The 57,671-nt window shown below is 74.1% G+C and carries 51 protein-coding genes and 1 pseudogene (1 of these 52 running past the window's edge); 28 read left to right on the top strand and 24 right to left on the bottom strand.

Going from position 1 to position 57,671, the window contains the following annotated elements; all coding sequences use genetic code 11:
• Positions 1 to 30: 30 nt before the first annotated feature.
• A complete protein-coding gene (locus tag ACI79B_RS11870; protein ID WP_456928261.1) occupies positions 31 to 1,443 on the bottom strand; it encodes a hypothetical protein in 1,413 nt (470 codons plus the stop codon).
• Between the two features lie 143 nt (positions 1,444 to 1,586).
• On the opposite strand from ACI79B_RS11870, the gene ACI79B_RS11865 reads away from it, so the two are divergent.
• The 5 genes and pseudogenes from ACI79B_RS11865 to nrfD all read left to right on the top strand — a co-directional run bounded on the left by ACI79B_RS11865 (position 1,587) and on the right by nrfD (position 8,055).
• Positions 1,587 to 1,973, top strand: coding sequence for an MmcQ/YjbR family DNA-binding protein (locus ACI79B_RS11865; RefSeq protein ID WP_456928262.1), 387 nt, complete (start codon positions 1,587 to 1,589; stop codon positions 1,971 to 1,973).
• A gap of 108 nt (positions 1,974 to 2,081) precedes the next feature.
• Complete coding sequence (locus tag ACI79B_RS11860) at positions 2,082 to 2,567, top strand: hypothetical protein (RefSeq protein WP_456928263.1); 486 nt, start codon at positions 2,082 to 2,084, stop codon at positions 2,565 to 2,567.
• An 85-nt stretch (positions 2,568 to 2,652) separates the two neighbouring features.
• A pseudogene (gene fdh, locus ACI79B_RS11855) lies at positions 2,653 to 5,943 on the top strand (formate dehydrogenase).
• Positions 5,944 to 5,953: 10 nt separating this feature from the next.
• Positions 5,954 to 7,018, top strand: a complete 1,065-nt coding sequence (locus tag ACI79B_RS11850; protein ID WP_456928264.1) for a 4Fe-4S dicluster domain-containing protein — start codon at positions 5,954 to 5,956, stop codon at positions 7,016 to 7,018.
• Positions 7,015 to 8,055: an NrfD/PsrC family molybdoenzyme membrane anchor subunit gene (gene nrfD / locus ACI79B_RS11845; protein ID WP_456928265.1), complete on the top strand. Its 1,041-nt coding sequence runs from the start codon at positions 7,015 to 7,017 to the stop codon at positions 8,053 to 8,055. The genes ACI79B_RS11850 and nrfD overlap by 4 nt, the downstream gene beginning before the upstream one ends.
• Here the strand turns inward: nrfD and ACI79B_RS11840 are convergent.
• The 4 genes from ACI79B_RS11840 to ACI79B_RS11825 all read right to left on the bottom strand — a co-directional run bounded on the left by ACI79B_RS11840 (position 8,045) and on the right by ACI79B_RS11825 (position 13,642).
• Positions 8,045 to 8,893, bottom strand: coding sequence for an SDR family oxidoreductase (locus tag ACI79B_RS11840; protein WP_456928266.1), 849 nt, complete (start codon positions 8,891 to 8,893; stop codon positions 8,045 to 8,047). The two genes, nrfD and ACI79B_RS11840, sit on opposite strands and share 11 nt — an antisense overlap.
• Positions 8,890 to 11,034, bottom strand: a complete 2,145-nt coding sequence (locus ACI79B_RS11835) for a SpoIIE family protein phosphatase (protein ID WP_456928267.1) — start codon at positions 11,032 to 11,034, stop codon at positions 8,890 to 8,892. The genes ACI79B_RS11840 and ACI79B_RS11835 overlap by 4 nt, the downstream gene beginning before the upstream one ends.
• A gap of 405 nt (positions 11,035 to 11,439) precedes the next feature.
• Positions 11,440 to 12,345: a hypothetical protein gene (locus tag ACI79B_RS11830; protein ID WP_456928268.1), complete on the bottom strand. Its 906-nt coding sequence runs from the start codon at positions 12,343 to 12,345 to the stop codon at positions 11,440 to 11,442.
• Between the two features lie 94 nt (positions 12,346 to 12,439).
• Positions 12,440 to 13,642: a glycoside hydrolase family 3 N-terminal domain-containing protein gene (locus ACI79B_RS11825; RefSeq protein ID WP_456928269.1), complete on the bottom strand. Its 1,203-nt coding sequence runs from the start codon at positions 13,640 to 13,642 to the stop codon at positions 12,440 to 12,442.
• An 81-nt stretch (positions 13,643 to 13,723) separates the two neighbouring features.
• Between ACI79B_RS11825 and ACI79B_RS11820 the strand changes: the two genes are divergently transcribed.
• The 4 genes from ACI79B_RS11820 to ACI79B_RS11805 all read left to right on the top strand — a co-directional run bounded on the left by ACI79B_RS11820 (position 13,724) and on the right by ACI79B_RS11805 (position 17,885).
• The gene (locus ACI79B_RS11820) at positions 13,724 to 14,398 is read left to right on the top strand and encodes a TVP38/TMEM64 family protein (RefSeq protein ID WP_456928270.1); all 675 of its coding nucleotides are present in this window, start codon (positions 13,724 to 13,726) and stop codon (positions 14,396 to 14,398) included.
• A gap of 287 nt (positions 14,399 to 14,685) precedes the next feature.
• Positions 14,686 to 15,522, top strand: a complete 837-nt coding sequence (locus ACI79B_RS11815) for an ABC transporter permease (RefSeq protein WP_456928271.1) — start codon at positions 14,686 to 14,688, stop codon at positions 15,520 to 15,522.
• Between the two features lies 1 nt (position 15,523).
• On the top strand, positions 15,524 to 16,723 hold the full coding sequence (locus ACI79B_RS11810) for an ABC transporter ATP-binding protein (protein WP_456928272.1): 1,200 nt from the start codon (positions 15,524 to 15,526) through the stop codon (positions 16,721 to 16,723).
• Positions 16,704 to 17,885 carry a glycosyl hydrolase family 28-related protein gene (locus tag ACI79B_RS11805; protein WP_456928273.1) on the top strand — a complete coding sequence of 394 codons (1,182 nt, stop codon included), beginning with the start codon at positions 16,704 to 16,706 and terminating at the stop codon, positions 17,883 to 17,885. Before ACI79B_RS11810 ends, ACI79B_RS11805 begins: the two co-directional genes overlap by 20 nt.
• A gap of 96 nt (positions 17,886 to 17,981) precedes the next feature.
• Here ACI79B_RS11805 and ACI79B_RS11800 read toward each other — a convergent pair whose 3' ends face one another.
• Entirely contained in the window at positions 17,982 to 19,106 is a 1,125-nt protein-coding gene (locus tag ACI79B_RS11800; protein WP_456928274.1) for a glycosyltransferase, read from the bottom strand.
• 22 nt (positions 19,107 to 19,128) lie between these two features.
• On the opposite strand from ACI79B_RS11800, the gene ACI79B_RS11795 reads away from it, so the two are divergent.
• The gene (locus ACI79B_RS11795) at positions 19,129 to 19,884 is read left to right on the top strand and encodes a class I SAM-dependent methyltransferase (RefSeq protein ID WP_456928275.1); all 756 of its coding nucleotides are present in this window, start codon (positions 19,129 to 19,131) and stop codon (positions 19,882 to 19,884) included.
• Here the strand turns inward: ACI79B_RS11795 and ACI79B_RS11790 are convergent.
• The 3 genes from ACI79B_RS11790 to ACI79B_RS11780 are packed head-to-tail and all read right to left on the bottom strand — an operon-like array spanning position 19,832 to position 22,376.
• Positions 19,832 to 20,713 (bottom strand): glycosyltransferase family 2 protein, encoded by an 882-nt coding sequence (locus ACI79B_RS11790; RefSeq protein ID WP_456928276.1) that lies wholly within the window; start codon positions 20,711 to 20,713, stop codon positions 19,832 to 19,834. The genes ACI79B_RS11795 and ACI79B_RS11790 overlap by 53 nt on opposite strands.
• On the bottom strand, positions 20,710 to 21,912 hold the full coding sequence (locus ACI79B_RS11785; RefSeq protein ID WP_456928277.1) for a hypothetical protein: 1,203 nt from the start codon (positions 21,910 to 21,912) through the stop codon (positions 20,710 to 20,712). Before ACI79B_RS11785 ends, ACI79B_RS11790 begins: the two co-directional genes overlap by 4 nt.
• Positions 21,897 to 22,376, bottom strand: coding sequence for a hypothetical protein (locus ACI79B_RS11780; protein ID WP_456928278.1), 480 nt, complete (start codon positions 22,374 to 22,376; stop codon positions 21,897 to 21,899). The genes ACI79B_RS11785 and ACI79B_RS11780 overlap by 16 nt, the downstream gene beginning before the upstream one ends.
• Before the next feature lie 136 nt (positions 22,377 to 22,512).
• On the opposite strand from ACI79B_RS11780, the gene ACI79B_RS11775 reads away from it, so the two are divergent.
• The 3 genes from ACI79B_RS11775 (at position 22,513) to ACI79B_RS11765 (ending at position 25,768) form a co-directional block, all read left to right on the top strand.
• Positions 22,513 to 23,346, top strand: coding sequence for a hypothetical protein (locus ACI79B_RS11775; protein ID WP_456928279.1), 834 nt, complete (start codon positions 22,513 to 22,515; stop codon positions 23,344 to 23,346).
• A 98-nt stretch (positions 23,347 to 23,444) separates the two neighbouring features.
• Complete coding sequence (locus tag ACI79B_RS11770) at positions 23,445 to 24,668, top strand: O-antigen polymerase (RefSeq protein WP_456928280.1); 1,224 nt, start codon at positions 23,445 to 23,447, stop codon at positions 24,666 to 24,668.
• Positions 24,665 to 25,768: a glycosyltransferase family 4 protein gene (locus tag ACI79B_RS11765; RefSeq protein WP_456928281.1), complete on the top strand. Its 1,104-nt coding sequence runs from the start codon at positions 24,665 to 24,667 to the stop codon at positions 25,766 to 25,768. Before ACI79B_RS11770 ends, ACI79B_RS11765 begins: the two co-directional genes overlap by 4 nt.
• Positions 25,769 to 25,805: 37 nt before the next feature.
• On the opposite strand, the gene ACI79B_RS11760 is transcribed toward ACI79B_RS11765, so the two are convergent.
• A complete protein-coding gene (locus ACI79B_RS11760; RefSeq protein WP_457000143.1) occupies positions 25,806 to 28,001 on the bottom strand; it encodes a glycosyltransferase in 2,196 nt (731 codons plus the stop codon).
• A 200-nt stretch (positions 28,002 to 28,201) separates the two neighbouring features.
• On the opposite strand from ACI79B_RS11760, the gene ACI79B_RS11755 reads away from it, so the two are divergent.
• The 6 genes from ACI79B_RS11755 (at position 28,202) to ACI79B_RS11730 (ending at position 34,932) form a co-directional block, all read left to right on the top strand.
• Complete coding sequence (locus tag ACI79B_RS11755) at positions 28,202 to 29,056, top strand: polysaccharide deacetylase family protein (protein WP_456928283.1); 855 nt, start codon at positions 28,202 to 28,204, stop codon at positions 29,054 to 29,056.
• A 14-nt stretch (positions 29,057 to 29,070) separates the two neighbouring features.
• Entirely contained in the window at positions 29,071 to 30,021 is a 951-nt protein-coding gene (locus ACI79B_RS11750; protein WP_456928284.1) for a glycosyltransferase family A protein, read from the top strand.
• Positions 30,022 to 30,080: 59 nt separating this feature from the next.
• A complete protein-coding gene (locus ACI79B_RS11745; protein WP_456928285.1) occupies positions 30,081 to 31,214 on the top strand; it encodes a glycosyltransferase in 1,134 nt (377 codons plus the stop codon).
• Between the two features lie 334 nt (positions 31,215 to 31,548).
• Complete coding sequence (locus tag ACI79B_RS11740) at positions 31,549 to 33,054, top strand: sugar transferase (RefSeq protein WP_456928286.1); 1,506 nt, start codon at positions 31,549 to 31,551, stop codon at positions 33,052 to 33,054.
• A gap of 370 nt (positions 33,055 to 33,424) precedes the next feature.
• Positions 33,425 to 34,714 (top strand): sugar transferase, encoded by a 1,290-nt coding sequence (locus ACI79B_RS11735; protein ID WP_457000138.1) that lies wholly within the window; start codon positions 33,425 to 33,427, stop codon positions 34,712 to 34,714.
• A gap of 47 nt (positions 34,715 to 34,761) precedes the next feature.
• Positions 34,762 to 34,932, top strand: a complete 171-nt coding sequence (locus tag ACI79B_RS11730; RefSeq protein ID WP_456928288.1) for a hypothetical protein — start codon at positions 34,762 to 34,764, stop codon at positions 34,930 to 34,932.
• A 24-nt stretch (positions 34,933 to 34,956) separates the two neighbouring features.
• Here the strand turns inward: ACI79B_RS11730 and ACI79B_RS11725 are convergent, their stop codons facing one another.
• Both ACI79B_RS11725 and ACI79B_RS11720 read right to left on the bottom strand, forming a co-directional pair.
• Positions 34,957 to 35,088 carry a hypothetical protein gene (locus ACI79B_RS11725; protein WP_456928289.1) on the bottom strand — a complete coding sequence of 44 codons (132 nt, stop codon included), beginning with the start codon at positions 35,086 to 35,088 and terminating at the stop codon, positions 34,957 to 34,959.
• A 174-nt stretch (positions 35,089 to 35,262) separates the two neighbouring features.
• Complete coding sequence (locus ACI79B_RS11720) at positions 35,263 to 36,345, bottom strand: LCP family protein (RefSeq protein WP_456928290.1); 1,083 nt, start codon at positions 36,343 to 36,345, stop codon at positions 35,263 to 35,265.
• A gap of 136 nt (positions 36,346 to 36,481) precedes the next feature.
• On the opposite strand from ACI79B_RS11720, the gene ACI79B_RS11715 reads away from it, so the two are divergent.
• Positions 36,482 to 36,652, top strand: a complete 171-nt coding sequence (locus ACI79B_RS11715) for a hypothetical protein (RefSeq protein ID WP_456928291.1) — start codon at positions 36,482 to 36,484, stop codon at positions 36,650 to 36,652.
• Between the two features lie 48 nt (positions 36,653 to 36,700).
• Here ACI79B_RS11715 and ACI79B_RS11710 read toward each other — a convergent pair whose 3' ends face one another.
• Positions 36,701 to 36,895, bottom strand: a complete 195-nt coding sequence (locus ACI79B_RS11710) for a hypothetical protein (protein WP_456928292.1) — start codon at positions 36,893 to 36,895, stop codon at positions 36,701 to 36,703.
• 309 nt (positions 36,896 to 37,204) lie between these two features.
• Here ACI79B_RS11710 and ACI79B_RS11705 point away from each other — a divergent pair, with 309 nt between their 5' ends.
• From ACI79B_RS11705 to ACI79B_RS11695, 3 genes are all read left to right on the top strand, one after another.
• Positions 37,205 to 38,743: a sugar transferase gene (locus tag ACI79B_RS11705; protein WP_456928293.1), complete on the top strand. Its 1,539-nt coding sequence runs from the start codon at positions 37,205 to 37,207 to the stop codon at positions 38,741 to 38,743.
• A gap of 125 nt (positions 38,744 to 38,868) precedes the next feature.
• On the top strand, positions 38,869 to 39,864 hold the full coding sequence (gene rfbB, locus ACI79B_RS11700; protein WP_456928294.1) for a dTDP-glucose 4,6-dehydratase: 996 nt from the start codon (positions 38,869 to 38,871) through the stop codon (positions 39,862 to 39,864).
• Positions 39,861 to 40,706, top strand: coding sequence for an SDR family oxidoreductase (locus tag ACI79B_RS11695; protein ID WP_456928295.1), 846 nt, complete (start codon positions 39,861 to 39,863; stop codon positions 40,704 to 40,706). Before rfbB ends, ACI79B_RS11695 begins: the two co-directional genes overlap by 4 nt.
• On the opposite strand, the gene cysC is transcribed toward ACI79B_RS11695, so the two are convergent.
• Complete coding sequence (gene cysC / locus ACI79B_RS11690) at positions 40,687 to 41,724, bottom strand: adenylyl-sulfate kinase (protein ID WP_456928296.1); 1,038 nt, start codon at positions 41,722 to 41,724, stop codon at positions 40,687 to 40,689. The two genes, ACI79B_RS11695 and cysC, sit on opposite strands and share 20 nt — an antisense overlap.
• 121 nt (positions 41,725 to 41,845) lie before the next feature.
• Between cysC and ACI79B_RS11685 the strand changes: the two genes are divergently transcribed.
• Together ACI79B_RS11685 and galE are read left to right on the top strand one after the other, a co-directional pair.
• Complete coding sequence (locus tag ACI79B_RS11685; RefSeq protein ID WP_456928297.1) at positions 41,846 to 43,165, top strand: UDP-glucose dehydrogenase family protein; 1,320 nt, start codon at positions 41,846 to 41,848, stop codon at positions 43,163 to 43,165.
• Positions 43,166 to 43,236: 71 nt separating this feature from the next.
• The gene (gene galE / locus ACI79B_RS11680) at positions 43,237 to 44,214 is read left to right on the top strand and encodes a UDP-glucose 4-epimerase GalE (RefSeq protein ID WP_456928298.1); all 978 of its coding nucleotides are present in this window, start codon (positions 43,237 to 43,239) and stop codon (positions 44,212 to 44,214) included.
• On the opposite strand, the gene ACI79B_RS11675 is transcribed toward galE, so the two are convergent.
• The 5 genes from ACI79B_RS11675 to ACI79B_RS11655 all read right to left on the bottom strand — a co-directional run bounded on the left by ACI79B_RS11675 (position 44,202) and on the right by ACI79B_RS11655 (position 50,544).
• Positions 44,202 to 45,278, bottom strand: coding sequence for a putative glycoside hydrolase (locus ACI79B_RS11675; protein WP_456928299.1), 1,077 nt, complete (start codon positions 45,276 to 45,278; stop codon positions 44,202 to 44,204). The two genes, galE and ACI79B_RS11675, sit on opposite strands and share 13 nt — an antisense overlap.
• A 37-nt stretch (positions 45,279 to 45,315) precedes the next feature.
• On the bottom strand, positions 45,316 to 46,872 hold the full coding sequence (locus tag ACI79B_RS11670; protein WP_456928300.1) for a DUF4832 domain-containing protein: 1,557 nt from the start codon (positions 46,870 to 46,872) through the stop codon (positions 45,316 to 45,318).
• Positions 46,873 to 47,125: 253 nt separating this feature from the next.
• Positions 47,126 to 47,341, bottom strand: a complete 216-nt coding sequence (locus ACI79B_RS11665; RefSeq protein ID WP_456928301.1) for a hypothetical protein — start codon at positions 47,339 to 47,341, stop codon at positions 47,126 to 47,128.
• A 69-nt stretch (positions 47,342 to 47,410) separates the two neighbouring features.
• The gene (gene pelF / locus ACI79B_RS11660) at positions 47,411 to 49,135 is read right to left on the bottom strand and encodes a GT4 family glycosyltransferase PelF (RefSeq protein WP_456928302.1); all 1,725 of its coding nucleotides are present in this window, start codon (positions 49,133 to 49,135) and stop codon (positions 47,411 to 47,413) included.
• Between the two features lie 95 nt (positions 49,136 to 49,230).
• Positions 49,231 to 50,544, bottom strand: a complete 1,314-nt coding sequence (locus ACI79B_RS11655; RefSeq protein WP_456928303.1) for a hypothetical protein — start codon at positions 50,542 to 50,544, stop codon at positions 49,231 to 49,233.
• A 481-nt stretch (positions 50,545 to 51,025) separates the two neighbouring features.
• Between ACI79B_RS11655 and ACI79B_RS11650 the strand changes: the two genes are divergently transcribed.
• A complete protein-coding gene (locus ACI79B_RS11650; RefSeq protein ID WP_456928304.1) occupies positions 51,026 to 51,883 on the top strand; it encodes a hypothetical protein in 858 nt (285 codons plus the stop codon).
• A 12-nt stretch (positions 51,884 to 51,895) separates the two neighbouring features.
• On the opposite strand, the gene ACI79B_RS11645 is transcribed toward ACI79B_RS11650, so the two are convergent.
• The 3 genes from ACI79B_RS11645 to ACI79B_RS11635 form a co-directional block, all read right to left on the bottom strand.
• Positions 51,896 to 52,069: a hypothetical protein gene (locus tag ACI79B_RS11645; RefSeq protein WP_456928305.1), complete on the bottom strand. Its 174-nt coding sequence runs from the start codon at positions 52,067 to 52,069 to the stop codon at positions 51,896 to 51,898.
• Between the two features lie 301 nt (positions 52,070 to 52,370).
• Complete coding sequence (locus ACI79B_RS11640) at positions 52,371 to 53,423, bottom strand: PHP domain-containing protein (RefSeq protein ID WP_456928399.1); 1,053 nt, start codon at positions 53,421 to 53,423, stop codon at positions 52,371 to 52,373.
• Entirely contained in the window at positions 53,420 to 53,965 is a 546-nt protein-coding gene (locus ACI79B_RS11635; protein WP_456928306.1) for a DoxX family protein, read from the bottom strand. The genes ACI79B_RS11640 and ACI79B_RS11635 overlap by 4 nt, the downstream gene beginning before the upstream one ends.
• A 373-nt stretch (positions 53,966 to 54,338) precedes the next feature.
• On the opposite strand from ACI79B_RS11635, the gene ACI79B_RS11630 reads away from it, so the two are divergent.
• Positions 54,339 to 54,749 (top strand): hypothetical protein, encoded by a 411-nt coding sequence (locus ACI79B_RS11630; protein WP_456928307.1) that lies wholly within the window; start codon positions 54,339 to 54,341, stop codon positions 54,747 to 54,749.
• Positions 54,750 to 54,756: 7 nt separating this feature from the next.
• Here ACI79B_RS11630 and ACI79B_RS11625 read toward each other — a convergent pair whose 3' ends face one another.
• Both ACI79B_RS11625 and ACI79B_RS11620 read right to left on the bottom strand, forming a co-directional pair.
• Positions 54,757 to 56,199 carry a phosphatase PAP2 family protein gene (locus tag ACI79B_RS11625; protein ID WP_456928308.1) on the bottom strand — a complete coding sequence of 481 codons (1,443 nt, stop codon included), beginning with the start codon at positions 56,197 to 56,199 and terminating at the stop codon, positions 54,757 to 54,759.
• Positions 56,200 to 56,272: 73 nt separating this feature from the next.
• Positions 56,273 to 56,806: a CGNR zinc finger domain-containing protein gene (locus tag ACI79B_RS11620; protein WP_456928309.1), complete on the bottom strand. Its 534-nt coding sequence runs from the start codon at positions 56,804 to 56,806 to the stop codon at positions 56,273 to 56,275.
• 94 nt (positions 56,807 to 56,900) lie between these two features.
• On the opposite strand from ACI79B_RS11620, the gene ACI79B_RS11615 reads away from it, so the two are divergent.
• Positions 56,901 to 57,671 carry the 5' portion of an MFS transporter gene (locus ACI79B_RS11615; RefSeq protein WP_456928310.1) on the top strand. 432 nt of this gene lie beyond the right edge of the window, so 771 of the gene's 1,203 nt are visible here — the first part of the coding sequence; the start codon lies at positions 56,901 to 56,903; the stop codon falls past the right edge of the window.

Below are 57,671 nucleotides of genomic sequence, written 5' to 3'. Positions count from 1 at the left end.
GCCGGGCAGCCGGTCCGGCACCCTCCTCTCCTACGACCAGCAGGAGCCGAGCGCCTCGGTGAGGGGTGCGCCCGGCGTGGCCTCGGCCGCGAAGTACCACCAGAACGGCCCCCCGCCGCCGAAGGGGTACGCGGCGATCGCCGTGGTGTAGAGCCGGGCGACCGCCGCCCGCCCCGCGCCGGCCGGGTCCTCCCGGTCCCCCCACCACCAGATCGGCTCGAGGTCGGGGGAGTGGTAGCCCAGCTCGCTCACCAGCAGGGTGGCGTGCGGGACGACGGCGTGCAGGCGGCGCAGCACGACGTCGGTGGCCGCACCGAGGGGGTGCATCTCGGGGTAGATCGACAGTCCGACGTCGTCGGCCTCTGCGACCGCCTCGGGATGGGTGGCGAGCCAGTTGAACAGCGCGTTCTCCGGCTCGGCCTCCCCGAGCTGCCAGAAGAGCGTGACCATCGCCGGCGCGGACGTGCGGGCGTGGACGTGGCGCACCGCCCACGCGACCCGCGCCGCGACGTCCGGCCCGAGCCAGTCCCCGTTGACCTCGTTGCCGACCTCCCACTCGTCGGCGTCCGGCAGCGCCGCCACGGCGTCGGTGATCCGGCGACGCCAGGCGGCGTCGCTCAACCCGGCCATCTCGGAGGAGTCCACCGGCTGCGCCAGCACGCGGAGGTCATGGCGGTGGGCGGCACGCACCGCGGCCGCGTAGTCGGACAGCGGTACGTCGAGGTCGAGCACGAAGCGCACCCATCCGCCGGACCCCACGACAGCAGCGGCGCGGCGCAGCTCCGCCTCGGTGGGGAACACGTCCAGGGTGACGGCGCGCCTGAGCTGTCCGCAGCGCTCGGCACCGGCGTGCTGCAGCAGGAGGACCTGGGCGTGGACGGCCGCGTCGTACGCCCGGGAGGCCGCGACGGCGGCACCCGACTCGGTGTCCGCGTCCTGTGCCTCCCGGAGCTCGGCCCGGGCGGTGACGATCGCCGCCTCGACGTCACCGGGCAGGGGGGCGCCGGCCTGCCCGCTCAGCTGCCGGTGCACCGCCGACACCGCCTGCTGCGCGGCGAGCAGGTTGAAGTTGTGGGTGCCGGCCGGAGGGACGGGCAGCAGCAGCTGGGAGTAGCCGTCCGAGGAGGGCCAGGCCAGGGAGAGGAGGGCCTCGCCGTCGGGCTGGTCCAGCGCGGGATCGCCGCGCCGCGGGTACAGCGGACCGCTCTCGGTCACCTCGAGCGTGACCGGGTCGAGCAGCGCGTCGTCGTACCCGTCCTCGCCGTGGCCGTTGCTCTGCAGCTGCCGGAACTGCCGCCAGTCCAGGCGGTTCCCACTGCTGTCGTAGACGTGCAGCACGACGGCGGAGCGGTCGGTCGCGTGGGCGGTACAGGAGGCCAGCACGAGCAGTCCGGCCCCGGCCCACGTCGCGCGCCGCAGCGTGGAGGAGGGGCGCCGCCGCATGAGATCCCCGTTCCGGATCGAGCAGGGGTGTGCACGCGCCAGGAGGGTCGCACCTCCGACGGCGCCGCGGTACGGCCGCCGTCCTCGCGGCGGACCCGCGCGGTCCCGGGCCGCTCCCGGCCCGCGCGCCCTACGCTCCCGCCGTGGCCACCTGGGCGGACGTGCGGCGCCTGGCCCTCGCGCTGCCCGGGACCACGGAGGGCACCTCCTACGGCCGGGCGGCGTGGAAGGTCCGCGACCGCGCCTTCGTCTGGGAGCGACCGCTGCGCCGCGCCGACGTCGAGCGGCTGGGGGAGGCCGCGCCGGAGGGCCCGGTCCTCGGCGCCGCCGTCGCCGACGAGGGCGTCAAGCACGCCCTGGTCGCCGACGACCCCGCCGTCTACCTGACGACGCCGCACTTCGACGGGTACGCCGCCGTGCTGGTCCAGCTGGACGCGATCGACGTCGCGGAGCTCGGGGAGCTGGTGACCGAGGCCTGGCTGGCCAAGGCGCCGGCCGAGCTGGCGCGCGAGTACCTCGCCGGGCGGTAGCCCCTCCCGGTACCGGCCGGTACGGCGCCGCGCGGGAACCCCTGGCCGGGCGGTTCCGGGTCTGGCATGTTCCGCCGCCGTCCCCAACCCGTGATCACAGGAGATCCCGTGCGTCTGCGCCCCTTTGTCGCCGGCACCGCCCTCGCCGCGACGTCCGTCCTCGCCCTCGCCGCCCCCGCCGCCGCGGCGCCGAAGCCCGTCTACGAGGCCGACGTCGTCGGCGTGGTGCGGGTGGATCCGACCGACCCGACCGTGGCGGAGATCCAGGTCCGCTACCGCTGTGCCGAGGACGCGAACCTGTGGATCTCGGTCAAGCAGACCGCCGACCGCTCGGCCGACCCGCGCCTCGCGCAGGAGGGCAGCAGCGCCATCTCGGCCGCCTGGAGCGACAGCCACCGCGAGCCGGTGAGCTGCGACGGCCGGGTCCACCTGGGCACGTTCACCGTCGACCTCGTCGAGGCGTGGCCGGGCAGGCCGGGCCAGGCGCCGCTGCTCAAGGGCGAGGGATACGTGCAGTTCTGCCTGACCGACCCCGACGCCCCCGGCCCCGAGGGCCTGGTGCTGAGTCACGACGAGTTCGTGCACGTGCGCTGACCCCGCCGGACGCCTCGGTACCGGCACGACCGGTACCGAGGCGTTCCGCGCGCCGGATCGCGCCGGGAGTGGCAGAGTCCACAGGGTGAAGACCTGGCTCGACGCCTGGCCGGTGTTCCGGCAGCTGACCGGCCCCGATCCGCTCGGGCGCGGCAGGGCCGCGCGGAGCAAGGCGACGGAGAACGTGGTGAGCCGCACGGCCACCGCCGACCGCGTCGTCCAGAGCGTCTGCCCGTACTGCGCCGTCGGCTGCGGGCAGCGGATCTTCGTGAAGGACGAGCAGATCGTCCAGATCGAGGGCGACCCGGACTCCCCGATCAGCCGCGGCCGGCTCTGCCCCAAGGGCAGCGCCAGCAAGTCGCTGGTCACCAGCCCGACCCGCGTCACGACGGTCAGGTACCGCCGGCCGTACGGGACGGAGTGGGAGGACCTCGACCTCGACACGGCGATGCACATGATCGCCGACCGCGTGCTGGAGGCCCGGCGCAAGGGCTGGCAGGACGAGAACGACGGCAAGCGCGTGAACCGCACCATGGGGTTGGCGAGCCTCGGAGGGGCGACCCTCGACAACGAGGAGAACTACCTCATGAAGAAGCTGTACAGCGCCCTGGGCGCCATACAGATCGAGAACCAGGCGCGCATATAGCACTCCGCCACGGTGCCCGGTCTGGGTGCCTCGTTCGGTCGTGGCGGTGCCACGAACTCCCAGGAAGACCTCGCGAACTCCGACTGCATCGTCATCGAGGGTTCCAACATGGCCGAGTGCCACCCGGTGGGTTTCCAGTGGGTGAGCGAGGCCAAGGCGCGCGGCGCGAAGGTCGTCCACATCGACCCGCGGTTCACCCGCACCAGCGCGATCGCCGACCTGCACGTGCCGCTGCGCATCGGCACCGACATCGCGTTCCTCGGCGGGCTGATCAACTTCGTCCTCGAGAACGACCTGTACTTCACGGAGTACGTGGTCGCCTACACCAACGCCGCGGCGCTGGTGAGGGAGGACTTCGTCGACGCCGAGGACCTCGACGGCCTGTTCTCCGGCTTCGACCCGGAGAACAACACCTACGACGAGTCCAGCTGGCAGTACGAGCCCGAGGAGCCGCCGCACTCAAGCTCCGACGACCCGGCCGGCGCCGCCGCGCAGGACGAGCTCGAGGACCACCCGCAGATCCGGAAGACCGACAAGGCGCAGGCGGCCGGCAGCGGCGGCCCCCCGATCGCGGCCAAGCCGAAGCGCGACGAGACGCTGCAGCACCCGCGGACGGTCTTCCAGGTCCTCAAGCGGCACTTCGCCCGCTACACCCCGGAGATGGTGGCCGAGGTCTGCGGCATCGAGCCGGAGGTGTTCCTGCAGGTCGCCCGCTGGGTGACCGAGAACAGCGGCCGCGACCGGACGACGGCGTGGGTGTACTCGGTGGGCTGGACGCAGCACAGCGTCGGCGCGCAGTACATCCGCACCTGCTCGATCCTGCAGACGCTGCTGGGCAACATCGGCCGTCCCGGCGGCGGCATCCTGGCGCTGCGCGGGCACGCCAGCATCCAGGGCTCGACCGACGTCCCGACGCTGTACAACCTGCTGCCCGGCTACCTGCCGATGCCGCACGCCATGCAGCACCAGTCGCTCGACGACTACTGCGCCGACGCCGCCGGCAAGGCCGGCTTCTGGGGCAACAAACGCGCCTACATCGTCAGCCTGCTCAAGGCCTGGTGGGGCGACGCCGCGACGCCCGAGAACGACTTCGCCTTCGGCTACATGCCGCTGATCGACGGCGACCACAGCTCCTACCGCCAGATCAAGGACATGATCGAGGGGAAGATCTCCGGCTACTTCCTGGTCGGCGAGAACCCCACGGTCGGCCACCCCAACGGCCGGATGAACCGGTTCGGGCTGGCCAACCTCGACTGGCTGGTCGTCCGCGACCTGCAGATGATCGAGTCGGCGACCTTCTGGAAGGAGTCGCCGGAGATCGAGACCGGCGAGCTCGCCCCGGAGACGATCGCCACCGAGGTCTTCTTCATGCCCGCGGCGTCGCACGCGGAGAAGGAGGGGACCTTCACCCAGACCCAGCGGCTGCTGCAGTGGCGGCACAAGGCCGTCGACCCGCCGGGCGACGCCCGGAGCGACCTGTGGTTCTACTTCCACCTCGGCCGCATCCTGCGCGAGCGGCTGGCCGGCTCGACCGACCCGCGCGACCGCCCGCTGCTCGACCTCACCTGGGACTACCCGACGCACGGCCCCGACCGGGAGCCCAGCGCCGAGGACGTGCTGCGGGAGATCAACGGCGTGGGTCCCGACGGGCGCGCCGTCTCCGGGTACATGGAGCTCGAGGACGACGGGTCGACGTCGTGCGGCTGCTGGATCTACTCCGGCGTCTACGCCGACGAGGTCAACCAGTCCGCCCGCCGCAAGCCCGGCCGTGAGCAGGGCCAGGTCGCCTCCGAGTGGGGCTGGGCGTGGCCGTACAACCGGCGCATCCTCTACAACCGCGCCTCGGCCGACCCCGACGGCAGGCCGTGGAGCGAGCGCAAGAAGTACGTCTGGTGGGACGAGGAGGCCGGCCGCTGGACCGGCGCCGACAACCCGGACTTCGAGGCCACCAAGCGGCCGGACTACGTGCCGCCGGAGGGGGCCCGGGCGCAGGACGCGATCGGCGGCGCCGACCCGTTCATCATGCAGGGGGACGGGAAGGCCTGGCTGTACGCGCCCGCGGGCGTCGTCGACGGGCCGCTGCCGACGCACTACGAGCCGGCGGAGTCCGTCGTCGAGAACGCCCTCTACAAGCAGCAGGCGAACCCGACGATGGAGCACATCGAGGGCCCGTGGAACCGGGAGAACCCGCCGCTGAGCCCGGTCTTCCCGTTCCAGGTGACCACCTACCGGCTGACCGAGCACCACACGGCGGGCGGGATGAGCCGGACGCTGCCCTACCTGTCCGAGCTCCAGCCGGAGTTCTTCGTCGAGGTCAGCCCGGAGCTGGCCGCGCTGCGCGGGCTGGTCAACGGGGAGTACGCCACGCTGGTCAGCACGCGGACGGCGATCGAGGCGAAGGTGCTGGTCACCGAGCGGATGCGACCGATCCGGCTGCGGGACGGCCAGGTCGTGCACCAGATCGGGATGCCCTACCACTGGTCCTACAGCGGCATCTCCACCGGCGACTCGGCCAACGACCTGCTCGGCATCGTGCTCGACCCGAACACCCACATCCAGGAGGACAAGGTCAGCACCGCCGACATCGTCCCGGGACGGCGCCCGCGCGGTCCCGAGCTGATCGAGTTCGTGGAGGGCTACCGGCGCCGCGCGGGCGTGGGGTCGGGGCGGGTCGGGGTCAACGGCCGCGACCCGGTCGCCGCCGAGGCCGGCGAGGGATCGCAGCAGTGAGGAGGCCGGCATGACCCCGATCAGCTCGGCGAGTGCGGCGTTCACCGGGCACGACCCGGAGAACCGGCTGTACGGGCCGGTGCCGGACGTGACCGGGCAGGCCGGCTACGACCCGGACCACCCGGCGCGGGTGGGCTTCTTCACCGACACCTCGGTGTGCATCGGCTGCAAGGCCTGCGAGGTGGCGTGCAAGGAGTGGAACACGCTGCCGATGGACGACTCGCACGGCGTGCGCGACGTCATCGGGCTGTCCGGCATGTCCTACGACAACACCGGGCAGCTCGGGGCCAACTCCTGGCGGCACGTGGCGTTCGTCGAGCAGTCCCGCACCGTCGACCTGCCGATGCCGACCTTCGGCCGCCCGGGCGACGACCGGCGGGGCAGCGGGCCGTCGGTGGCCGAGGGCGACAACGACGGCAGCCTCGCCGCGGCGCAGCAGTCCAGCGTGCTCAACGCCGAGGCGCTGTCGGAGTTCGACCCGCAGACCGGGCAGAGCGGCACCGACAAGCAGATCCGCTGGCTGATGAGCTCCGACGTCTGCAAGCACTGCACGCACGCCGGCTGCCTCGACGTCTGCCCGACCGGGGCGCTGTTCCGCACCGAGTTCGGCACCGTCGTCGTCCAGGGCGACATCTGCAACGGCTGCGGCTACTGCGTCATCGGCTGCCCGTACGGCGTCATCCAGACCCGCGAGGGCGACGGCCGGGCCTTCAAGTGCACGATGTGCTACGACCGGCTCACCGACGGGCTGCAGCCGGCGTGCGCCACCGCGTGCCCGACCCAGTCGATCCAGTTCGGCAACCTCGACGAGCTGCAGGCCCGCGCCGACGCCCGCCTCGCCACGCTGAAGTCACAGGGCGTGGAGACCGCCCGGCTCTACGGCCGGGACGAGGACGACGGCGTCGGCGGCAACGGGGCGTTCTTCCTGCTGCTCGACGAGCCGGAGGTCTACGGCCTGCCCCCGGACCCGGTGGTCACCACCCGCGACCTGCCCGCGATGTGGCGGGCGGCGGCGGCCGGCGCGGCGATGATCGCCGGCGTCGTGCTCTCGTCGTTCCTGGGGCGGCGGCCGTGACGGAGGGCCTGACCACGCCGGGCGCGGGCTGGCGGCGGGCCGACGGCCCGGCGGCGGAGGCCCGCGGCAAGCGACGGCGCGGGGGCGGGCGGCGCGGCGGCGGCGGCGAGGTGCCGATGGTCGACGACGCCCAGTTCACCTCGTACTACGGGCGCCCGATCATCAAGCCGCCGGTGTGGAAGTCGCCCGACGTCCCGCTGTACCTGTTCCTCGGCGGCATGGCGGGGTCGTCGTCGATCCTGGCGGCGGTCGCCGACGTCACCGGCCGGCCGGTGCTGACCCGGGTCGGCCGGTTCACCGCTGGCGGCGGCGCGGTCGCGTCGGTGGTCTTCCTCATCCACGACCTCGGCCGGCCCGAGCGGTTCCTGCACATGCTGCGGGTGTTCAAGCCGACCTCGCCGCTGTCGGTCGGCTCCTACATCCTCGCGCCCTTCGGCGCGGCGGCCGGGGCGACGGCGGCGGTCGAGCTGCTGGGCTGGTTCCCGCGGCTCAAGCGCTTCGGCGGCGTGGTGTCGGCGCTGTTCGGCGGGCCGCTGGCCACCTACACCGGGGTGCTGCTGGCCAACACCGCGGTGCCGTCCTGGCACGCGGCGCACCGGCAGCTGCCGTTCGTCTTCGGCGGCTCCGCGATGGCGGCCGGCGGCGGGATGACCATGGTGTTCACGCCGGTGGCCGAGGCCGGGCCGTCGCGGCGCACCGCGGTGGCCGGCGCGGCGATCGAGCTGGCCGTGATGCACCAGGTGGAGAACGACCACGGGATCGTCAGCGAGCCGTACAACGAGGGCCGGCCCGGGACGCTGCTGCGCGCGGCCAAGGCCTGCACCGCGGCGGGCGCGGCGCTGACCGTCGTCGCCGGGCGCCGTCGGGCCGGAGCGGTGGTGTCCGGGTTGCTGTTGGCCGCCGGCTCGCTGCTCACCCGCTTCGGCGTCTTCGAGGCCGGGCTGGCCAGCGCCCGGGACCCCAAGTACACGGTGGTCCCGCAGCGTGAGCGGCTCGCCGCCCGGCAGAACGGGCACGCCCCGACCGTCACCCGCTGAGCGCCTCCGCGGGGCGCCACCCGCGGAGGTGGTCGGCGAAGGTCCGCGGCGGGCGGCCGAGCAGCGCGGTGAGCACCCGCGGGCTGCCGGTGAACCCGTGCGCCCGGTACTCGGCGAACATGGTCGTCAGGCAGCGGCGGGCGTAGGAGCCGTCGTCCTCGGGCGGGGCGGCGTCGACGGCGGTGACCTCCCGGCCGAGGTGCCCGCCCACGAGCCGGGCGACGTCGGGCGCGGTCAGCTCCTCGGGGCCGGCCGCCTCGAAGGTGCCGCTGTCGAGGCCGTCCTCGGTGAGCAGCACCGCCGCGGCCTCGGCGACGTCGCGCAGGTCGACGAAGGACTGCGCCCGCTCCAGGCCCCACGGGCTGCGCAGCTCGCCGGTCTCCGCCGCGGCGGCCACCTGCGCGTCGAGGTTGTCGGCGTAGGCGCACGGCTGCAGCACCCGCCAGCGGGCGCCGGTGCCGGCGACGGCGTCGTCGAGCGCCTCCTCGACGCGGTCCTTGGCGGCGTGGTGCGGCATCGACCGCACCTGCGGCCGGAGCACCGAGTGGTAGACCAGCCGCGCCGCCCCGGCCCGCGCGGCGGCGCGCAGCACGGCGGGCGCGGCGTCGGCCTCGCGCGGGTCGAAGTTCGGCCAGACCAGGTGGAGGGCGCCGGCGCCGGCCAGCGCGGGCGCCGGGTCCCCGGCGAGGTCGGCGACGACGACCTCCGCGCCCAGCGCCTCGAGCTCCGGCCGCGGCCGCGGGGTGGCGACGACGGCGCGCACCCGCTCGCCGCGGGCCCGCAGCGCCCGGACGACCGCGGTGCCGGTGGGTCCGCCCGCGGCGGTCACGACGATCACCGTCCCCACCCCAGAGCGCCGGCGGCGGGCGTGGCCGGGTCCGGGGGGACGGAGGCCGGCACGTCGCCGGGGCCGGCGACGGCGGGCCGGGGCCGGTCCTGCGGGTGCAGGCGGACGGCGACCAGCGCGACGTCGTCGTCCGGGTGGCCGTCGACCATGTGCTCGACCAGCAGGTCGCACAGCTCCTGCAGCGGCCGGTCGCCGAGCTCGGCCAGCGCGGCGGTGAGCCGGGCGGTGCCGGCGTCGAGGTCGGCGTCGCGCCGCTCGACCAGGCCGTCGGTGTAGAGCAGCACGGTCGTGCCGCGGTCGAGCTCGACGACGGACTCGGTCCGCGGCCGCTCCGGGTCGACGCCGAGCAGCACGTCGGCCCGCTCGGGCGCCAGCACGCGCACCTCGCCGTCGGCCGTGAGCACGATGGGCGGCGTGTGCCCGGCGTTGGACCAGCGCATCCGGGTGGTGCCGCGCCCGATCTCCCCGGGCGTCTGCTCCAGGCGGGCGACGGCGGCGGTGGCGAGGGTGCCGAACTGCAGCAGCTCCATCGCGCGGTCCAGGTCGCGCAGCACCGCGGCCGGCCCGGCACCGGTGGCGACGGCGATGCCGCGGACCAGGCTGCGCAGTTGGCCCATCGTCGCGGCGGCGGCGGCGTCGTGGCCGGCGACGTCGCCGATGACGAGCGTGGTGGCGCCGTCGGCCTGCAGGAACGCGTCGTACCAGTCGCCGCCGACGGCGGCCGTCTCGGCGGCGGGGAGGTACCGGACGACGATCTCGGCGTGGTCCGGCTCGGGCGGCGCGGTGAGCATCGAGCGCTGCAGCTGGAGGGCCAGGTGCCGCTGGGCGCCGTAGAGGCGGGCGTTGTCGAGGGCCATCCCGAGACGCTCGGCGACGTCGCGGAGGGTGGCGACCTCCTCCGGGGTCGGGATGCGGCCGTCGGTGTAGAGCAGCGAGACCAGGCCCAGGGTGTGGCCGCGTCCACGCAGGGGCAGGGCCACCGCCGCGGTGGGCGCCAGCCGGGACAGCAGCCTGCGGGGCTCGCCGGCCGGGGTGGTGGCGAGGGCCTCCTCGCCGGACAGCAGGAGCGGCTCGCCGGTGCTGAGCATCCGGCTCACCGCCGGGAGGCTGGTCAGCGCGGCCGCGCGGGAGCGGGCGTAGTCCTGCAGCAGCTCCCGCGACGCCTCGTCGGCGTGCCAGGAGCTCACGCCCCGGGTGTGGCCCTGCTCGTCGAGGACGCTGACGATGCACGCGTCGGCGAGTGCGGGGACGACCATGCGGGGCACCTGGCCGGTGGCGAACTCGGCGTCCATCGACCCGGCCAGCTCGGTGCTGATGCGGGCCACGGTGAGCGTCCGCTCGGCGGCGCGGCGGAGTTCCTCCTGGGCGCGGACCCGGTCGGTGACCTCGATGAAGTAGACCGACAGGCCCTCCGCGGTCGGCCAGGCGCGCAACTCGTACCAGCCGTCGAGCGGTGCGGGGTAGTAGGCGTCGAAGGAGACCGGCCGGCGGGTCTCCACCGCGCGGCGGTAGCTCTCCTCGAACACCGAGCTGACGGCGGCGGGGAAGGTCTCCCAGATGTCCTCGCCGAGCAGGTCCTCCCGGCGGCGGCCCAGCAGCCGCTCGGCCTCGGCGTTGACGTGGGTGAAGCGCCAGTCGGGGCTCAGCGAGTAGAAGCCGGCGGGCATGGCCTCGAGGACCTGGGTGACGCCGAGGGACTCGCCGCGCTGGTCGGTGACGTCGTAGGCGGCGCCGAGCAGCCGGGTGGCCACCCCGTCCACGCCGCTCAGCGCGCGCCCCTGGGCGGAGATCCAGCGGACGGCGCCGTCGGGCAGGGCGATGCGGTACAGCGCGCTGAAGTCGCCGCACGCGTCGACGGCGGCCTGCAGCGCGGCCATGACCTCGGCGCGGTCGTCCGGGTGCAGCCGGGCGGAGAAGCCCTCGATGCTGCGGTCGAAGCCCGCGCCGTCGTACCCGAACAGCGCCACGAGGCGCTCGTCCCAGTCGAGGACGCCGGTGCGGAGGTCCCAGTCGAAGGTGCCGATGCCGGCGGCCTGCATCGCCAGTTCACCGCGCAGTGCCGAGGCGATCTCGTCGATGTGCCGCTGCTCCGGAGCGCTGCCGAGCCGCCCGGTCCTGCCTGGGTCCCCCACTGCCGCCTTCCCGGTCGTGTGCCCGCGTGCACGGGCGATCCCGTCCCGGTGGTTGGAGACGCGTCCGCATCATGTGTACCCGGCCTATCCTGTTGCGAGCAACGCGTCCGGTGGAGATCACGGGGGAGCGCGTTCGGCGCGCGTCGCCACCGGGTGTGTCGCCACGTGTCCCACGGGTAGTCACCCCGTGGGGCCACAGGGGCCGTCCGTCAGCAGGGGGAGACGTGCCGTGGTGGGTGTGGGCGCTGGGGGTGTGGGCCGTTCTCGCGGTCGTCGTCGCGGTGGGCGTGGGCAGGGTGATCCAGGCCGCTGACCGCCGGGAGTCCCGGGGTGACCGGTCGTTCCACAGCGACGACCAGGCCCCGCCCGAGGGGCGCCGAGCCTCGTGACCTGAGGCCGGACCGGTCAGTCGGTGGGGCCGAAGACGCCGACGCAGCCGCCGTACGTCTCGTCGTCGAGCCGGCCGCCGCAGGTGGAGCCGTAGGTCTCGTACGGGTCGTCGACCGGCGTCTCGAGGTAGAGGTCGTCGCAGGCGGCCATGTCGCCGGCCTGACAGTCCCGCGCGTCGCCGTCGAACTGCAGGTCGAAGGCGGGGTCGCCGGGTGACGGGGGATCCGACGGCGAGCCGGAGCCGGTGTGGCCGAACGCCTCGACGGGGAGGTCCGTGGTGCCGCCCACGGTGATCGCCACCGTGGCCACCAGGGCGAGGACGCCCGCCGGCACCAGGCTCGCCACCAGCACGCCGGAGGGGGCGGCCGGCGCGGCGGGGCCCGGGACCCACTGCCCCGGGTACGGCGCCCACACCGGCGGACCGGTGCGCGCCCGCTGCCACCCGGCGACCCAGGCGGCGACCGGCGGCCGGGTGAGCAGGAGCAGCCGCGCCACCGGTAGAGCCAGCAGGACGACGACGAGCAGCAGCGCGACGGCGTCGCGCGTGGGGTCGTACGACGGACCGTCGGCGAGGTCGACGAGGGCGGCCAGCAGGACCAGGCCGAGCAGGCCCGCCTCCACCCACGAGGTGACCAGCAGCAGCGTGCGCCCGGCCCCGCGCAGCAGGAGCAGCCCGCCGAGCAGGTCCAGCGCCGCGACCGTGCAGGCGGCCAGGACGACCAGGACGGCGATCCCGACGTCGGCGCCGGGGACGTCGTCGGCCAGCGCGGTGACGGTGACCGCCAGGACGAGGACCAGGAGGAGGCCGGCCTGCACGAACGCCAGCACCGCCGCGGCGGTTGCCTGACCCGGTCTCGTGACCGGCGCAGGAGGTCCCGGCGCGGTCCAGTGAGCGGCCTGCCAGGCGTGCGGATCGGTCATTCGGTGCTCCCCGTGCGTGCGCGACGGAGCCGCCCGTCGTCCGGCCGCCAGCATCGGTTCGGCCGCACGGGCGGTCAACGCACCACGCGCGGGATCACCCCAGCAGGCCGGCCTCGGCCTTCGCGGTGAGCGCGGTGCGGACGGCGGCGTCGACGGTGGCCGAGAACTCCGGGTCGGCCTCGGCGCGGGCGACGACGGCGTCGCGCATCTCGGGGTAGACGTCCTCGGTCACGGTGAGCACGAGCGTGCCGCCGGCCTCGAGGAAGCGGACGGCGCGGTCGCCGGGGGGCACGTCCTCGAACGCCGCCGCCGCGCCGACGTCGTCGGTGATGACCACGCCGTCGAAGCCGAGGAACCCGCGCAGCAGCGTCGTGACCACCTGCCGCGAGAAGGTGGCCGGCGCGCCGGGGTCCAGCCGGGGGTAGGTGGCCGAGGAGAGCATCACGAACGGGTCGGCGGCGGAGCGGGCGAGCTCGCCGAAGGCGGCCACCTGCTCGCTGTTGGCGGTGGTCACGTCGTCGGTGACGCCGGCGGCCTCGTCGGTGTTGGCGTCGACCAGCCCGAGCCCGGGGAAGTGCTTGAGCGTCGCGGTGACGCCGTGGGCGGCCAGCCCGTCGACCACGGCGCGGACGTCGGGGACGACGTCGGCCGCGGTGTTCCCGTACTGGCGCCCGAAGGCCCCGATCGGGTCGTTCGCGGCCTCCGTGCCGGCCGGGACGACGTCGGCCACCGGCGCGAGGTCCAGGTTGATCCCGGCCGCGGCGAGCTGGGCGCCGAGGGTGCCGGCGAGGGCGGTGAGCTGCTCGGGCGGGAGCTGCCCCTGCTCGTCCGCGGGAGGCAGCCGGTCGAAGCCCGGGCCCTGCAGCGCCTGCACCTGCCCGCCCTCCTGGTCGACGGCGATCCAGGGCCGGGGCCCGGGCGCGGCGTCCGTCCAGCGCCCGGTGACGGCGGCGAGGTCGGTCGCCGCGGCCTGCGAGCGGCCGGCGAGGAAGACGCCGCCCACGCCCTCGGCGACCAGGGCGTCGCCGGGGGACAGGTCCTCGAGCGGGACGCCGACGACGAACAGCTGCGCCACCTGCGCGCGGCGGTCCATGCCGCTGAGTGCGGCGTCCACCTGCTGCGCGACCGGGTCCGCGGGCGGCGTCGTCGGCTCGGCCGACGTGGTCGGCGCGGTGCTGCTGCTGGAGGTGCTGCGGCTCGGCTCCGCGCTGGGGTCCGGGGAGCCCGAGCAGGCGGCGAGGACCAGGCAGACGAGCGCGAGCAGGGCGGCCGGACGGGTCCGGACGGGCGGGCGCATCGGGCTCCTCGGACGGGGACGGCGGGCGGTCTCCCCAGTGTGCAGACCCGGGACGACGGCCCGGCACGGCACCATGGGCGGGTGCGGACGACGTGGGTGCGGGTGGGCGTGCTGCTCGCCGTCCTCGTCGCCGGCACCGTCGTCGCGCTGACCGTCGAGCTGCCCGACGTCGGCACGGTGCGCCGCTGGGTCGAGGGCGCCGGGGCGGCGGGGCTCGTGCTGCTGGCCCTCGGGAAGGGAGCCCTGCTGGTCGGGCCGGTGCCGCGGTCGGCGCTGTGCGTGCTGCTCGGCGTCGTCCTCGGGTTCTGGACCGGCGCGGCCGTGGCCTACGCCGGAGGGCTGCTCGCTGCGCTGGCCGCCTTCGGCCTGTCCCGGTCCCTCGGGCGCGAGACCGCGGTGCGCCTGGCCGGACCGCGGCTGACCGCCGTCGACCGGGCGGTGGCCGGCCGGGGCTTCGTCACGGTCCTCGTCGCGCGGGTGCTGCCCATGGCGCCGTTCGCCGTGCTGAGCCACGCGGCGGGGTTGTCCGCCGTGCCGTTCCGGGCCTACGCCGCGGGTACCGCGCTGGCTCTCGTCCCCACGACCGCGCTGCAGGTGGGAGTGGGTGCCGCGGTGCCGGGGCTGCGGGCGTGGGCCGAGCGCGCCGGGTCGCCGTGGGTGCTCGCCGTGGTCGCCACGGCCGCCCTCGTCGCGGCCGGCGTCGTGTGGCTGCGGCGCCGGCGGCGGGCCCGGACCGGTTCGGTCGAGGCCGGCTGAGACGGCTCCGGCAGATCGGGGGCCTCCGCCGCCCGTGCATCGTGGACACCGGCTCCGGCAGTGGCGGGGACGTCCGGGCCGGGGGCGCCGGCGCCTCCCGCAGTCGAGCGGCGAGCAGCCGGCCGACGCCTGCATCGCCCACACCCTCGACGCACCACACGACCGACCCCGTCCTGCTCTCCCGCCACGGGGTGGGGGTCGTCGGGCGCCCCCACTCGTGGGACGGCGTGGCCGGTTCCGGCGCCGCCGGGACGTGGAGACGCACCCGACATCGCATGATGGCCAGCGTGCGTAGTGACGGGGACGCGGTGAAGTGGAGCGAGAACACGTCGCGGGGTGTGTCGCAGGAGGCTCCTTGGACCGACCTCTGGAGGGCGCGGGAACTCATCGGGTACTTCGCGCTGAGGGACCTGCGGCTGAGGTACCGGCAGGCGGTCCTCGGCGTCGTCTGGGTGCTCGCCCAGCCGATCGCGAGCGTCGCGGTGTTCACCGTCGTGTTCAGCCGGCTGGCGGGGGTGTCCAGTGACGGGATCCCGTACCCGCTGTTCGCTCTGGTCGGGATGGTGACCTGGACGTACTTCTCCAGCAGCGTGGTGTCCGCCAGCACGGTCCTCGCCTCCAACGTGAACCTCGTCACCAAGGTCTACTTCCCGCGGATCGCGGCGCCGGCGTCCTCACTCCTGCCGCCGGCCGTCGACCTCGGGGTGTCGCTGGTGCTCGTAGGGGCGCTCGCCGCGTACTACGGGGTGTCCCCGGGCGTGCAGCTGCTGACGGCCCCGGCGTGGCTGCTGCTCCTGGTCCTGACGGCGGCCGGCGTGGCGCTGTGGGTCTCCGCGCTCAACGTCCGGTACCGGGACGTCCAGCACGCGATCGCCCCGTTGCTGCAGCTCTGGCTGTTCGCCAGCCCCGTGGCGTACGGGGCGAGCCAGTTCTCCGGGTGGCAGGAGTGGGTGTACGCCCTCAACCCCATGGCCGGCCCCATCGCGCTGGGACGGTTCGCCCTGACCGGCACGCCCTGGCCGGGATGGCCGCTCGCGGTGTCGGTCGCCTCCTCCGCGGTGCTCCTCGCCACCGGCGCCCGGTACTTCAACCGGGCCCAGCGGTCCTTCGCGGACGTGATCTGAGGTGGACCGGATCCAGTTCGAGGACGTCAGCAAGCGGTACGTCCTCGGTGACCGCGCGAACGCGCGCGAGGCCCTCGTCGCCGCGGCCAAGCGGATCATCAGGCCGCGCAGGGGGACGGCGGCCAAGGAGGTCTGGTCCCTCCGGGACGTCAGCTTCTCGGTGGCCGACGGCGAGACGCTCGGCGTCCTCGGCCGCAACGGCGCGGGCAAGAGCACCGTGCTCAAGGTGCTGGCGGGGATCACCTCGCCGACCGCGGGGGTGTCGAGGACCCGGGGCAGGGTGGCAGCACTGCTGGAGGTCGGGACCGGGTTCCACCAGGAGCTGACCGGCCGGGAGAACGTCTACCTCAACGGCGCCATCCTCGGGATGTCGCGCCGGGACATCAGCCGGGCGTTCGACGCCATCGTCGACTTCTCCGGCGTGGAGCGGTTCCTGGACACCCCTGTCAAGCGCTACTCCAGCGGCATGTACCTGCGGCTGGCCTTCGCGGTCGCGGCGCACCTCGATCCGGACGTGCTGGTGGTCGACGAGGTGCTCGCCGTCGGGGACGCCGAGTTCCAGCGCAAGTGCCTGGGCCGCATGGAGGAGGCCGGCAGCGAGGGACGCACCATCGTCTTCGTCAGTCACGACCTCGACGCGTTGACCTCGCTGTGCCGGCGGTCGCTGTGGCTGGACGCGGGCCAGGTGCGGGCGTCAGGGGACACCCGGGAGCTCGTCCGCGACTACCTCGCATCCGGTGGGATCGGGCAGCACGGCTCCGGCCCGCTGGTCAGCGGCGGGCCGGTCACCGTGCACGGGGTCGGGGTGCACTCGGCGGTGGGCGCGGCCGGGTCGGCGCTCGTCCGCGACGAACCGATCCGCGTCGAGGTCGACTTCTCCGTCGCGGAGGACGTGCCCGGTCTGGACGTGGCCCTGTTCGTCACCACCGCCTCGGGGGTGCGGGTGCTCGACCAGATGCTCAGTGACGGCGGTCCGCGTCCCATCCCGCAGGGACGCTGGTGCGTGACGCTGGAGGTGCCGCCGATCCTGAACGTCGGGGAGTACACGGTGGGCCTGTGGTTCGGCACCGCGCACACCGACCTGCTGGACGAGCCGGTGACCGCCTCGTTCACCCTCTTCGGGAGCGACCGGGGCAGACCCGGTCGGGTCCTCGTGCAGGACCTGCCGATGTCGCTGTCGCGTGCCGACGGCAGCGGGTGACGGGCGGCTGGTCCGGATGCGGAGGAGCCGGCCGGCCGTCGTCCTCTTCGTCGGGCTGCTCGTGGCGACGCTGGCGGTGACCCGCGGTGACACCGGCGCCCGTCGCTGCACCCCGATGGACTTCGGAGCCGCAGGCGACGGGAGGACGGACGACACGTCGGCCCTGCAGCGGGCGCTGGACGCGTTGCGCCCCGGTGACACCCTCGTGCTGCCGGCAGGCCGGACCTTCCTCCACTCGGACGTCCTGACGATCCGGGTGCCGGGGACCCGCCTGGCCGGCGCCGGCTCGCTGGTGGCCGTGGAGGAGGCGCGGTCAGCGGTCGTGGTCGACGCGGACGACGTCCTCGTCGACGGCGTCACGTTCGGGATGCGCAGCACGAGCCGCCGGTGGGACGCCTTCGAGCAGATGAAGCTCCGCGTGACCGGCCACCGCGGTGTCGTCGTCCGCGACGTGACCATCGACGGGTCCGCGGCGGCCGGGATCTACGTGGGCACCGGAGCAGCGCGGTTCCGGGTGGAGGACGTCCACGTGCGCGACACCCGCGCCGACGGCGTGCACGTCACGGGCGGCGCACACGACGGGGTCGTCCGCGGGGCCGTGGTCTCGGGGACCGGGGACGACGGTGTCGCGGTCGTCTCCTACCTCGGTGACGGGCTCCCCGTCCGCCGGGTGCGGATCGAGGACGCGACGGTGCGGGACACCACCTGGGGCCGTGGTGTCAGCGTGGTCGGAGGCGAGGACGTCACCGTCGTGGACGGGCTGGTGGAGCGGAGCAGCGCGGCGGGGTTGTACATCGCGTCGGAGGGGGCGCCCTACCACACGTTCGCGCCGCGCCACGTCGACGTCTCGGGGTTCCGGGTCGTGGCCGGCAACACCGATCCCTCCGTCGGCCACGGCGCCGTCCTGGTCTACGCCGGCCGTCCCGACCAGCCACCCGAGGACGTCGCCGTCTCCGGACTCGGCATCCGGGGGACCCGGGACGACGCTCCCTGGCAGGTCGGCGTCGTCGCGGAGCCGGGGGCGTCGGTGCGGGGTGTCACCTTCGAGGACGTGACGGTCGCCGGGTCGGCCCCGGCGTTCGTGGCCGCGGGTGTCGATCCGGACTGTTGCACACGGTCCGGCTGGGTGGTCGACGGCTCGGCCGTGCCGGACGTGCCATAGCGCCCCTGCGAGGTGACGATCCGACGGCTCGGGTCACGGCTACCCGGCTCCTCGGCGGGACTCCGTCCGGCGCGTCGGTCCCCGCCCCGTCGACGGTCACGGCTCGTCCGGTGTCCGGCCTCGTCGGTGCAGGCGGCGTCCCGTCCGGCGGGCGGCGGCGCGCCGATAGGTCCCGTCGTACGACGCCGCCATGGCCGCCACGGAGAACGACTCGCGCGCCCTGACCCCAGCCTCGCGGCCGAGGCGCTCGCGCACGACTGGATCGGCCAGCCGCCGGCACGCCGCGGCCAGCGCGCCGGCGTCCTCCGGATCCACGACGAAGCCCGTCCGACCGTCCTGCACGACGTGTCCCATGTCGCCGACGTCCGTCGCGATGACGGGCCGGTCGCAGTGCATGGCCTCCAACACGGCCAGAGGCATGGCCTCCCAGCGCGACGGCTGCACGAGGACGTGGACGGAGCCCAGAAGCGCGCAAGGGGAGTCGACCGGACCGAGGAAACAGACCCGCTCGGCCACCCCCAACTCGACGGTCAGGTCAGCGAGCACAGCGCGTTGGCTGCCGTCCCCGGCGATGACCAGGTCCGCTTCCGGGACGTCGACCAGGGCCCTCAGCAGGACGTCGATGCCCTTCTGCGGCTCCAGGCGTCCCAACGTGCCCAGGACCAGACGCGCCGCACGACGATCGGATGACCCACAGCCGGGATCGGGGACGCCGTTCGGGATGACCTGCACGGTCCCGGTGCGCAGGCCCCCGTACCGCTCGACGTCCCGGGCGGCTGTCGTGCCGACGGCGATGCGAGCCGCGCTCGACCGGGTGAGGAGTCTCTGGACCGCTCGACCACGCCAGGTCAGACCGGGAGTGGGGAGGTGGTCGACGAGGACGATCGGCAGCCGGAGCGACAGCGCTGCCACCGCAGGACGGCGGCAGCTGGGGAACGCGTTCAGGTTCAGGTGCACCACGTCCGGTGCCACCCGCCCGAGGGCTCGCCGGAAGGCAGCGACGCCGTCCTCCACCACCTGGGTCCGCACCGCCGGGGCGGCGTCGGCCAGTCGGGCGAGGACCGCGGGCGACGTCCCGAGCACGGTGACGTCGGCGTCGGGGGGCAGAGCGGTCAGCAGGTTCACGAGGAACCGCTCCGCTCCGCCGAACTCCTGGGCGTCGGTGACGACGCAGAGCCGGTAGCCCGTTCGTCGGGTCGGGGCATCGCCGTGACCAGGCACGTCGCGAGGTTAGTGTGCCGCCATGGCGCCCACCGCTGCGTTGCACACGTTCCGCCGGCGAGTGACCGGAACGGTGGCGGCTCGGTCCGCACTGGCCCGCCGACTGTCGTTCCGGTTCCGGTGGAGCAGCACCCGCCGGACCGACCCGCTCTCGGAGTGGGGTTTCGAGCGGGGCACCGCGATCGACCGCCACCTCATCGAGCAGTTCCTCCACCAGCACCGCGACCTCGTCCACGGCCGCGTCCTGGAGGTCAAGGAGGACCTGTACGCCTCCGCCCTCGGGGCCGCGAGCGTGGAGGTCCTGGACGTCGACCCGGCCAACCCGCTGGCCACCATCGTGGGCGACCTCAGCGACCCGGAGACGCTCCCCGAGGACGCCTTCGACGCCGCGGTCGTGACCCAGACGCTCCAGTACGTCCCCGATCCGGTTGCCGCGCTCACCCACCTGCTGCACGCCCTGCGCCCAGGAGCCGCCGCTCTCGTCACGATGCCCTTCACCAGCCGGCTCTCCGGGGAGTACGACAGGTGGCGGTGGACGGTCCTCGGCTTCTCGGACCTGGTCGCCCGAGCAGGAGGTGAGGCGGAGGTGCGGGCGCGCGGCAACCTGCTGGCCTGCCGAGCGTTCCTCATGGGCGCGGCGGTCGAGGACCTGCCGGCGGGGGTGCTCGACGACGACGACCCGGACTACCCCCTGCTGATCACGGCGATCGTCCGGCGGTCGGACGTCAGCGTTGCCCCAGCCAGTTGGCAGGTCGGGAGGGCAACACACGACCGCTGAGCCCCTCGACCCGTCCCAGCGACCGCGCCAGCGCGAGCCGCAACGAGAGGCGCAGCGAGGGGTCGTGCCGGTGCAGTCGCAGCCACGGCGCGGCGACGATCCGCGCTCGCACCCACAGCGGATACGGGTGCAGTCGGTAGACGCGACCGGTGCCCCTGGCGTAGCCCCTGTGCTTGGCGACGAGCATGTCGGCGTCGAGGTCCCGTCGCTCGCCGGCGCCGCTGACATGGATGTCCGGTCGACTCTCGACCGTCCCGCCCTCCTCCATGATCCTCAACAGGAGGTCGGTGCCCTCCCCTGACTTCCAGGGGCTCGGACATCCCGTGCCCAGGTCCTCGCGGAAGCCACCGAGCCGCTCGAAGGTCCGCTGTCTGACGAACATCGCCGGCTCGATCGCCCGCCACACGGTCATGCGATCGAGACGGCCCGCCGGGGGCAGGGCGAAGCGTGCGGTCTCCCCCTCGACGAGCGAGCAGGCGATGGCGTCCGCCTGAGGGGACTCGGCGAACGCCGCAGCCACCTGCTGCAGGCAGTCCCCGTCGTACCGGCTGTGGTCGTTGGGGAAACCGATGACGTCGACGTCGTGCTCGAACGCGGCGACCGCGTCGTTGCGCCCTCGGCTGGCGCCTCCCGCACTGTCGACCACCCGCAACGGGAACGAGTACTCCGACGGCGACAGGTCCAGGGGACGACCGCCCTGGTTGGCGATGCACACGCTCCGGGGTCGGAACCCCGAGAGCTCGACCGAGCGCAGGAGGTCCCGGAGCGCGGGGCGACCGACGGTGGTGATGGCCAGTCCGATCGACGGCGTCTCCGTCAACGAGCTCACGTCCGCTTCCTCAGGATGGAGTAGTAGAGGACCGCCAGGAGGACCTCGGCCAGTGCGAGACCGCCGAGGCCGCCCGGTAAACCGAGGGTCACACTGCCCACGAGCAGAGCCGTGAAGGAGAGCGCTGCGGCGATGACGTCGAGCAGCCCGATCCGCTTGGCGGCCAACAGGGGGATGAGCAGGAACGCGCCGATCGAACTGATCGCGAGGGCGCACCGCTGCACCGTGATGATGGGCAGGACCTCACGGAGCAGCGGTTCGACCGGTCCCACGAGCAGACGGAGCACCGCGTCGGGCAGGACCGCGAGGACAAGTCCGTTGAGGGCGGCGACTACGGCGAGCGCGACCGTCAGCCGTGCGTAGGTCCGCCGGGGTCTGTCGGTACCTCGCGCCAGGAGGTTCTGCGTGGCGATCCCGATGAGCAGGTTGGTGCCGCCGAAGGCCAGCTCTCCGGCGCGGTAGACGCTGGCCGACTCGAAGCCGGCGGTTGCCGTGATCACGATGGGTATGGCCTGGATGAGTGCGATGCTGGCCGCGACGCCCATCACGTAGGGCGTCCAGGACGACCGTCGCTGCACGATCCAGAACCACGCACCCTGGATGCTCAGGTGACGGCGCAGCAGGAGAGTGGTACCCCCGAAGAGCAGAAGCGTGGCAAAGGGGGACACCACGACGGCTGTGGGGTCCAGCAGGAGGGTGGCGACGACAACCCCGACCACCTGAACGGCATAAGCGGCGCTGAGCAGCCCTCCGGCTCGTCGGCTGCCGATGGTGAAGGCATCCCGCCAGAAGGAGCTCTCCACCGCCATGACCGCCGGAATGCCGATGCCCGCACACAGCAGCGTCAGACGGACCAGACCGGTGCAGAGCGCCGCGCTCACCAGGAGCCCCGCCCCTGCGAGGAGGCTCACGAGGACTGCAGCTGAGTGAGCGCGGGGGGCCTCATTCTGCACGTCGTCGGACGAGGTGAGGCTGGCCAGCGGCTTCCCGACGACCGCCGGCGCGAGCGCAAGCGCAGCCGACGAGACCACGGTCGCCACCGCGAAGGCGCCGAGGGCATCCGGGTCGGCGACCTGGGCGACGACGGCGAACACGACGATCGAGGACAGGCGGGAGACGACCTGCGGGAGCGCCAACCACGCCCGGTCCTTGGCGCGCGTCAGCCGGGAGGGAGCTGTGGCGCTCAATTGTTGTGCCACGGCTCAGGCCTGTCAGCGACCTTCCGTGCCGGTGCACCCGCCCAGATCTCGTTCTCGCCCGTTGAGCCGAGGACGACGGCGTTGGCCGCGACCACCGTGCCCCGTCCGATGCGGATGACCCCCGAGCTGCCCAGTACGACGGCTCCGACGCACAACCACACGTCGTCCTCGATGACGAACTGCTCGATGGCATCATCCGGGCGTAGTGAATGGGGTTCGGACCGACCGACCGTGACGTTGTGGAATATCCGAACCCGGTCACCGATGGTCGTGCGCGGGTGCAGCACTATGCCCCGCCCGCGGTGCTGTAGCCGCAGATCCTCACCGATCACCACGGAAGGCGGTACGTCGACGCCGAGGAGGAGTGCGCCTTGACGCGCTAGCGGGCCTATCAACGGGCGGGACTGCGCGCGGAGCAGGCGTTCGACAAAGCCGGCCGGACGATCCTCGAGCATCCCGATCACCCTCTTACAGTTTCCGTTCGTGAGCCAAATGGGGCACCCCCTTGGGATGAGCTCGGGAGGCTCCGGGCAGGGTGGCACCTTACGCTGCAGTTCTGTCGTATTTCCGACGACGACGGACTTCTGAGGGAGAAGGCGCGTGACGGTACACCCCGGATCCGAGTCGCCGGGAGCGCTCGCAACCGACGACTCCAGGGCCGCGGAGCCCACGCAGGAGCGTCGGCGTGGCCGAGCCGCCGGCGGCGCAGTGGCACGGCGATCGACCAGTCAGCGCCGGGGGCTCGCACTGGCACTCATCGGCGCGCTCCTCGGTGGCCTGATCGGTCTCGTCGTCGCCCTCGGCAACCCGGAGACTCCTACGGCGGTCACGCGGGTGTCCTTCGTCCAGGACCCCACCCTCCCCGGGGAGCAGGCCAGCACGAGTCCTGACGCCATCGATCGCTTCATCCAGACGCAGATCCTCATCTTGACCGGCCCTGACATCCGCGACACGGTGGCCGATGCCCTGGGACTCGGCGACGAGCTCACGTTGACGGCACAGCAGGTCGGGGCGACCGACGTCGTAGAACTGCAGGTCCAGGCAGGGACGGAGGATGCGGCTCGCGACGCTTCGACCGCCGTCATCGAGCAGTACGACCAGCAGAGGCGCGCCGCAGTGACCGCACGGGTCGACGCACTGCTCGCGGGCGTCGAGGCAGAGATCGGAGATCTCGAGGGCAGGCTGGGCTCGGACGACGACAGTGCACTCGCGAGCGCTACAGCGACCGAGTACTCGCGATTGCTGGCGTCGCGAAGCCAGTTGGTACTCCTGCAGTCGGGGGATCAGGCATACACCCAGGTCGTCGGCTCACCCCGCGCGACGTCCGTGGGCGGCGCGGGTGCCGTCGTCCAGGCGACACTGATCGGGCTCCTGCTGGGTGCCGTCGTGGGAATCGCGCTTGCCCTGATCCTCCAGAGGGTCCGAACCGAGTGACGACGAGCGCGGCGCAACGCACTCCTGCACAGTCTCGAGGGGGTGTGCTGTCGGCCGGCGTCTGGTGGTTGTCGCCGGCGGGTGCGGCCTCCCTGACCGTGCCCATCACGCTCCTGATCGCGTGGCAGCTCGACGACTCCTACTTCCGTCAGTCGTGGGAAACGGCGAAGTCGCTCACGCACGGGACCCTGCTGCTGTTCGCCGCCGGGGCCCTGCTGTTCGCCATCGGGGGCATGCTGCCTCTTCTCCTGAGCGGGGGCCTGGGGCGCCACGCGGCGTCCCCCACCGCCGCTGTGGAGAGCGACTTCCTCCACCGGTGCTGCGTCGTGCTGTACCGGCTGACGATCACCGGCTACATCGCGCTAGCGGCCGTGGGGCTCTCCCGAGGCGCACGTCCTGCGGACCTCCTCGACGCCCTGACCTCGCAGGACGCCTTCGACTCGACCCTCCGCACCCAGTTCGCCCCCATCGCGGGGATCACCACGCTGACGCAACTCGGCATTGCCTACGTGGTCGTGGCCGTCACCCTCCTCAGCCGCGGGCGGGACCGCTACGTCGCCCGGCGGCTGGCGGTCGTCTTCCTGCTCGCGCTGATGCGGGCGTTCTTCCTGACGGAGCGGCTGGCGATCCTCGAACTCGCCATCCCGGCCGTCGGGATCCTCGCCATGCACATGGCCCGTCGCGGGGGAGTCCGACGCCGGCTGACCTCGGCCGCTCCGTTCATCCTGGTGCCCGGGGCGATCGCCGTGTTCGGCGTCTTCGAGTACTCCCGCAGCTGGGTCTTCTACTCACAGCAGCGCGGCGGGTCGTTCCTGCAGTTCGTCATCGACCGGCTGGCCGGCTACTACGCCACCGCCTACAACAACGGTCAGATCGCCCTCGGCTACGGGCTGGGCAAGGACGTGCGGCTGCCCTACGGCAGCATCGAGGCCTTCTGGACCGCGCCGGGGGTCTCCCAGCTCAACCTCTACGGACGCCTGACCGGCCGCTACGAGCCCGACGACTTCGCCTACCTCCTGCAGCAGTACGGCAACCCCGAGTTCAACAGTCCGGGAGGGTTGTCCATCCCGTTCGTCGACTACGGCACGGCCGGCGGGCTGGTGTTCTTCCTGCTGGCGGGGCTGGCGCTCGGGGTCGCGTACCTGCGGTGGAGGGACGGCGAGTTCTGGGCCTCCCTGGTATACCCGGTGGCCCTCACCGGCCTGCTCGAGATGCCCCGGTACCTGTACTGGGGGCAGGGGCGGGTCCTGCCGGCATTCGTCGCGCTGCTCGTCATCGCCTGGCTGTCCCGACGATCCACGTCCAGAACGGGGGCTACGTGAGACCACTCTCCTGGCTGATGCTGGCCACGCAGGTGCCGGCGTCCGGATCCGGTGGCGGCATCGTCCGTTACACCGTCGAGCTGGCCCGCGCGCTCCAGGCGAGACCCGACGTCGAGTTGTCCGTGCTGGCCACGGCCTCGGCGCGGGCCTTCTTCACCGAGTTGCTCGGGTCCGGGGACCGGGTGGTCTCCGTGCCGGACCTCCCCGTCCCGGCCCGTACGGCACTCGAGCGCACGGGACTCGCCCAGCTGCCCGCACGGCGCCGGTTCGACGTCGTGCACGGGACCAAGCACATCCTCCCGCGCTGGGGGAGTGCCACGAGGGTCCTCACCGTCCACGACATGCTGCCGCTCCAGCGTCCACGCGACTTCGGGCTGCTCAAGCGCACGCTCCTGACCAGGCCCTACCTCGCCTCCATCCGTCAGGCGGACGCCCTGCTGTGCGTCAGCCGCGCCACGCAACGGACCGTGGAGCGGTTCGTGCCGGCAGCAGTGGGCAGGACCGTCGCCGTCCCCCTGGCCATGTCCAGCGGGCTGCGGACCGCCGAGTGCGAACCGGTTCCGTCGCTGCTCGACCGCGAGTTCGCCCTCGTCGTGGGTGACACCTCGCCGCGCAAGAACCTCGGCCTCGTCGTCGATCTCTGGCCCCGTGTGGTGGCAGAGCGTCCCGGTGCGACCCTGGCGGTCGTCGGGCCGCCCAGCTGGGGGCCGTCGGAGCTGGGGACGAACGGCTCCGAGAGCCTCGCCAGTGGTGCCATGCAGCTCCTCGGGCACCTCAGCGACGCGCAGCTGCGCTGGTGCTACGAGAACGCCGCGGTCGTGCTGTGCCCGAGCAGGCTCGAGGGGTTCGGGCTGCCGGCCATCGAGGCACGGTCCTTCGGCGCTCCACTGATCACCTCAATGGACCCCGCACTGGTCGAGGTGAGCGGCGACTCCGCCGTCCACCTGCCCGAGGACGACGCCGACGCCTGGGCGTCAGCCATCTCCTCCGCGTTCCGGGCCGGTCGCACGGCCGGCACGGCCGTGTCGGTACGGGACTGGGACGAGGTGGCCGCGGAGACCGTGACCGCGGTACGGGGGGTCGTGGGCCGGCGGACCTGACCAGCCCCGACGCCCGCCGGAGGTGTCGCCGGTCGGGTCACGCAGGCTCGGCCAGCAGCCGTCCGGCGATCTCCCTGGCGGTCTCGGCCACCTCGGCCGGTGCGTAGCGAGCCTCGAAGAGGCGGCGTCCCTCGTCGCCGATCCGTCGACCCTCGGCGGGATCCGCGGCCAGCCGGGCGCAGGCGGCGGCGAACTGCTCGGGGTCGTCCGCGATCAACAGGTGGACCCCGTCCACGACGTCGAGTCCCTCGCACCCGAGCGAGGTGCTGATGACGGGGACTCCGAGGGCGAACGCCTCCAGGATCTTCACGCGAGTACCGCCGCCGAAGCGGACCGGGACGACCGCGGCCGTGGCCGAGAGCAGTTCGGGCACGACGTCGGTCACGTCTCCGACCACGTCGACACCCGGCAGGCCCTCCACCTCACCGAGGAGGTCCTTCCCTCCGCGACCGACCAGCCTCAACCGTGCCGAGGGGGCGCACTGCTGGAGCCGGGGCAGCACCCGTACGGCCATGTGCACCGCTGCGTCCACGTTCGGCGGGTACCAGTAGGTGCCCACCAGGACGAACGTCGGTACGGCCGGCGGCGTCCACGACGCGTCGGACGGGACGGGGCCGGCGTAGGTGTTGGGGACCACGGTCACCGGACCGGGGCCGAGTCGCCGGCGGTCCAGCTCGCTGCAGACCACCACGGCGTCGGCCCGGCGCAGGACCCGCCGCTCCAGCCGCCGCCACAACGGCAGTTCGACGCGGCGCTGGACCCGGACCCGGGGGCGGACCGTCGGTCCCTCCGGGGGGAGGGCCAGGAAGCCGGCGATCTTGGGTGACTCGACGTCGTCCATGTCGACGACCGTCCGGCGGCGGCGGACGGTACGGGACAGGCTCACCGCGTGGTCGGTCGCCCCGAACCACACGAGGTCGTACGGCGACCGCTGCAGGTCCCGGACCGCGGCCCGCGCGAGGTCCCACCGGCGCACCGCGATCTGCCAGGGCACGCGCCGGAGCAGGAGGACGAGTGCCGACAGGGCGCGTGGCCGGGGACCGGCGTCCACCTGCACGCACCGCTGCACCCGGACGCCGGGTGGCAGCGGGTGCTCGACCGGAGGCCCGGCGAAGAGCACCAGGACGTCGAGGTCGACGTCGGGGAGGGCGGCGAGTGCCCGCAGCGCGGTGGCCGACCGGGTCCGCTTGCCGCCGTCGGTGGGCCACGGCCGGTCGGGGAGCGTCAGCAGGACGCGGCGCCGACGGCGGGGGAGGCGCACCCCACCCGGGCCCTCCCACCACCTCGCCGTCCGGCGGCGCTCGGCCGTCCGTGCGACGGCAGGGAGGGCGGACGTCCCCAGTGCCAGCAGCCGGGACCGCGTGGGCTGCGCCCCGTCCCCGGCGATGGCCAACGAGAGCCGGCGGACCGGCCTGCCGGGGTGCCCGAGTGCCTGCTTGAGGCGGTAACGGGCGGCGATCCGCTCCTGCTCGGCTGCCGTCGCGGCAGCGATCCCGGCTTCCTCGGTCGTGAGGTCGAGCCGCGTGGCCGCCCGCCTGAGCAGGGTCGCGATCGATGCGCTCATGGCGGCTCTGTCCGAGCTGAGACTCGACTCGTGGATGCGGTAGTGCGCGAGCGGGCGCTGCACGCACCCGATGCGGGAGCCGTCGTGGACCATGCGGATCCACAGGTCCCAGTCGGTCGCGTGTGCGATGGTCGGGTCGAAGCCGCCGGCGGCCACGAAGGCCGCGCGACGGACCACCACGTTGCCGAAGACGAAGTTCCGCTCCAGGATCGCGCGGCGCTGGTCCTCGTCGGCGAACGGATAGTGGTCGCCGTACCAGGTGCCCAGTGTCACTCCGTCGTGGACCAGCACTGCGTCGCTGGTCACGACGTCGAGATCGGGCTCGCGCACGAGCAGGTCGTGAATGGCGGCCATCCGCCCCGGCAGCATCTCGTCGTCGGCGTCCAGGAGGGCGACCCATTCGGTGGTGGTCGCGCTCACCGCCGTGTTCTTGGCGGCGGCCTCCCCGAGATTGCGTTCGTGCCGGATGACGCGGACCGCATCACCCAGTCGTGCGAGCACATCGGCGGTCGCGTCGGTCGAACCGTCGTCGCAGACCACGATCTCCGCAGGTGGAGGGTCCTGCCCGAGAGCCGACCGGACGGCGTCCGCGACGTAGGCTGCGGCGTTGTGGCAGGCGATGGCGACCGAGTAGTGGAAGTCGTGAACGGATTCCTCCCGCGGCGACACCTCCGGAGCGCCGCATTGATCCACGCCGAGATGCTAACCGCGACCATTCGATTCGTCGCAGCGGCATGAGGACCATTACCCCCATTCGGGAGGTCTGGTCACGGCGCCCCGTCTGGCCGCGACGGTTCCGTCCCCGCGGTCGGGACGTCGTCCTGCTGTACCACCGCGTCTCCGACGACCCGTCTCCCGATCCCGGCGGCATGGTGGTCCCGACGGACCTCTTCCGGCAGCACATGACGGCGCTCCGCGAGTGGTTCGACCTGGCGCCGGCGAGGGAGGTCCCGCATCGGCGTGGGGGTCCGGTCGCCGCGGTCACCCTCGACGACGGCTACCTCGACAACTTCGAGAACGCGGCGCCGATCCTGCGCGAACTCGGGATCCCTGCGACCTTCTTCGTCGTGGCGGACGCGATCAACCGGGCCGGGGGTCCGGACCCCGGTCCCGAGTACTGGTGGGACCGCCTCGAGCACCTGCTCCTCGAGGCCGGCCCGGGACCGTCCCGGCAGGAGGTGCGCGTGGGCCCGCACCGGCTGCTCCTCGACGTCGGTGACCCCGAGGCCCGCACCCGGTCCTACGCCGTGCTCACCGGGCTGCTGCACCGTCGGCCGCCCGCGGTCGTCGAACGGGTCGTGCGAGGGCTCGAGGACGTCTGGCCGCGCGCCGGGTCGTGCGACCGGCACCGCCGGATGTCGGCGGACCAGGTGCGTGACCTGGCGCGGGACCCGCTCTTCGACATCGGCTCCCACACCTGCTCGCACGCCGCACTGGCGTCCCTCTCCCGCTCGCGCAGTCGGGCCGAGCTCGAACGGAGCCGGGAGGACCTGCAGCGCCTGCTGGGGGAACGGCCGGCACTGCTCGCCTACCCGTACGGCGCGCCGGGGACGGTCGCGCGCCGCAACGCCCGTCAAGCTCGCAGGGCCGGCTACGACCTCGCCTTCGTCAACGTCGCCGGTCCCGTCGAGGGAGCCGACCCGCACGCACTCCCGCGCATCACGGTCGGGCGCTGGAGCGTGGACCACCTGCAGCGCGCCGTCACCGCCTGGCGGCCCCGGTGAGCGGGGACTGGCCGGTGGTCGCCCCCGAGGGCCCCTGGGTCGAGCCACCCCGTCCCGTGACGGTCGGCATCGTGGTCACCGCGCACAACGTCGCCCCCTTCCTCCCCGCCGCCCTGGCCTCGGTCTTCGCCCAGACCCGGCTCCCGGACGAGGTCGTCGTCTGTGACGACGCCTCGGAGGACGACGTGGCGGCCGCCGTCGCGCCGTTCGCCGACCGCGTCCGGCTCGTGCGGCGCGTGGTCCGCGGTGGGGAGGGCGCGGCGAAGAACACGGCCATGGCGGCGCTGACCTCCGACCTCGCCGTCATCCTCGACGGCGACGACGAGATGGCGCCGCAGCGCGTCGAGGCCCTCGCGTGGCTGGCCGAGCGCCGCCCCGACCTCCACCTCATGACGACGACGTGGGAGGACTTCGGCCCTGGCGCCGCGGAGGTGGAGTCGGACTGGTCGCTCGACCGGCACTTCCCGGTCGAGGACCAGCGGTCGGAGATCCTGCGGTGGAACTTCCTCCCGGCGCCGGCCATCCGGCGCCTGCCCTTCCTCGAGGCCGGGGGCTTCGACGAGACCCTCCGCTACGGCCCCGACTGGGAGTGCTACGTCAGGATGTTCCTGCACGGGGCGGCCGCCGGGCTCGTCCCTCTGCCGCTCTACCGGTACCGGCGGTGGAGCGGCCAGCAGACCGCTGACACCGAGCGGGTGCTCGCCGGGCGCGAGCGGGTGGCCGAGCTCATCGCCGCGAACCCGGGGCTCGGCGAGCACGACCAGGAGATCGCCGCCCGGACCCTGGCCGACGCGGCGTTCGCGCACTGGGCGTGGCGCATGCGGCACCGTCGGGCCGTGCCGGCCGAGGCACGCCGGCTGTTGCGGGGCGGTTCGCTCAGTCCGCGACGCCGGGCGGTTCTCCACCTCGCCGCCCGGTGGCCCGGACCGGCCACCCGGCTCCTGCTCCGCCAGGCCGGCGGCTGACGGTGCTCGACACCCCTTCCGCGTCGGGTGCCCGACGCCCGTCCACGCCCAGGAGCGCCGTGCGAGTCCTCCACGTGACCCAGCCGACGGTGGCCGGCGTCCCCGTCGTCGTGCGCGACCTGGTCACGGACCAGCGTGCCTGTGGCTGGGACGTCGCCGTCGCGTCACCCGCGGACGGCGACCTGCCCGGCTGGCTCTCGGAGCTCGGGGTGCCGCACCTGTCGTGGCAGGCCTCGCGGGATCCGGGGAGGACCGTCCCGGACGAGGTCCGGCGGCTGCGCCGGCTGATCGACGAGGTGGACCCGGAGCTGGTCCACCTGCACAGCGCGAAGGCAGGACTGGCCGGCCGGCTCGCCCTCCGCGGGCGACGGCCCACCGTCTTCCAGCCGCACGCCTGGTCCTTCGAGGCGGTGACGGGGCCGGTGGCCCGCGTGGCGCGGGGATGGGAGCGCTTCGCCTCGCGGTGGACCCACCTGGTCGTGTGCGTCAGCGAGGACGAGCGACGACGCGGCGAGCAGGTCGGCGTCCGTGCCCGCACCCTCGTGCTGCCCAACGGCATCGACCTCGGCCGGTACCGCGTGACCGACGGCGCCGAGCGGGGCGCGACCCGGCGCGACCTGGGCCTGGAGGACCGGCCCACGGTCGTGTGCGTCGGACGACTCGCCCGGCAGAAGGGGCAGGACGTGCTCCTCGACGCGCTGCCCGGACTGCGCGCGAGGGTGCCCGACGTCCAGGTCGTCCTCGTGGGGGACGGTCCGGACGTGGATGCCCTGCGTGCTCGGGCGACCCCCGGCGTGGTGTTCGCCGGCAGCCGGTCCGACGTCCGCCCGTGGATGACCGCCGCTGACGTCGTCGCCCTGCCCAGCCGGTGGGAGGCGGGGCTGTCGCTGGTCGCGATGGAGGCGATGGCGCTCGGCCGGCCGGTGGTGTCGGCAGACGTGGCGGGAGCACGGGACGGGCTGGCGGGAGCGGGCGGGGTGGTCCCGCGCGAGGACGCGGCCGCGCTCGCGGAGGCGTTGGCAGCCCGCCTGGAGGACCCGGGCCTCGCCGAGCGCGAGGGACGGGCCGGACGGCTCGCGGTGGAGTCCTCGCACGATCTGGCGGTCACGAGCAGCCGGATGCGGCAGGCGTACGAGGAGGTCCTCGCCGAAGGCGAGGCCGACAGGGGTGGCCGGGGACGAACAGCTCCCTGAGCGGCGCGTCGGACTGGGGGCCCGCCACGCCGGGGGGGTGACGCCCGGACGGGTGGGGGCTCCGTGTGAGCGAGCCACGGCCTCGGCCGTCCTCGGGTCCGAATGCGCCATCCGACGCGTGGCGATCGCTCTCCGTGTGGGCCCTGGGACGCTGCGCTCGGAGAGGTCACGTCCCTGATCGATGGCGCACAACCGGAATTGGCGCAATGTCTTCCGTTGGACCGGGTCTCTGGCTACTCTCAGCGGGCTGGTTGAACGCTGGAGTTCCTGGCGATCACGGGGAACCACTCACCTGAGCGCTGATGCGCCGGGTGTCGCACGGGGGTTGGCGCACATGTCCCTGCTCGAGCTCGGTGACGGGCCGGTCCGTCACGACCTGCACCTGGTCGGTCGCGGTTGGTACTGGCTGACCTCCGGCCTCCGCGGCGAGGGCACGGCGGCCCGCCGCGTGTGGCGCGCCTCCTACATCCGCCGCCTCGTCGTCCTGGACGCGGTCGGCGCCCTGCTCGCCGGTGTCGCCGGGGCGTGCGTCCCCGAGGGGGGCCCGCTGATGGGCGCCGCGGAGAGTGCGGCAGTCGTCATCGCCCTCCCTGTCGTGTGGCTCGGTGCGATGCTCGTCGCCCGCACCTACGAGGAGCGGTTCCTCTGGGTCGGCCCCGAGGAGTTCCGGCGGGTCTTCTCTGCCGCTGCTCTGCTGCTCGCCACGGTCGGCACCGTCTCCTGGGCGTTCGAGCTCGAGGTCGCGCGCAGCTTCGTCGTCGTCGCCCTGCCGCTGGCGACCCTCCTGACCCTCGCCGTCCGCGTGGCCCTCCGCCTCCGGTTGCACTCCCAGCGGGCGCAGGGCCGGCACGTGCAGACGACGATCCTGGTCGGCCACCGCAGCGGCGTCGCCGCGCTGCACGAGCAGATGGAGCGCGAGGCCCGGCACGGCTACCGCGTCATCGGCTGCTGCCTCCCGTTGTCGGCCGGTGACCGCGACGTGTTCGACGGCCTGCCGGTGCTCGGGAGTCTCGACGAGGTCGCCGACGTGGTGCGCCGCTACGAGGTGGACGCCGTGGCGGTACTGCCCTCGCCCGAACTGGAGGGTGCCCGGCTGCGCAAGCTCGGCTGGGACCTGGAGGACACCGAGGCGGAGCTCCTGCTCGCCCCCGCCGTCACCGAGGTCGCCGGCCCGCGGGTGCACGTGCGTCCCGTGGCGGGGCTCCCGCTCATGCACCTGGAGCGGCCGGAGTTCACCGGCGTCCGCCGCATCGCCAAGGACGTCGCCGACCGCACGGCGGCCGGCGTCGGCGTTCTCCTGCTGCTGCCGCTCCTCCTGACCCTGGCGGTCCTGGTCAAGGTCACCAGCCGGGGCCCGGTCTTCTTCCGGCACGAGCGGATCGGCCGCGACGGCCGGCCGTTCCAGGTCCTCAAGTTCCGCAGCATGGTCGTCGACGCGGACAAGGTCGAGCTGGACCTGCACGAGCAGAACGAGGGCAACGCGGTCCAGTTCAAGATGCGCCGCGACCCGCGGGTCACCCGGGTGGGCGCGGTCATGCGGCGCTACTCGCTGGACGAGCTGCCCCAGCTGCTCAACGTCCTCGGCGGCAGCATGAGCCTGGTCGGCCCGCGCCCGCACGTGACCCGCGAGGTCGAGCAGTACGGCTTCGACATGCGCCGCCGGCTGCTGGTCAAGCCCGGCATCACCGGCCTGTGGCAGGTCAGCGGCCGCTCGGACCTCTCCTGGGACGACGCCGTCCGGCTCGACGTCCGGTACGTGGAGAACTGGTCGCTCGCCTTCGACCTCATGATCCTGTGGAAGACCGCGGGTGCCGTCCTCCGTGGTTCCGGAGCGTATTGATTCCTTCACTCACGACCTGTGACCAATCCAGTCGGAAGAGTGAGATGGTCGCCGAGCACCATTGCTTCACGGATGTCGGTTCCACCCAAAATGTGGTGACAAATGGCGAATGGTCGTCATGGGTGAAATCATCCGCTGGCTGCATCGAGACTGCTGTGTGGTGACGGGGAGGGTCATGGTCGACACCACGGGGGGCGACGTCACATCCGGCGGGACCGCGCAGGAGTCGGTGGGCGTCGGCGTCGAAGCGCCACGGGCAGAGGTCCGCCGTTCGATCCGTGTCCGGCCGACTGTCGAGGCGCCTGCGCGCGCGCAGGAGAGCTGGTGGCTCCGGCGAGGTGTCGCGCCGTACCTGATCCTCGCCGACGTCGTGGCCTTCGCGGTCGCCACCGTCCTCACACAACCCGGCTCCCTGATCGCTCAGGGGCTGGCGCTGCTGCTCCTCCTCCTCGTCTTCTGGCGAGCCGGGCTGTACCGGTCTCGGCTCACCCTGTCGCTGGTCGACGACCTCCCGTACGTCCTCGCCGCGGTCGCAGTGGCGTGGGCGTTCAAGGTGGCACTGGCGGAGGTCCTCCCGAACGTCGACGCCCCCGGCCGCCAGGTGGTGCACGTGGCAGCGCTGCTGGGGGCGGTCCTCGTGGTCCGTCTGGTCGCCTACCGCGTCGTGCACACCGCCCGGTGCCGCGGGTTCGTCCGGCACCGCACCGTCGTCGTGGGGGCCGGCCCGGTCGGCATGCGGGTGGCCGACACCCTGCTCGAGCGGCGCAACTACGGCCTCGACCCGATCGGCTTCCTGGACGCGGCGGTGCCGGAGGACTCGACGGCGCTCCTCCCCATCCCCCTGCTCGGCGGCTACCACCGGCTCGGCCAGGTCATCCGCGAGGAGGCGGTCCGAGACGTCATCGTCGCCTACGGAGGGGTGGACGAGGACGAGCTCGTCGACATCCTGCGCACCTGTGACCGGCTCGACGTCGACGTCTTCGTCGTCCCCCGGCTGTTCGAGTTGCACGACGTCAACCGCTACACCGACGAGATCTGGGGCATCCCGCTCGTGCGGCGCCGGCGCGCGGTCTACCGCAGCCCCTGGTGGCGGGTGAAGCGGATGGTGGACGTCGCCGTGTCCCTGCTCACGCTGTTGTTCCTCACCCCCGTGCTCGCTGCCTGTGCGATCGCCGTCCGGCTCGAAGGGGGACCGGGCATCATCTTCCGGCAGGAGCGGGTGGGGCTCGACGGCCGGCCGTTCCAGGTCCTGAAGTTCCGCTCGCTCAAGCCGGTGGACGAGACGGAGTCGCAGACGAACTGGAACATCAAGCACGACGACCGGCTGGGCCCGGTGGGCCGCTTCCTGCGGGCTACGTCGCTCGACGAGCTCCCGCAACTGTGGAACATCGTCCGCGGGGACATGAGCCTGGTCGGCCCCCGCCCCGAGCGTCCGCACTTCGTGGACCAGTTCTCCGCCCACATCCCCCGGTACACCGCCCGTCACCGCGTGCCGGCGGGGCTGACCGGGTGGGCACAGGCGCACGGGCTCCGAGGGGACACCTCGATCGAGGACCGCGCCCGGTTCGACAACTACTACATCGAGAACTGGTCGCCGTGGCTCGACATGAAGATCGTCCTGAAGACCGTGGGACAGGTGCTGCGCCGCCAGGGCGGCTGACCGCCGAGGTCGCCTTCCGCTGGCTGTTCGCGCTGGTCGTCGCCGGCATGCTCACCGCCTTCGCGGCGCTGCTGGTGACCGGCGAGTACTACAACGAGGGGCCGGTGCTCGTCGGGCTCACGGCCGACCACGGTCTGCACAAGGGGGACGTCTTCGTGGTCACCGGCTGGGCAGCGGGGATGCTGTCCCTGATCGGGCTGCAGGTCCACCGCCGGTGACCGGCGGGGCCGGCAGCCGTGTTCTCAGGCGGCGGTACGGCGCAGCAGGACGCGGGCAGGTGTCACGCCGCACAGCCCCGCCGCCGCGAGGACGTGCCCGTGCTCGGCGACGAAGACGTTGAGCGCCAGCCAGGTCGAGCCGAGGAGGAAAGCCACGGCGTGATCCTCGGCCGCCACGGGGCCGGTGATCGCGGACGCCTGAGGTGTCCGGGACCCATGGGGCGAGGGCGACCCTCGTGCCGGACGAGGCGGTCTCGGCCGTGCACCGGCCGCACCATCGGTACCCCGGGGGACCCGGGCGACGTCGCCGGAGGTGACGGGGTGGTCCCCTCAGCGCGGGACGTCCGGCAGGGCCTGGGTCTCGAACTCGCCGGCGTTCTGCGACAGCGAGTCGTTGTGCAGGTAGGCCCACATGCGCTCGCCGGTGACCTCGTCGAGGTAGACCACACTCGCCGGGCCCTCCATGCCGGTGCCCAGGACCGGGGCGGTGAACGAGTCGACGTTCTCCGGGCGCAGGTCGCGCAGGGAGTAGGCGAGGGACAGCAGGTCGCCGTTGCCGAGGGAGTCGTCGACGCCGACGGCGTTGGTCACCGCGAGCAGGGCGGCGTCCAGCCGGCCCGGGTCGGTGAAGGTGTCGGACGTGAACAGCTGGGAGAACATCGCCTCGAGGTACTGCTGCTGGCGGCGGACGCGGTCGAAGTCACCGCCGGTGAGCCCGTAGCGCTGCCCGAGGTACCAGCGGGCCTGGTCGCCGTCGAGGTGGTTGACCCCGGCGGTGAAGGTGTACGGCCCCCAGCTGGTGGTCTCGGCGACGACGACGTCGACGCCTCCCAGTGCGTCGGTGACCTCGATGATCCCCTCGAAGTCGATGGCCACGAAGTGGTCGATGCGGACGTCGGTCAGCTGCTCCACGGTCTGGATCAGCAGGGACGGCCCGCCGTAGGCGTACGCGGCGTTGATCTTGTCCATCCCGTGGCCGGGGACGTCCACCCACGAGTCGCGGGGGATGGAAACGAGTTGGGCATGCTGCCGGTCTGCGGAGAACCGGGCGATCATGATCGCGTCCGACCGGCCGCCCTCGGCGATGCCCGCACCCGCCGTGGCCCGGGTGTCGCTCCCGACCAGGAGGAAGGTGACCGGTTCCGCGGAGGTCTGCTCCGCCGGCGTCGCGGGAGCGGGCCGGACGTCCTCGTCGAGGTCGGCGAAGACGTCGCCGACCCGGTCGATGTTCCCGGCGTAGCGATCGGTGAGGTACCAGAGGCCACCGCCGACCAGCAGGACGAGGACGGTGACGAGGACGCCGAGCGCGACGAGGAAGCGCCGCAGCCCACGCCGTCGGCGGGGAGGACGCTCCTCGGTGGTGGGCTCGTCGGCGAAGAGCGTGGACCCCGGACGTTCCTCGTCGTTGCTCACAGTGACCCCCGCGGCTGTCGTTGCCACGAGGCTAGGCGCGGATCAGCGGATCCGGCTCCCGTCCCACCCGGGAGGGTGGGACGGCACCACGCTGAGTGATCCTCCGCGGGCCATCCGGGTGCGGCAACATGGGCGCATGACCGTGCCGCAGGGCCCGCTCCGCCCGGGAGAGTGGCGCCCCGGCGTCCCGGGGGAGGCGCGGCGACATCACCTGCTGTGGCACCGCTTCCGCTGGGCCGGGGAGGACCCCTTCAGCGGCGTCAGCCTCTATGCCTGCCGCTGCGGTGCGGTCCGCCCGGGCCTCTGACGCTCCGCGCTCCCTCCGTCAGCAGTCGGGCGTGCCGAGCGACGTCGCTCAGGCCGTCCGCGGTGCCGCAGCGGCGCGGAGGTCGTCCTCCAGGCCGGCGAGGACCGAGTCGAGTTCGCGGCGCAGGTCGCTGCACCCGGCCGGCTCCCTGCGGTCCGCCAGTCGGATGACCTGCCCCAGACCGAGGGCGACGGCGAGCGCCACGACGGGCCACGACAGCGCAACGAGGAGCACGAGGGTCACCCCTCCTTCCTAGGAGCAGTCGGGTGCCCGACCGGCGCGGCCGCGCGGGCAGATGCTGCCGAAAAGGTCCGGGTGCCGGTGTCGCGTGACGTGCGCACCGCCCCATCGACCCCACGGCCACCACGCGCACCGTCGATGCGATCGGTTCTCCGCCGGTCGCGACGGACGGTCACCGGCGCCCGTCGGTCTCCTCCTCCGGGGTGGAAAAGGCGGGCGCAGGGCCGGTCCGCCTCCGTCTGGCCTTTCGTCCCGGCTCCCGGGTGCCGACGCTGCGCCCGTACCGCGACCACGGCAGACCAGGGGGACAACGTGACCGCCAGCACCACCGTGCCGCCGGCGCCGGGTGACGACGTGCCGCGGCCGGTGCGCACCCTCTCGTTGACCGGCGTCGAGGATCGCGTCCCGGCGCCGCTGCTCGACCGGCCCGTCTACGACCCGTTCTCCGCGCGGCGCCGCCGGACGCCCGAGTGGCTGGTGTCCTACACGGTCGCGCTCGTCGCCGGCGACCTGCTCGCGGTCGCCGCGGGCCTGGCGCTCGCGGTCCTGCTCCCGCCCGGCGCCGCCCCTGCCCCCGCGACCGGGCCCGTCCTGCTGGCCCTGGCCTGGCTCGTCCTGCTCGCCGCCGCGGGCACCTACGCCGAGCGCCGCCTGGGCACCGGCGACGACGAGTACCGCCGCGTCCTCACCGCGGGCCTGCTCGCGACGACCGCGCTCGGCGTCGCCGCCGCGCTGCTGCCGTCGGCCCCGCTGGACCGGCTCCTGCTCCTGGCGGCGCCCACCACCGTGCTCGCCACGCTGCTGGGCCGGCTGCTCAACCGGCGGCGGCTGCACGCGGCCCGCCGCCGCGGCCTCATGACCAAGCGGGTCGTCGTCCTCGGCCGCGACGTCGCGGTGGCCGACCTGGTGCGCCGGCTGCGGCGGGACGCGACCGCGGGCCTGCGGGTCGTGGGCGCCTGCGTGCCACGGCCGGAGGAGGCCCTCGCGGTCCGCGCCGAGGGCGTCCCGGTGATCGGCACCCTGGCCGGCGCCGTGCGCGCCGTCGACGACGCCCGCGCCGACGCCGTCGTGGTCGCCTCGGCCAGCGAGACCGCGGGCGAGTACCTGCGCGACCTGACCTGGCGCCTCGAGGGGACCAACGTCGAGGTCCTCGTCGGCCCGGGGCTGGTGGAGGTCGCCTCCAACCGGCTGCAGGTCCGGCCGACGTCGACCATCCCGCTCATCCAGGTGCAGGAGCCGGAGTTCCGCGGCGGCCGCCGGCTGGCGAAGTCCCTGCTCGACCGCGCCGTCGCGGGCCTGCTGCTGGTCGTGTTCGCGCCGTTCCTCGTCGCGATCGCGGTCGCCGTGCGCGCCACCAGCCGCGGCCCGGCCCTGTACCGGCACCGGCGCATCGGCAAGCGCGGCCGGGAGTTCGACCTGCTCAAGTTCCGCAGCATGGTCGTCGACGCCGACTCGCGCATCGAGGCCCTGCTCGTGCTCAACGAGGGCAACGACGTGCAGTTCAAGATGCGCCGCGACCCGCGGATCACGCGTGTCGGCGGCTTCCTGCGGTCCTTCTCGCTGGACGAGCTGCCGCAGCTGGTCAACGTGCTCAAGGGGGACATGTCCCTGGTCGGGCCGCGCCCGCACGTGACCCGCGAGGTCGAGCAGTACGGCGCCGACATGCACCGCCGGCTGCTGGTCAAGCCCGGCATCACCGGGCTGTGGCAGGTCAGCGGCCGCTCGGACCTGACGTGGGACGAGTCGGTGGAGCTCGACGTCCGGTACGTGGAGAACTGGTCCTTCGGCCTGGACCTCGCCATCCTCTGGCGCACCGTCCGCGCGGTCCTGCGCCGCTCCGGCGCCTACTGACGTCCCGCTCCTCCCTGCGGGGGGCACGGGACGGGCCGGACGACCACGGGCGCCCGACCGCGGGGGAGGATGGCCCCGCCGCCCCGGGGGCGGCCGCGACCCCGCCCATCGCAGGAGGACCACCCGTGCGTCTGCTCGTGACCGGTGGCGCCGGCTTCATCGGCGCCAACTTCGTCCACCAGACCGTCGAGCGCTTCCCGCAGTACGACGTCACCGTCCTCGACGCCCTGACCTACGCGGGCAACGAGGCCTCGCTGGCCGGCGTCAAGGACGCGATCGGCTTCGTGCACGGCTCGATCACCGACGCCGCGCTCGTCGACGACCTGGTCCGCGACAGCGACGCCGTCGTCCACTTCGCCGCCGAGAGCCACAACGACAACTCGCTGGCCGACCCGGCGCCGTTCCTGCAGACCAACGTGATCGGCACGTACACGCTGCTCGAGGCGGTGCGCCGGCACGGCGTCCGGTTCCACCACGTCTCCACCGACGAGGTCTACGGCGACCTCGAGCTCGACGACCCGGCGAAGTTCACCCCCGAGACGCCGTACAACCCCTCGAGCCCCTACTCGTCGACCAAGGCGGCCTCGGACCTGCTGGTGCGCGCGTGGGTGCGGTCCTACGGCGTGCAGGCGACGATCTCCAACTGCTCGAACAACTACGGGCCGTACCAGCACGTCGAGAAGTTCATCCCGCGGCAGATCACCAACGTGCTGATCGGCCGCCGCCCGCGGCTCTACGGCGCCGGCCACAACGTGCGCGACTGGATCCACGTCGACGACCACAACACCGCCGTCCACGAGGTCCTCGAGCGCGGCCGGATCGGCCACACCTACCTCATCGGTGCCGACGGCGAGGTGGACAACCGCACCGTCCTGGCCACGATCCTCGAGCTGATGGGCCAGCCGGCCGACGCCTTCGACTCGGTCACCGACCGGGCCGGGCACGACCTGCGCTACGCCATCGACGCCACCAAGCTGCGCGAGGAGCTGGGCTGGCGGCCGCGCTACACCGACTTCCGCGACGGCCTGGCCGCGACCATCCGGTGGTACCGCGACAACGAGGACTGGTGGCGTCCGCTCAAGGACGAGGTCGAGGCGGCCTACGCCGCCCGCGGCCAGTGACGACGGTCGTCCTCGGCGCCGGCGGGCAGGTGGGCCGCGCGCTGGCCCGCCGGTTGCCCGGGGCGGTGGCGCTGACCCGGGCGGACCTCGACGTCGGCGACCCGGCGGCGGTCGCCGCGCACGACTGGTCCGGCGTCGAGGTGGTCGTCAACGCGGCCGCCTGGACCGCCGTCGACGCCGCGGAGGACCCGGCCAACCGCGCCGCGGTGCGGGCGGTCAACGTCGACGGCGTCGGCGCCCTGGCGGAGGCGGCGCGCACGTACGGGTTCCTGCTCGTGCACTTCTCCACCGAGTACGTCTTCGCCGGCGATCACCGCGGGCCGATCCCGGAGGACGCGCCGGTGTGTCCCCTGAGCGTCTACGGGCGGAGCAAGGCCGACGGCGACGCGCTGGTCACCGCGCTCGACCGGCACCTGCTGCTGCGCACCACCTGGGTGGTGGGCGAGGGGCGCAACTTCGTGCGCACGATGGCCGGCCTCGCCGACCGCGGGGTCAGCCCGTCCGTCGTCGCCGACCAGGTGGGCCGGCCCACGCTCGCCGACGACCTCGCCGACGCGGTGGCGCACCTCGTCGAGCGCGGGGCGACGGGCACCTACAACGTCACCTGCGGGGGCGAGCCGGCGTCGTGGGCCGACGTCGCGGAGGTCGTGTTCGCCGCCCGCGGCCGCGACCCGCACGAGGTCCGGCGCGTGACCACCGCCGAGTACACCGCCGACGCGGTGGGCCTCGCGCCGCGGCCGCTCAACGGCGTGCTCGACCTGACCCGCCTGGAGGCGACCGGCTTCCGGCCGCGCGACTGGCGCACCGCCGTCGCGGGCTACCTCACGTCCCTGGACGGCTGAGCACCGCCGCGAGCACCTGGTGGGCGCACTCGTCGACGTCGCGCCCGGCGGTCTCCACGGTCACCTCGGCGTCGGTGGGCGTCTCGTAGGGGTCGCTGATGCCGGTGAAGGCGGGGATCTCGCCGCGCCGCGCCCGGGCGTACAGGCCCTTGCGGTCGCGGGCCTCGCAGTCGGCCAGCGACGTCGCCACGTGCACGAGGACGAAGCTGCCCGGCCCGGCCTGCGCCTCGACCTCGCGCCGGACGTCCGCGCGCACCTCCGCATAGGGCGCGATCGGCGCGCAGACGGCGATCCCGCCGTGCTTGGCGATCTGCGCGGCGACCCAGCCGATCCGCCGGACGTTGGTGTCCCGGTCGGCCTTGGAGAACCCGAGCCCGGCGGAGAGGTGGTGCCGCACCTCGTCGCCGTCGAGCAGCGTGACCGTGCGCCCGGCCTCGATGAGCAGCTCGACCAGACGCGCGGCGATCGTCGACTTCCCGGCACCCGACAGGCCGGTGCAGAACACCACCGTGCCGCCGGTGCGCGCCGTCCCCGACCACGGGCGGCTGCCGAGGAGCGAGGCGCCGTGGGCGGCGGCGAGCTCCTCCGGCCCCGCCTCCGGCGCGTCCGGGGTGACCGGGACCGGCACCACGATCACGTCCCGGCCGCCCTCGCAGACCGCCGCCCACGCGGCGGCGGCGGACGACAGTGCCGCGGAGTCCGGGGGCAGGCCGGCCGCCGGCACCAGCGCGAGCAGCCGCTGCGGCAGTTCCGCGACGTCGTCGGGCGGCAGGCCCACCCAGGCCACGGTGTCGGTCCAGCCCTCGTCGTGCAGTCGCTCGGCCACCGCCGACGGCGGCTCCCAGCGCGGCACCTCGACGACGGTCAGGTCGCCCTCGGCCGCCGTCGCGACCAGCACGCCCTGCGCGTCCTCGTACTCCTCGGCGGGCGGCAGGTCGGGGCGCGGCGCGAGGCCCGCGCGGTAGCGGGCCACCGCGGCGACCTGGGCGTCGTCGAGCCGGGCACGGGCGTCGGGCATGCCGTCATCCTGCCTGGTCCGCCGTCGCCCGGACGGTGGCTCCTCCCGTTCCCGACGGGCGCGACCAGGCTCTCCGTGGTGCACTTCGGGAGCTAAGTGTCCGGAGCCCGAGGAGGCGGCGGTGCGGATCTCGGTCATCGGCTGCGGCTACCTCGGCGCGGTGCACGCGGCCTCGATGGTGGAGCTCGGCCACGAGGTGGTCGGGATCGACGTCGACGAGCGGAGGATCGCGGCGCTGTGCGCGGGACGGGCGCCGTTCTACGAGCCGGACTTCGAGCAGCTGCTGGGCCACGCGCTCGAGTCGGGACGGCTGAGCTTCAGCGCCGACGTCGCCGACGCGGCCGGCGCCCGGGTCCACTTCGTCTGCGTGGGCACGCCGCAGCGCCACGGCGAGTACGCGGCGGATCTGCGGTTCGTGCAGGCGGCCGCGGAGTCGCTGCTGCAGGTGGTGCAGCCGGGCGACCTCGTGGTGGGCAAGTCGACCGTCCCGGTGGGCACCGCAGCCGGGCTCGCCGCGCTGTTCGGCGAGAAGGTGCCCGGGGTGCTGCTGGCCTGGAACCCGGAGTTCCTCCGCGAGGGCTTCGCCGTCCGCGACACCCTGCACCCCGACCGGCTGGTCTACGGCCTGCCCGCCGGCGATGACGGCGCCACCGCCGAGCGCCTGCTCGACGAGGTCTACGCCCCGATCGTCGCCCGTGGGACGCCGAAGGTGACCACCGACCACGCCACCGCCGAGATGGTGAAGACGGCGGCCAACAGCTTCCTCGCCACGAAGATCAGCTTCATCAACGCGATGGCCGAGCTGTGCGAGGCCACCGGCGCCGACGTCAAGCTGCTGGCCGACGCGATCGGCTACGACGACCGGATCGGCCGCAGGTTCCTCAACGCCGGCCTCGGGTTCGGCGGCGGCTGCCTGCCCAAGGACATCCGTGCGTTCATGGCCCGCGCCGGAGAGCTGGGCGCGGACCAGGCGCTGACGTTCCTGCGCGAGGTCGACAACATCAACATGCGCCGCCGGATCCGGATGGTGGAGCTGGCCCGCGAGGTGCTCGACGCCTCCCTGCTGGGCAAGAAGGTGGCGGTGCTGGGCGCGGCGTTCAAGCCCGACAGCGACGACATCCGCGACTCCCCGGCGCTCAACGTCGCCGCCCAGCTGCAGTTGCAGGGTGCGGTGGTGTGCGTGACCGACCCGGCGGCGATCGACAACAGCCGGCGCGAGTGGCCGCACCTGGACTACGCCGCCTCGCCGGAGGAGGCCGCCGCCGGCGCCGACGCCGTCCTGGTGCTCACCGAGTGGCGCCAGTACCGCGAGCTCGACCCGGTCGCCTTCGGGCGGGTCGTGGCGAGCAAGCGGGTCCTCGACGGCCGCAACGCCCTGGACCGCGAGGCCTGGACCGCCGCCGGCTGGACCTACCGCGCCCTCGGCCGCCGCGCCGGCTGAAGCCTCGCCGGCTGGACCGGTGTGACCGAACGGACTCCGGTTCCGGCCTGATCGACGCCTAGGCTCGACCGGTGACCTGGCTCGTGACCGGCGGCGCCGGCTACATCGGCGCCCATGTGGTCCTCGCCATGCGCGAGGCGGGCGAGGCGGTGGTCGTCCTCGACGACCTCTCCACCGGCGACGCCGACCGCATCCCCGGCGTCCCGCTCGTCGTCGGCAGTGTCCTCGACGGACCGCTCGTCGGCCGCGCGCTGCGGGAGCACGGCGTCACCGGCGTCGTGCACGTGGCGGCGAAGAAGCAGGTCGAGGAGTCCGTCCGCCGCCCGCTGCACTACTACCGCGAGAACGTCGAGGGCCTGCGGGTACTGCTCGAGGAGGCGACCGGCGCCGGCGTCGACCGGTTCCTCTTCTCCTCGAGCGCGGCCGTCTACGGGATGCCCGACGTCGACCTCGTCGGCGAGGACACGGACTGCCGCCCCGTGAACCCCTACGGCACGACGAAGCTGGTCGGCGAGCGGATGGTCGCCGACGTGGCGGCCGCCACCGGCCTCCGGTACGCCAACCTGCGCTACTTCAACGTCGCCGGGACCGCGGCACCCGCGCTCACCGACCGCGGCGTCTCCAACCTGGTGCCGATGGTCTTCCAGCGGCTCCAGGACCGGCAGCCCCCGCTCGTCTTCGGCGACACGTACGACACCCCCGACGGCACCTGCATCCGCGACTTCGTCCACGTCGCCGACATCGCCACCGCCCACCTGGCCGCCGCCCGCGCGCTCGCCGGCGGCCGGGTGACGGCGCTGACGGCGAACATCGGCCGCGGCGAGGGCGTCTCGGTCCGGGAGGTGGTGCAGGTCATCCGGGAGGTCAGCGGGACGGCGGGGGAGGCGTGGTCCGAGCCGGTGGTCGTCCCGCCGCGCGCCGGGGATCCCGCCCGCGTGGTCGCCGCCGCGGAGCGGATCCGCGCAGAACTGGGCTGGACGGCGCGGCACGACGTCCGCGCCATGGTGTCCTCGGCGTGGGAGGGCTGGGCAGGTGCTCAGCGCCGGTAGACCGCACCCTCGTGCGGCTGGAGGGTGACCTTCGCCGGCGCGGGCTCCCCCGTCGCTGTCCGCAGCCCCGGAGGGACGGCCAGGGAGACCTTGCGGCGCCTGTTCTCGTTGAGGTTGACCCCGGCCCAGCCGGACTCGAACTCGCGCCACCACGCGTTGCCCCGCTGCTGGGGCCGGCCGAGCGGGGCACCGAGGTCCCACTCGAGCTCGGGGCGGAACGGCGTCCCGCTGTAACCGTCGTGGTCGGTCGCCGAGTAGTACGCGCGTTCCTCGGGGCCGAAGACCAGCAGGGCCGCCAGGCCGTAGAGGAAGTTGGGGTGGTCGTCCTGCCCGTCGGTCGCCGTCCGGACGATGGTGATCCCCGGGCCGGCCAGCTCGTCCATCTGCGCCAGGGCGCTCCCCGGGTCGAGGAAGTCCCCGGGCCCCCAGGCGAGGAAGACCTCCTCGAAGCCCCCGCCGTAGGCGGCGTGCCGGGCCCAGCGGCCGGGGTCGCGGCGGGACTCGGCGATGTTGGGGACCAGCAGCTTGCCCATCTCGTTGAGCCGCTTGCCCGCCTGGGGCACGAACTCGTCCATGGTGCGGCGCAGGTCGGCCATCGTCCGCCCACCCTCGAGCGGCGGCCGCAGCCCGTAGTAGTCGTCGTAGACGTCGTTGTCGGCCATGAGGCCGTCCCACGGGGTGTCCTCGAGGAAGTCGGCGGCGTTGTCGCACCACCGCTCGCGGTAGTCCGGTTCCCACACCGCCATCTGCCAGTGGCCCGGGTAGGTCGCCCACTGGATGCGGCTGCCGTCCTCGCGGTGGGCGAACCACTCCTCGCCGGCCTCCTCGGCCTCCTCGAGGCTCACCCCGGACGTGTACACCGGCCCGGTCTCGAAGTCGCGCACCGAGGACAGGCACCGGTAGGCCAGCACGGTCATGTCCGGCCGCTGCTCCTTCAGCCGGGCCGCCGCCGCGGACTCCCAGGGCTGGAGGATGGCGACCTGGTAGTGCTCGACCGCGAAGTCCAGCTGCTCGTCGGACAGGGGGTCCTGGTACCGGATCCAGGCGCCGCGGCGGGTGACCATGCCCAGCAGCCTGTCAGGTGCGCCGCGCCGGGGCAGGTCAGCCGACGGTGAGGACGTGCCGCAGGTCGTTGCGGCCGGTCTCCGGGTCCCACAGCCCCGCGTTCGCCAGCCGGACGGCGTAGGCCGGGTCCCCGGCCAGCGACGGCGCGGCGTCGGGCAGTGCCAGCGCGAGCGCCCACGGGCCCGGCGCCGTCGGGGCCGCGACCTCGACGGTCACCGTGCGGATCGTCCCCGGCGTGAGGCTCCTCACCTGCACGGGAACCGGGACGGCGACCGTCTGTCCGCCCTGGCCGAAGACCACCTGCACCGGCCGGTCGGACAGCGGGGCGGCCCAGCCGTCGTTGGTGAGCGTGAGCGTCAGGGACACCGTCTGACCCGGCCGCGCCGTCGCGGGGAACGAGCCGGACACCAGCCGCAGCCGGTAGCCCAGCGAACGGGCGGCGGTCGCCCGGCCGTCCTCGCCCCAGGAGTCGAGGACGCCTCGGTGGAAGTCGGCGTTGAGGAAGGTCCAGTGGTAGCGCGCCAGTTCGGTGGCGGCGGTCGGCCACTGCGAGCGGGTGCCGTACGTCCCGCAGGTCTCGCCGCCGACGGGCACGGTCGCGGACTGGGCGGCCAGCCACGTGCGGTCCCCGTCCGAGGCGAACGTGCCCATGTCGGTGTCGCTGGCGAGGAAGCAGTCGTCGTGGATCCCGACGCGCGCGGCGTCCGCGCCGCTCACCAGGCGCTGCTTGACGGCGGGGTAGCGGACCTGCACCCAGATGTCCGGTGTCGTCGCGTCGAGGAGGGCGTCGAGCACCTGGCCGCGGCGGGCCCAGTCGGCGTCGGTGAGCGCCCACGGCTCGGCCGGGTCGGAGGCGTACTGCTCCGAGTAGTACCACTCGCCCCAGCGGCCGACGAAGCCTGCCTGCAGCACCGCGACGACGTCCGCGCCGGCGTTCAGCACCGGCGCCAGCTGCCGGACGTGACCGACCGCCCGGGCCGGCGGCGCGTCGCGACCGTCGTCGGCGGAGTAGGCGAAGCGGACGACCAGGTGCACACCCGCGGCGCGGGCCGTGTCGAGGTCGGCGGCGACCTGCGCCAGGAAGCGCGCGTCGACGGTGTCCCGGTCCACCAGGCCGCCGAGGTAGAACACGCGGTAGACCAGCGTCACCGCCTCGGTCGTCCGCCACGTCGTCAGCGTCCCGGCGTCCAGCGGCGTGTACGCACCGCCGTCGGGGGACCAGCGGGTCTCGGTGTAGTGGGTGAAGCCGCGCTCCGGGTTGGCGATGACCTCGTCGGAGGGCGGGTAGGCGACGCCGACGGGCGCGGCCGTCCCGGGAGTCGGGTCCGGGGACGCCGTGGTGGGCGCCGCGGTCGGGCTCTGGGTGGGCGCCGCCGTGGTGGGCGTCGTCGTGGTGGGCGTCGTCGTGGTGGGCGTCGTCGTGGGGGGCGGTGCCGGCGGCCGGCGGTGGCCCGCGCCGAGGCTGGTGGCGGTGGCGCGGAGGGCCTCGCGGACGCAGGGCGAGCGGTCCGCGCAGCGCGCGTCCAGCGCGGAGGGGGCAGCCACCTCCGCGACGACGTCGGCAGGAGCGGAGGGCGCCACGGTCACGGTCACCGCCAGGGTCAGCGCGCCGAGCGCGAGGGGGAGCCAGCGGAGGCGCCGGGTGGCGCCACGTCGGGGGAGCGGCGTCCCCGGATCGTCCGACGAGTGCCTGCCCACCCCGTACCTCCCGTCAGGGGACGGCCGGCACCTCCCCGCGGAGGAGCACGGGGGACCGGTCCGTCCGTGTGCGGGGTGTAGTCAAGCAAGCACGCAGCGCTGCGTCCATGGGGCAGCCGCAACCGCCCCAGGCGTCACAGGGGAGTGCTCAGACCTCGAGGGCGGGCGCGGGCTCCCGGACGGGTGCCCGGGAGGGCAGGGCGGAGGACTCGCGCCACCACTCGTCGGGATCGGCCCACGGCCGCACCGGCTGCTGGGCAGGAGGCGTCCAGGCGGGCGTCGCCGTGTCCGGCCCCGGTCCGCGGCGCACCGTCAGCAGCCAGGGGACGACGAGCAGCGCGCCGAGCAGGAACACAGAGGCCACGGGAACTCCATCGGCACGTCCCGCGCGGTCCTTGACCGCGCCCCGTCTCCGTTGACGGGCGCGGCGATCTTAGGTCGCCGGACGCAGGCCGAGGAACCCCGGACGCGCTCGGGCGGGACGGCGGACCACGTCCGCGGACGGCGGCGTCTCCCGGACCACCGGCTGGACCACCGGCGCGGTGCCGGACCCGGGACCGGAGGCCGCGACGGTGTTCCGGGCCGGCAGCCCGCCGAGCTCGCGGTAGAGGTCGTTGTAGGCGCGCATGGCGTCGACGAGCTGGAAGAAGTCCTCGACCCGGCCCCGGGCGTTGCGCGCGTACTCCGCGTACAGCGCCGGGTCCCCCATCAACCGGGACAGCCCGTCGGCGAGCTGCTCCGCCATGTTCGGCGCCTTGTGCAGCGGGTCCACGAGCACGCCGCACGGTCCCCACGTGTGCCCGTCCTCGGTGGTCAGCGGGTCCTCCACCAGCTGGGCCATGCCGCCCACCTCGGTGCCCACGGTCGGGATGCCCGCGGTCATCGCCTCGAGGACGACGATCGGCTGGCCCTCGTTGTAGCTCGGCAGGACGAGGACGTCGTAGCCGCCGATCTCCGCCTTCACGTCCACGACCCCGCGGAAGGTGACGTGCGAGGACAGGCCGAGACGCTCCACCTTCTCCAGGCACGCCGCGTAGTACTCGGGTACGTGGTCCGTCGGGCCGAGCGCGTCGAGGTGGAAGCCGGTCACGCCCCGCTGCAGCAGCAGGTGCACGGTGTCCAGCAGGTCGAGCATGCCCTTGATGGGGACCACCCGGGCGATGTAGGCCAGCCGCCACACGCGGTCCTGTGGTGTCCGCGCGATCTCCTCGAGGGCGCGCAGGCGCTGCTGGTACGCCGGCTCCACCGCCGCGGGCACCATCCCGTTGGGGATGACCACGCTCTTCTCCACCGGGGCGCCCAGGTCGGCGGCCTCGGTGATCGCCTTGGGGTAGAGGTAGGTGATCACCTCGGCGCTCGGGTAGCAGAGCCGCCCCATCTCGATCCACCAGGTCATCCACGCCCGCTGGGTCGGCGGGACGTCGAAGGTCCGCCAGTCGGTGGCGGTGACCGGCAGCGCCATGTCCCGGTCCAGCAGCAGGTTCACGGTGTCGCGGACGTAGAGGTTGTGCTCGGTGAGCAGGAACCGGCCGCCGTTCTGCCGGGCCGCGGCGGCGCCCATCAGCGAGGCGTAGCCGGTGGTGTGGGCGTGGTACACCCGCGCCTTCGGGAGGTCGTTGCCGAGGACGGCGCAGGCGAGGGAGAAGAACTCCCTCATCAACCAGAAGGTGTCCACCAGCGACAGCCCGAGGCCCGCCCAGCGCCGCTGCAGCACCTGCATGAACTCCTGGGTCCCGAGCAGGGCCCACAGCGGGTAGCGCCGGGTGCGCGGGTTCATCCCCTCGTCGAAGAGCGACCACACCGGCTCCGGGTCACCGGCGACGACGGACTCCAGGGCGTCGAAGAGGCGGTTCGCCAGGGCACGGCGGCCCCGGCCGGACATGCCCAGGTCCCGCGGCGTGAGGTCGCGGAAGTCGGCCTGGTGCTCCTGCATGCTCAGGTAGAGCGGGTGCACCCAGCGGACGTTCGCCGGCACGCCGTACAGGTCCTCCTGCGGGCTGGCGGAGTCCCACGTGAGGTGGATGATCCCGAAGGTCAGGTCCGGGTTCTCCACCACGATGTCGTGCACGACCGCGGAGACCCCGCCCTTGAGGTAGGGGTAGGTCGACTCCATGACGATCGCGACGTCGACGTCTTCGTAGGCGGGCTGGGATGCCATCCCTGCGGGGCCTCCTCGTGCTCGGGCCGGGTGCACGGTGCTGGACTGTGGGGCGGTTGGACTGTGGGGCGGGGGGAGAGGGGGGAGGCGCCGGGTCACCAGGACGTGGCGTGTCGCCAGAAGAGGCTGTACTCCGGCCGGCCCCAGTGGCGCAGGCAGCTGCGCAGCGCCACCGCCAGGAAGACCACCTCGACACCGGCCAGCACGAGGTAGACGGCTGGGCCGGGCGGGAGCAGGACGAAGGCCGCGACGCAGGCGGCCAGGTGCAGGGCGCCGAGGCCCTGCGCGAGCGTCCGTTGCCCGACGTAGTCGAGCTTGTAGGAGACGACGGTCGTCATCATGAAGGTCCACGACGCGACGGCGACCGCGGCGGTCAGGCCTGCGGCCCGGGGCTCCCAGGCGACGACGCCGCCGGTGACGACCAGGACGAGCGCGGCCCCGGCCAGCCCGGTGGACAGGATCGCGGAGGTGACCGTGCCGGCCAGCCGTGACGAGTGGCGGTGCAGCCGGTCCAGCGGCTCGTCCTCCATCGCCGCGCGCAGCCGGCCGACCTCCCGGTCGAAGCGCGGCGCGAAGACGACGAAGTACGCGTTGTAGGCCAGGATCGCCGGCAACAGCGCGAGGAACACCGTGTCGACGGCGAAGTCGCGGCCGGCGGCCAGCAGGAACACGAACTTGTCGGCCCAGAGGACCGCACCGAGCAGGAGCCCGCGGAGCAGGTCGGCGAGCACGTCGCGGCTGTCGAGGACGAGCGGGTCGGCCAGTTGCCGGACGTGCCGGCGCAACGGGACGAGGAGCACGGCGAGCCCGGCCAGCGGCGGCAGGATCCACACCGTCGGCACGAGGAACAGCGCGGCGGCGTACGCGGTCCAGGACGCCGCCCACAGCCCCCGGTGGTCGGGTCGGTTGGTGACCACCAGGAGCTGGACGAACAGCAGGTGGGCCACGGTGAGCGCCAGGTACGCACCGAGCACCTGCAGCGGCCAGTCCATGACCAGCTGTACCGGAACGGCGAACAGCGCCACCACGGACAGGGAGCGCAGGGCGATCAGTGGCCAGGCGCGGCTGAAGGCGCTCAGCAGGGCGTCGGGGTCGGGCCGGTGCAGCGTCTCGCCGATGCCCCGGTAGAGCGGCATGCAGACCGACTGGCTGAGCCACGGAACGGTCATGGACGACGCGAGGACGACGCTGGTCAGCCCGACACCCCCGATGCGGGCGGCGCTGATCTCCTCGTTCACCAGCGGGAACACGGTGGTGAGCAGCAGGACCGGCGTGAGGTGCAGGACCAGTTGGCCCATGGTGCCGAGCGGCCGCCGGGCGCTGTCCCGCGGCCACGTGAGGGCCAGCCCGCCGACGACGAGCACCGCCACGGTCACCGTGATGCCGAGGACCAGTCCCCGGTCGGACACCGAGGGGAGGAGCAGTGTCCCGGCGAGCAGGAGGACGACGACCAGGATGCCTGCCAGGTGTGGCCACGCTCCGTGATCGGGTCGTCTGTCGTGCCGGGTCGCCCTGACCCGTGCGGGCGTGGTGTCGAGCACTGCTGACCCCCGTTGGTGGAACTGCCGGACCTCGCCCGTCAGCGCTGACAAGGCGGCAGCGGCGAGTCTGGCACGTGTTCCGGGACAGGAGAGTCGCGGACGAGGGGCCGGCGGACGGTCCGCTACCGACTCCTCGCGGGCAGTGAGGGGCGCGCGACGCCCGGTGGGTGGCTGTGGTCAAGGACACAGTCTGCGGAGGAGGTGGCGGCCTTCGCCGATAGTTCCCGTCACGCACAGTAGCGGCGTCGTCGCGCGGTCCCGCGCGTCAGGATCGGCCCGCCCGCCCCATCTCCCCCTGTGGTGTGACCGGACTGTCACGTCTGGGCCCGGACCTGCCGATGCTGCGCACGTGTGGACGTGGATCGTCGGCGGGCTCGCCGTGTGGGTGGTCGTCGCCGTCGCGCTCGGCGTCGTCCTGGGCCGGGGCATCCGGCTGGCCGACCGCCGCTCGCCCGGCACCGGGGTCGAGGAGCCACTGACGACCGCGGTGCTCGGTGGCCCGCCGGCCGCCGTCCGCCCGGCCCGCCGGCGCGTGCCGCTGCCGCCCGTCGGCGTCGGCCTGGCCGCCCTCGCCGTGGCGCTCGAGGCGGTCGGCTACGCCCTGCGCCTGCAGGGCACGACCGGCCAGGTCGCCCAGGTGCTGTCCATGGACGCCCCGTACTCGCTGCCGCGCATGTACGTGGCCGCCCTCTTCGCCGCCGCCTCCCTCGCCGCGGTCGCGGGCGCGGCCCGCAATCCCGGCCGCCGCACCTGGTGGCTGGCCGTCGGCGCGGTCGCCGGCGGGATCGCGGTGGTCAAGGCCGGCAGCACCGTGCACGTCACCGGCATGCGGGCGCTGTCCGCGGTCGTCTCGCCGGCCGGCGCCGTCGTCGTGAGCCTTCTCCTCGCCGGGGCGGTCCTCGCCGTGCTCGCGTTCATCAGCCGCGCCGAGCGCCGCGACCGGCGCCGCGTGCTGAGCACCCTCGCCCTCTACGCGGGGGCCTCGGTCGGGCTGTCGGCCGTCTCCGGCTGGGTCGGCGCTCGGTGGTACGCGATGGCCACGTTCGTCGAGGAGTCCGGCGAGGCGCTGTCCGCCGTCGCCGTGCTCATCGCGGTCCTCGTGGGTGTCGCGCCGCGCCTGGTGCTGCCGGCGGCCTGGCTGCGCCGTCGCGACGACGCGCTGTCGCTCGAGGCGCCCGCGCAGCGGGTGCCCGCTGCGCGGGACTGAGCGCCGCGGGCGTCAGCCGGTGGCGAGCCAGCCGGTGGCCGCCCGGAGCCCGGGGCGAGAGCGGTCCTCGGCGACGGGAAGACCGCGCCGGTCGGCGAGGTCGGCACGGCGCAGCGCGCGCCCGAGGACGAGGGCGAGCGGCAGGCCGAGTGTCAGCCACACGATGCAGACGACAGCGACGACCACGGCCACTCCTCGACGACCGCTCGGTTCCCCCGGGCCGATCTGGCCCCCGGCCTGACCTGCCCCGGCGCGGCCGTCGCCAAACACGGCCGCCCGCCCTCCGGGTCCCGTGCGGGCGGACGGCGAGGGTGGTCGCGCCGGCGGCGTCGGCCGGGTCCCGGCTGCGGTCCGCGCCCGTTGCCGGCCGAGGTGCGCCACTCCCACGAGGTCGCTGCAGCTGACGCGGCCATCCCGGCGGGGTCGGGACGCGTGGCGGGACCGCCGACCGGCCGCGGGCGGGACGTCGACGTCTCGTCGCCGGGCGCTAGCCGGCCGTCCAGTCGAGCAGCTCGTCCGCCGTCCAGGTGTTGACCACCCGGTCGGGGTCGACGCCGGTCTCGACGGCCCGCTCGCAGCCGTTGCCCTGCCAGTCCAGCTGGCCGGGGGCGTGCGCGTCCGTGTCGATGGCGAACTGGCAGCCCAGCTCGACGGCGAGCGACAGCAGCCGCAGCGGCGGGTCCAGCCGCTCGGGCCGGGAGTTGATCTCGACGGCGGTGCCGTGCTGCACGCAGGCGGTGAACACGGCCTCGGCGTCGAAGGCGCTCTCCGGCCGCGGCCGCTGCCGCCGTCCCTCCCGCTGCTCGCGGGGGATCAGCAGCCGCCCGGTGCAGTGCCCGAGGACGTCGGTGTGCGGGTCGGCGACCGCGGCGAGCATCCGGTCGGTCATGGCCGCGGACTCGGCGCGCAGGTCGGAGTGGACGCTGGCCACCACGACGTCGAGCCGGCCGAGCAGCTCGTCGGTCTGGTCGAGGCTGCCGTCGACGTTGATGTCGCACTCGATGCCGGTGAGGATCCGGAACGGCGCGAGCTCCGCGTTGAGCTCGGCGACGACGTCGAGCTGGCGCTCCAGCCGCTCCGCCGTCAGCCCGTTGGCCACCGTCAGCCGGGGGGAGTGGTCGGTGAGCGCCATGTACTCGTGGCCCAGCCCGATCGCCGCCTCGGCCATCTCGCGGATCGGGCTGCCGCCGTCGGACCAGTCCGAGTGCGTGTGCAGGTCGCCGCGCAGGGTGGCGCGGAACTCGGCGACGTCGTCGGCCAGCGGCACGAGCTCGGCGTGGGCCTCCTCGAGCCGCGCGAGGTACTCCGGCACCTCGCCGGCGTGCGCCTGCACGATCGCGGCGCCGGTCTTGGGGCCGATGCCGCGCAGGTCGGTGAGCGTGCGCGTGCGGATCCGCCGGTCGAGCTCCTCGGGCCCGATCGTGTCGACGACGGCCGCCGCGGTGCGGAACGCGGCGACCCGGTGCGTGGGCTCGCGGGCGCGCTCCAGGAGGAAGGCGATCCTCCGGAGCGCGGCCGCGGGTCCGAGGGGGGTGCTCAGCTGGCCTTCCTCGCCTTCCTGGCGGCCTTCTTCTGGGCCTTGGCCGCGCGCCGGGTGGCCTTCTCGTAGTTCCTCTCCGTCGACGCCGCGGCGCGCTTCGCGGCGCGGCGGGCCCGGTAGCCGACCGACGGGCGGCCCTCGGTGTCGACGGCGGCGATCAGCAGGCCGCCGAGCAGACCGGCGTTCTTGAGGAAGTTCGACAGCTGGCCGAAGCGCTCCTCCGGGTCCTCGTGCTCCCAGAAGCGGTGGCCGGCGAAGGTCGTCGGGACGATGCTCCCGGCCAGCGCGAGCGCGCTCAGGCGGGGCAGCTTGCCGAGCGCGAACAGCGCGCCCGCGCCGACCTTGATGCCGGCGTCGATCTTGACCCACTGCTCGGTGTCGCGCGGCACCTGGACCGGCAGCTGCTGGTCCGCCGCCCTGGTGATCGTGTCGACCACCGGCTGGGCTCCGGGCACGCGGGTCTGCGGGTTGCGCAGGGTGTCGACGCCGCCGTAGAGGAACGACGCTGCGAGCAGGGGCCGGGCGATCCGGCGGACCAACATGGATGACCTCTTCCGTCGATGGGACCTCAGGCGTGTCCCATGCCCAGGCGGCGCTGCGGGACACCCGATTGCGAACCTAGTGATCAGCACCTCCGCGCGCTCGGTCTGTGCGCCGGCCACCCACGGCGCGCGATGATCGGCCGGTGCTCCCGTCGGCCCGTCCGCAGTGGCGGCCCGCGTGGTGGGTGCTCCTGCTCGGGCTGGTCGCGATCGTCCTCTTCGGCGCGGCCCTCGTGGTGCGGGTGCACTGCGGGACGGCGCAGTGCACCGGCTCGGTCGTGCGCCGGCTGCTCGACCTCGACGCGGTCGGCGGGCTCCCGCGCCTGTTCTCCACCGGGGTCTTCGTCGCGGTCGCGGCGCTCGCGGCGCGCGGGTGCCGCCTCGTCACCGGCCGGGCCGGCTGTGGTGGGCGGCGGTCGCGGCCGGGGGGCTGGCGCTGGCGGTCCTCAAGCTGGAGAGCGCGCACTCGGTGGCCGAGGACGGGACGTCCCCGTCGACCACGCTGCTCCTCGGCCTCGCCGTCGCCGTGCCGTCGCTGGGGCTGCTCGCGGTGGCCGGACGGTCCTGGGACGTCGCGGCGGCCGCGCCGGTGGTGGCCGCGCTCGCCGGCTACGCGCTCGCCGCGCTCGGCCTGGACGCCCTGACCTCCCTGGTCGAGGCGCTGGCGGGCCGTGCCGGGGCGGCGCCGGCGACGTTCGTCGAGGAGCTGGGCGAGGCGCTGGCCGCGGTGGCGGTCCTGGCGGTGGTCCGGTCCGGGACGGCGCCCGCCCGCCCCGGCCGGTGAGCCGGGGTCAGGACGTGCGGCTGCAGTACACCGTGAGCGGCGCGCGCTTGCCGAACACGAACGACGACGCCGCCTCGCCCGTCTCGCCGTCGTACGCGACGCGCTGCGGGCCCGACCACAGGTGCACGTGCAGCTCCGGTGTCGCGGAGGTGGCGTAGCCGGAGCTGCGGTCGCTGATCCCGAGCAGCGCGCCGAGGACCGCCCGCGTACGGCTGAACGGGACGTCGGCGCGCAGGTACTGCACGTCGAGCAGCCCGTCCTCCAGCCGCGGCCGCCACGCAGGCGCCAGGCCGCGCGGGGTGTAGCGGCAGTTGCCCACGAACAGGATCCAGACCTCGACCGGGCGCCCGTCGAGCACCATCGACACCGGCGTCCCGCGGCGCAGCACCTGCGCCGCGGCCACCGCCGTCGCGGTCCACCGGCCGAGCCGGCCCTCGAGCGCGTCGCGCCGCCGCACGAGCTCCGGGTAGACGCCGATGCTCGCGGTGTTGAGGAACGGCACGCCGTTGACGTCGGCGACGTCCACGCAGACCGCCTGCCCGGCCGTCACCGCGTCGGCGGCCTCCTCGAGCGTCTCGACCCCGAGGTCGCGGGCGAAGTGGTTGAGCGTCCCCGCGGGGAGGACGGCCAGCGGCAGCCCGGCGTCCAGCGCGACCGCCGCGGCGGCCGCCACGCTGCCGTCCCCGCCGGCCACGCCGAGCGCCGTGGCGCGTCCCGACCGCGCGGCCTCCTCGAGCAGGTCACCCACGCCGCACCCCTCGGACGTCGTCAGCACCTCGGCGCGGGGCAGCAGGCGCCCGATCTCCTCGGCGGGGTCGTACCCCTCCGGCCCCGACCGCGGGTTGACGGCGACCACGAGGCCCTCGCCGTCGGGCAGCGCGGGGGCGCTGCTCCCGGGCCGCACGCGCGCCGGCTCGGTCGGGCGCACCGGCCACCACCGCCGGCCGGCCAGCGCCACGCCGACCCCGATGGCCAGCCCGGAGACGACGTCGCCGGGGTAGTGCACGCCCACGTGCACCCGGGAGTAGCCGACCGCCACCGCGAGCGGAGCCAGCGCGGCCCCGGCCAGCGGGTTCTCCATGGCCACGCCGGTGGCGAAGGCGGCCGCCGACGACGAGTGGCCGCTCGGGAACGAGAACGTGTCCGGGGCGCGGCGCAGCTTCCGGTGCGTGGCCAGGTTCGCGAGGTCGGGCCGCACCCGGCCGAACAGCCGCTTGAGCACGGCGTTGACCACGCTGCTGGCCACCGCCAGCGAGCCCACGCCCCGCGCCGCGCCCCGCCGCAGCGACCCGCGGCGCAGTCCCAGCACCAGGGCGATCGCGAACCAGAGCTTGCCGTGGTCGGCCGCCCGGGACAGCCGCCGCAGCCAGCGGTCGGCCGGGCTCGCGGGCAGCGCGCCGACGGCGGCGTGCAGCCGGGCGTCCCAGTGGCGCAGCCGCAGCGGGGTCACCCGCGGGACGCTAGTGGAGGACGCCTCTGCCCCCCACCGCTCGCCGGCCCGCGGCGGGAGCCTGCGCAGGGCCTCAGGCCTTCCGGCGGGCCCGGTAGGCGGCGACGGTCGAGCGGCTGGCGCAGGTGTTCGAGCAGTACCGGCGGCTGGCGTTGCGCGAGGTGTCCACGTAGACGTCGTCGCAGCCCTCGGCCGAGCAGACGCCGAGCCGCTGCCACCCGTGCTGGGCCACCACCTGGGACAGCCCCATGGCCACCGTCGTCGTCAGCTGCTCGAGCGCCGAGGCGTCGGGGCGCGCGTAGTGCAGGTGCAGCTCGCCGTCGTGGTCGGTGGCGTAGGGGTGCGGCCGGGCCAGGGCGAGCAGCTCGTTGAGCCGGGCGATGACGTCGTCCTGCGTCCCGGCGACGGCGACCGCGCGGACCAGCTCGGCGGTCGCGCCGGCGCGGCGGGTCTCGGCGGGGGAGAGTTCCAGCGCCGTCTCGGGGGTGAACCACTCGTCGTGGGCGCGCAGGAACGCCACCGCCCAGTCCGGGTCCGCCGCGCGGTCGGCGTTGGCCAGGTCGATGGCCAGCTCCACGGCGTTCGACCCGTAGGTGTCGTAGTCCATGTGACTCCCTACCGCCCTGCTATCGTCGTAGGGGGTCAACGGGTCTTGACCCCCTACTGTTCCTCTTTCGCGATCTTCCGAAGTGAGTTCCGTCGTGCGTTCGTACCTGTCCGTCTGGCGCCTGCCGTCCGCCCCCGTGCTGCTGCTCGCCGGCTTCGCCGGCCGGCTGCCCTCGGCGATGGTCCCGCTGGCGCTGCTGCTCATGGTGCAGCAGCAGACCGGTTCCTACGCCGCCGCCGGCCTCGCGTCGGCGACCTACGGCCTCGCGATGGCCGCCATGGCGCCGGTGCTCGGCCGGCTCGCCGACCGGCGCACCCCGCGCCCGGTCCTGCTCGCCCAGGCCGGCGCCTATCCGCTGCTGCTCGCCGTGCTCGTGGCCGTCGTCCTGGGCGGCGCGCCGATCGCGGTCGTCGTCGCCGCGTCGGGCGCGGCCGGTGCCGCGACGCCGCTGGTGTCGGGAACGGTGCGGGCGCTGTGGTCGCGGGTCGACCCGCGGGTGCGCGGCACCGCCTTCGCCCTCGACGCCACCGCCACCGAGCTGGTCTTCGTCGCCGGCCCCACGCTGGTCGCGACGCTCGCCGTCCTCACCGGCCCGGCGTGGGCGCTCGGCGTCGCGGGCGCGCTCGCGGTGGCCGGCGCGTTCGGCATCGCGACGTCGGGGGCGCTGCGCGACTGGGTGCCCGTGCCGGCCGCCCAGCGCACCAGCCCCTTCGCCACCGTGCTCGCCCCCGGCATGCCGCGGGTGCTGGTCAGCGGCTCCGCGCTGATGCTCGGCTTCGGCGCGCTCGAGGTGGCCATCCCCGCGTTCGCCGACGCCGCCGGCTCGCCCGGGATGTCGGGCCTGCTGCTGGCGCTGTGGTCGCTG

Source organism: Geodermatophilus sp. SYSU D00879, from assembly GCF_054050375.1.
This window is presented reverse-complemented; position numbering and strand designations above follow the sequence as displayed.

Bases quoted from the DNA above. Each gene is read 5' to 3' on its own strand.
- ACI79B_RS11850 (WP_456928264.1), top strand. From the start codon at position 5,954: ATGACCCCGATCAGCTCGGCGAGTGCGGCGTTCACCGGGCACGACCCG.
- ACI79B_RS11740 (WP_456928286.1), top strand. From the start codon at position 31,549: ATGTCCCTGCTCGAGCTCGGTGACGGGCCGGTCCGTCACGACCTGCAC.
- ACI79B_RS11715 (WP_456928291.1), top strand. From the start codon at position 36,482: ATGACCGTGCCGCAGGGCCCGCTCCGCCCGGGAGAGTGGCGCCCCGGC.
- ACI79B_RS11795 (WP_456928275.1), top strand. From the start codon at position 19,129: ATGGCGCCCACCGCTGCGTTGCACACGTTCCGCCGGCGAGTGACCGGA.
- ACI79B_RS11755 (WP_456928283.1), top strand. From the start codon at position 28,202: ATGGTGGTCCCGACGGACCTCTTCCGGCAGCACATGACGGCGCTCCGC.
- ACI79B_RS11620 (WP_456928309.1), bottom strand. From the start codon at position 56,806: ATGGACTACGACACCTACGGGTCGAACGCCGTGGAGCTGGCCATCGAC.
- pelF (WP_456928302.1), bottom strand. From the start codon at position 49,135: ATGGCATCCCAGCCCGCCTACGAAGACGTCGACGTCGCGATCGTCATG.
- ACI79B_RS11675 (WP_456928299.1), bottom strand. From the start codon at position 45,278: ATGGTCACCCGCCGCGGCGCCTGGATCCGGTACCAGGACCCCCTGTCC.
- cysC (WP_456928296.1), bottom strand. From the start codon at position 41,724: ATGCCCGACGCCCGTGCCCGGCTCGACGACGCCCAGGTCGCCGCGGTG.
- ACI79B_RS11825 (WP_456928269.1), bottom strand. From the start codon at position 13,642: ATGCGCCCGCCCGTCCGGACCCGTCCGGCCGCCCTGCTCGCGCTCGTC.
- ACI79B_RS11830 (WP_456928268.1), bottom strand. From the start codon at position 12,345: ATGACCGATCCGCACGCCTGGCAGGCCGCTCACTGGACCGCGCCGGGA.
- ACI79B_RS11635 (WP_456928306.1), bottom strand. From the start codon at position 53,965: ATGTTGGTCCGCCGGATCGCCCGGCCCCTGCTCGCAGCGTCGTTCCTC.
- ACI79B_RS11870 (WP_456928261.1), bottom strand. From the start codon at position 1,443: ATGCGGCGGCGCCCCTCCTCCACGCTGCGGCGCGCGACGTGGGCCGGG.
- ACI79B_RS11730 (WP_456928288.1), top strand. From the start codon at position 34,762: ATGCTCACCGCCTTCGCGGCGCTGCTGGTGACCGGCGAGTACTACAAC.